Raw genomic sequence first — 54,196 nt, 5'->3', positions numbered from 1 at the left:
AATGGCGTTTTAATCACAGTGACTTAAAATCTCAAATATCCTTTTTAAAACAATTGGTTAAGGGTAGTTTAGGTTAGTTATCTAGGACAGCCCCATTAATTAAGCATAATAAGCCGAGCTAAATTTTAGAACATCTCTTGAATTTGCTAATTTAACCCTTATTATAAATCGTTGAATTAATTAAGATAGAAGAACAAATGGGTAGAAAACGAAGTGCGAGTTCATCACGTTGGCTTGCAGAACATTTTAAAGATCAATTTGTGCAAAAAGCACATAAACAAAAATTGCGTTCACGGGCGTATTTTAAGTTAGATGAAATTCAACAAACCGACCGTTTATTCAAACCGGGAATGACGGTGGTGGATCTCGGTGCCGCACCGGGCGGTTGGTCGCAATATGTGGTGACGCAAATCGGCAGTAAGGGCAGAGTAATCGCTTGTGATATTTTAGATATGAACCCGATTGTAGGCGTGGATTTCTTACAAGGCGACTTCCGTGAAGAATCGGTGCTGAATGCGTTACTTGAGCGAGTAGGCGAAGACAAAGTGAATGTGGTGATGTCGGATATGGCTCCCAATTTCAGCGGTATGCCGTCGGTTGATATTCCTCGTGCAATGTATTTAGTGGAATTGGCATTGGATATGTGTCGCCAAGTATTAGCAACCAAAGGCAGTTTTGTGGTTAAGGTATTCCAAGGCGAAGGATTTGATGAATACCTTCGAGAAATCCGCTCGCTCTTTAGTGTGGTAAAAGTCAGAAAACCGGAGGCGTCTCGAGATCGGTCTCGAGAAGTTTATATTGTAGCGACAGGTTATAAAGGCTAGAAAACAAGCAAGCGGTCATTTTTTATTAACATTTTGCAAAAAAATTGGAAAATTCGACCGCTTTTATAGTAATCTTGAACAGTTTTTTATTCAGCAGATAGGGGATTAACCTTGAACGATATGGTTAAAAATATTTTACTTTGGGTGGTGATTGCCATTGTGATGATGACAGCCTATGAAGGTTTTAATTCTAATTTCAGTGGTAGCTCAAATACAGTGCCATATTCGACTTTTTTAAGCGATATTAAAGAAAATCGTTTAAAAGGGGTCGATTTCAAACAGAATGATGACACCATTTTGGTGACGAAAAATGATGGTGCAACCTACCAAACCGTAATGCCGATGTATGATGAGTACTTAATGGCAGATTTAGCAAAAACCAATGCAGTGATTACCGGTCAGCCTGCTGAGCGTCGTGGCTTGCTCTCGCAAATTTTGATTTCTTGGTTCCCAATGTTGCTGTTAATCGGTTTCTATGTGTTTTATATGCGACAAATGCAAGGTGGCGGAGGACGTGGTGCAATGGGCTTTGGGAAAAATAAAGCCAAAATGTTGACCGCAGACGAAGTTAAGACCAGATTTTCTGATGTAGCCGGCTGTGATGAAGCCAAAGAAGAAGTAGGCGAAGTTGTTGAGTTTTTGCGTGACCCAACTAAATTTCAAAAATTAGGTGGGCGCATTCCAAAAGGGATCTTGATGGTAGGCCCTCCGGGTACGGGTAAAACCTTATTGGCGAAAGCGATTGCAGGTGAAGCACGAGTGCCATTCTTTACAATGGCAGGTTCCGACTTCGTGGAAATGTTTGTAGGTGTGGGTGCTTCACGGGTGCGTGATTTATTCGACCAAGCCAAGAAAAATGCCCCTTGTATTATTTTTATTGATGAAATTGATGCGGTAGGGCGTAAACGTGGTGGTGCAGGTTTCAGCGGTGGACACGATGAGCGTGAACAAACCCTCAACCAAATGTTAGTTGAGATGGACGGCTTTGAAGGCTCTGAAGGTGTGATTATCATCGCTGCAACCAACCGTGCCGATGTGTTAGATGATGCCTTAACTCGTCCGGGGCGTTTCGACCGCCAAGTCACGGTCGATTTGCCGAACGTGAAAGGGCGTGAGCAAATTTTGAAAGTTCACTTGAAAAAAGTACCGCTTGCAGAGGGAGTTGACCCGATGCAAATTGCTCGTGGTACGCCGGGTTACTCTGGTGCTCAATTAGCAAACTTGGTGAACGAAGCTGCCTTATTTGCTGCCCGTAAGAATAAACGTGTGGTAACGATGGAAGATTTCGAAGAAGCCCGTGACAAAATCAATATGGGGCCGGAACGACGTTCAAATACAATGACGGAAAAAGAGATCATCAATACTGCTTACCACGAAGCTGGACACGTTATTGTTGGCTATTTAATGCCGGAACACGATCCGCTGAATAAAGTGACAATTGTGCCTCGTGGTCAGGCGTTAGGTTTTGCTCAATTCTTACCGGAAGGTGACCGTGTAAGCGAAACATTTACCAAATTGGAAAGCCAACTTTCCACCCTATTTGCAGGGCGAATTGCTGAGGGCTTGATTTTTGGTGAAGATAAAATTACCACAGGGGCTTCCTCTGATATTCATCGAGCAACCCAAATTGCACGAGCAATGGTTACTCAATGGGGCTTCTCAAAAGAATTAGGCCCGATTTTCTATCAAAATGAAGATGGAATGGGTGCAATTAAGGGCGTATCGGAAGAGTCGCAAAAATTGATTGATGTGGAAATGCGTAAGATCATTGACCGCAACTATCAACGAGCGAAGCAAACTTTGGAAGAAAATATGGACATCTTACACGCAATGAAAGATGCCTTATTGAAATACGAAACCTTAGACAGCAAGCAAATTGATGATTTAATGGCACGCCGTCCGGTGGGTGAACCATCAGGTTGGACAGATACCCCAACTAAAGACGATAACGCCACTCCACCAAGTGGTGAACAGGCAGCGGATGTAAGTTCAACTTTAGAGGATAATCCAAATAAAGATAATAACATTGGGGATTCGTTAGCCGATACCAAAGCGGAACATTAATCTAATTGTTTGCTAGAAAGTTAGAATAAGAAGAAATCTGTACTCTAAAGGTAAACACCAATATAGAGTGCAGATTTTTTTATTAACCTAAATTTAAATATGCTCTCTATGGGAATAAAGGACAGCATCAAAGTTGTATTGTGAGCTGTCCTTGTTTTTTTAGGGTGATTTATTCATCACTCTTATTTTCTTTCTTGGTTATTTTATCTTCAGGTAAAACTAAATTCAAAATAAGTGCTAATAAGGAGCCGACCGTAATACCTGAGCCAAAAACTTCTTTAAAGAAGTATGGAAGCTTATCCAATAGCTCAGGTCGAGTTGTTACGGCCAGCCCACAACCGATAGAGATAGCAATAATTAAACCGTTTCGTTTGCTACGTTGAATATTATCTAACATTTGGATACCGGCTGCGATAATCATGGCAAACATCATTAAGCCTGCACCGCCAAGCACAGGTAACGGGATAGACACGATTAATGCTCCAAATACAGGAAATAAACCGGCTAGTACAAGTAATGCGCCTGTAAATGCTACAACATAGCGACTGGCTACACCGGTTAATGAAATGACCCCAATATTTTGTGAGAAAGAAGAAAAGGGAGTTGTGGACATAATTGCCGCAAATGCTGAGCCTAAACCATCACATAATACACCTCCACGTAAGTGTTTTCCGGTAATTTCAGTTTTAGTTGCATTGCCTAGTGCTAAGAAATTTCCGCTAGATTCTACAATGGTAACTAAATAAGCAATTGACATTCCGATGATACCGGAGATTGGAAATTCTAAGCCAAAATGTAGAGGTTGTGGTAACGCAAAAAGTTGTGCTTCTTTCACGCCATTAAAACTTACCCAACCCAGAGCTAGCGAAACGATATAACCTATCATCATACCAATCACAATAGCAGCAGCTGAAAAAATACCTTTCCCCCATTGTACTAAAGCAACGACAATAATTAATACAAAACTAGCCATTATAAGATTTTCTGGGGTTGCATAGTGTGGATCAGTACGCTGACCACCAGCAAACCAGTCTACTGCAACAGGAATTAAACTTAGGCCAATCATCATTATGACAGTACCTGTTACCACGGGTGGAAAAAGCTTACGGATATAAGGCATAAAAAAACTGCCGATAATCATCACTAGAGAGCCAACTAAAGAGGCTCCCATAATGCCGGCAATGCCACTTTCACTGAAACCAATCGCTAATGCTGCTGCAACAAACGTAAAGCTAGTTCCCATTACACTCGGTAGTCTAATCCCGATTGGGCCAATACCTCGACATTGAATAATAGTGACGATGCCTGAAATTAAAAGTGCAGCATTAACTAAGATTATAGTATCCGCAGTAGAGAGTTTGAGTACATTCCCTAGCACTAAAGGCACAGCGATAATGCCACCTAAAGCGGCTAATAAATGTTGTGAGGCAAGCAATAAGCTCAGCCCGAAAGGCGGTTTGTCTTCGACAGAATAAAGTAAATGGTTCATAGTGATTCCTCGAGAGTTAAAAAATGTCGGCATTATACTGAAGTTTTTTTAATAAGCAATCGTTTGCGTAATTGTTTTTATATAAGAGAGTGATTTTTTATTTTCCCTAACTGATAAATGACAAGCGGTAAGATTTTTTACGCTTTTTGCAAAGCTAATCCGAATGTTTGTACCAATTTCTTTCCAGTTGTAACAAAAAATTTACTGGTAAAGGCAATCATTCTTTACTACAATCCGAACTTATATTTTATAAGAATAATCAGAGGTTATTATGCAATTTATCAACATCGCAAATGAGGGCGTGAAATCCCTTTCGCCTTACCAAGCAGGAAAGCCGATTGAGGAGCTAGAGCGTGAATTAGGGATTCAAAATATCATTAAATTAGCCTCGAACGAAAACCCGTTTGGTTTTCCTGAAAGTGCAAAAAAGGCGATTCTGAATCAGCTTGACGATTTAACCCGCTATCCGGATTCAAACGGCTTTGAATTAAAAACCACTATTGCCCAAAAATTTGGCGTACAAGCCAATCAAATCACCTTAGGCAATGGCTCAAACGATTTATTAGAGCTGTTTGCCCACACCTTCGCCGGTGAGCAAGATGAAATTATCTATTCTCAGTATGCGTTTATTGTGTATCCGTTGGTGACGAAAGCGATTAATGCCGTTGCCCGTGAAATTCTGGCTAAAAATTGGGGACACAATTTAGATGCCTTTTTGGCTGCAATTACCGAAAAAACTAAATTAATTTTTATTGCCAACCCGAATAATCCGACCGGTAATTTTTTAACCCAAGCGGAAATTGAGGGCTTTTTAGCTAAAGTGCCGGCAAATGTAATCGTGGTGCTGGACGAAGCTTATACCGAGTTTACTGCGCCTCAAGAACGGGTGGATTCGTTTGGCTTATTGGCAAAATACCCGAATTTAATTGTGTCACGTTCACTCTCTAAGGCTTACGGCTTAGCCGGGCTTCGGATTGGTTATGCGGTTTCAAACCCTGAAATTGCGGATTTATTAAATCGTGTTCGCCAGCCGTTTAACTGCAATAGTCTTGCCTTAGCTTCAGCGATTGCGGTAATGAATGATGATGAATTTGTCAAAAAAGTGGCAGAAAATAACCGCTTGGAAATGGCTCGCTATGAGGCTTTCTGCCAAGCAAACGGCTTGGAATATATCCCTTCTAAGGGCAATTTTATTACTATTGATTTCAAACGTCCTGCCGCTCCGATTTATGAGGCATTACTGCGTGAAGGCGTGATTGTTCGCTCGATAGCAGGTTATGGAATGCCGAATCATTTACGCATTAGTATCGGTTTACCGCAAGAAAACGAGAGATTTTTTACTGCCTTATTGAAAGTGTTAGCTTAACAAGCGGTTACCTTTTATGAAAATTTTACAAATTTAAAGAGAAAAATGGAAAAACTAACTTTAACCCCGATTTCCCGAGTAGAAGGCGAGATCAATTTACCTGGTTCTAAAAGCCTGTCTAACCGAGCCTTATTATTAGCCGCCTTAGCCACCGGTACGACTCAAGTGACCAATTTATTAGATAGTGATGATATTCGACATATGCTCAATGCCTTAAAAGCGTTAGGCGTGAAATATGAGCTATCGGACGATAAAACCGTCTGTGTAGTTGAAGGGATTGGTGGAGCTTTTAAGGTTCAAAACGGCTTATCACTGTTTCTCGGCAATGCAGGCACGGCAATGCGACCACTTGCAGCAGCATTGTGTTTAAAAGGGGCGGAAACAGCTCAAATCATTCTTACCGGTGAGCCAAGAATGAAAGAACGCCCGATTAAACATTTAGTCGATGCTTTACGCCAAGTAGGGGCAGAGGTACAGTATTTAGAAAATGAAGGCTATCCGCCGTTAGCAATTAGCAATAGCGGTTTGCAAGGTGGAAAAGTGCAAATTGACGGCTCGATTTCCAGCCAATTTCTAACCGCATTGCTGATGTCTGCCCCATTAGCGGAAAGCGATATGGAAATTGAGATTATCGGTGATCTGGTATCAAAACCTTATATTGATATTACCCTTTCGATGATGAACGATTTTGGTATTACGGTTGAAAATCGAGATTACAAAACCTTTTTAGTTAAAGGTAAACAAGGCTATGTTGCTCCACAAGGTAATTATTTGGTGGAGGGAGATGCCTCTTCTGCCTCTTATTTCTTAGCCTCCGGTGCGATTAAAGGCAAGGTAAAAGTAACGGGCATTGGTAAAAAATCGATCCAAGGCGACCGCTTGTTTGCCGATGTGTTGGAAAAAATGGGGGCAAAAATCACTTGGGGAGAGGATTTTATTCAAGCCGAGCAATCCCCGCTAAAAGGCGTAGATATGGATATGAATCATATTCCTGATGCGGCAATGACGATTGCAACAACCGCTTTATTTGCCGAAGGAGAAACAGTTATCCGCAATATTTATAACTGGCGGGTAAAAGAAACCGACCGCTTGACAGCAATGGCAACCGAATTGCGTAAAGTCGGGGCAGAGGTAGAAGAAGGGGAAGATTTTATTCGGATTCAACCGCTTGCGTTAGAAAACTTCCAGCACGCTGAAATTGAAACCTATAACGATCACCGTATGGCAATGTGTTTTTCATTAATTGCGTTATCGAATACAGAAGTGACGATCTTAGATCCAAATTGTACCGCTAAAACGTTCCCGACTTACTTTAGGGAGTTGGAAAAATTATCGGTCAGATAAAAGTAAAAAAGGATTCAGAAAACTGAATCCTTTTTACGTTTTATTGTGGCAGACTAAGCCCAACCGCTGTTGTTACGTCTGCGGCGAGGGATCAGGAAAGGCACGAGTAACCCAAGTAGTAAACCTGCGCCTAACACAGCACCACCATAGATGAACCACTGAATCACGATTTCACGTTTCTCGGAATCGTGCATTGTTTCTAAATCACGATTTTTGTTTTTCAGGATTTCCAGTTCACGTTTTAGTTGTGCATTTTCCTCAACCAAATCACTGCTTTTCTGCACTGAATCTTGCGTTCTACGTTGCATTTCTGCGGTACGTTGTTGCCATTCGGTATCGATTTTGCTCAGGCGATTGGTTAAATCTTGAACCTGTTGTTTTAATTGAGGAATCAGCTCTTTTGGACTAGCAGTATCGCTTAAGTCTGAATTAAGTACCCAACCTTCACGGTTACGACTATCTCGAATCAGACTGTAGCGCTCTTTACGATCTAATACTGTGACTTTTTCACCTGCTTGAATAGCGCCTGAAATGCGGAATTGATCACCAGCACCTTTGCGCATAAATGTACTCAGATTTTCAGTAATGTAAGTGTCTGCCGTTAAAGCAGGGCTAGATAGGCCGAGTAAAAAACAAGACAGAAGAGCTGATGATAATTTCTTCATATATATTCCTCTAAAGCTAGGAAGAATACAGTTGCCTGTATTCTTTTTGAAAAATTAATAGAAAATAGCGCTTAAAATATAATAGATAATAATTGAAAGCACAGCACCTACAGGCAAGGTAATTACCCATGATATAACAATATTACGAATAACGCCTAAGTTAAGTGCAGCAATACCACGGGCGAATCCCACACCTAATACTGCTCCTACAAGCGTTTGGGTTGTTGATATTGGTAAACCAGTACCTGATGCAATGACAACCGTGACGGCGCAGGCAAATTGAGCAGCAAAGCCACGGCTTGGAGTAAGGTCGGTAATACCAGTACCTACTGTAGCCATTACATTCTTGCCCATAATAGCTAAACCAATCATCATACCTAAGGCGCCTAGTGGGAGAATCCAAGGGGCTAAAGTCGTTTTACCTTCAATCATTCCACCACTTCTTACAATAGATTCAACAGCAGCTAGAGGCCCAATAGCATTAGCAACATCATTAGAGCCATGAGCAAAAGCCATAGCACAGGCCGTAATAAGCATTAAAATACTAAAAATTTTCTCAACGCCAGCGAAGCCTTTCCCTTCTGCACGAGCTTTCATTGCAAAGCTTTTACTGCGGAAATAAAAATATCCAATGATAAAAGCAAGTAAGGCAAGCGCGAATGAAATTCCCAATGTTTCAGCTGTATCTAGATGTAATCCTACGTGCTTTAAGCCTTTTGACACGGTTACAAGAACTAAAATAAAAATAGTAATTCCCATGTACATCGGGCCATACTTTTTCGCTTGTTTGAATGGGTTTGAGCGGTTAAAGATCAGTTTTTGTGAGTTAATAAAGATCAAATATGCTACGATCCCCGCAAGAATAGGGGTCACAAACCAACTCCCAACAATTCCACCTAATGCATCCCATTGAATTGCATCTGAACCAATAGTGATTAATGCAAAACCAATAACGGCACCAATGATTGTGTGAGTTGCTGAAACCGGCCAACCCATTTTAGTTGCAATAATTAGCCACATTCCGGCAGCACAGAGAGATGCCATCATTCCAAGTACCAGGATATCAGGGCTATTGGCGAATTGTGCCGGATCAATAATGCCACTTTTAATTGTATCTGAGACTTCACCGCCTGCCAGATAAGCACCAGCAAATTCAAATACCATAGCAATTAAAATAGCTTGTTTAATCGTAATTGTTCCAGAGCCGACGGATGTTCCCATGGCATTTGAAACATCATTAGCACCAATACCGAAAGCCATCATAAACCCTACAATAGCAGTAATAATCACCAGTATTGAGCCATATTGATTGAGTAATTCCATTTAATTTTCTCCTATGACTTCGCCAGCATAAGTTCAATACGAGAACCAATTCGCTGGGCTTGGTCAGCTAGAACGCTGATTCTTTCAATACATTTGTATAAAAACATCACATCAATAGGGTTCAGGTTTTTTTCTAACTCAAGAAGTGTATGACGTAATGTAATTTGATATTGGTCGGTATCATCTTCAATTTGGTCAAGTTCAAGAATCATTTTATTGACGAAATCAAGCTCTCGCCCTCTAAAACCAGTTTCTAATAACTGATCCATTTCATCCAAAACTTTGCGTACCTGACGGCTAGCATCAATACTACGAGAAAGGAATTTTTTGAAAAGTGGTTGCATTTCGGTAGGAATGATTAATTTACGACCAATAATGCGACCGGAAATATCTCTTGAATAGTTTGCTAACTTATCTAATTGTGTGACTAGTTCTAATAAATCACCGCGTTCAACTGGCATAAATAAACCACGAGGCAGTTTTAAGCGGATTTCACGTTTAAGGGCATCTGCGCGGCGTTCTAAATCAACAATTTTACCGCGCACTTCAGCTGCTTTTTCCCAATCATGTTCAAAAGTCGCTTCAAAAAAAGATTCTAATAACTCGCTACATTCAGTCACTTTATTTGAGTGTTTTTGTAACGGTTTAAGTGGGGACTGGGCGAATAAACCTAAAATGTTATTCAATGCCATAAAATATCTCCATAGTGATAATATTGACAATGACTTCTTACTGTAAAGTCCGGCGTATTTTACTTGATGTATTAGTAAAGATCACGAAATTAAATTATGTTTTTAAGACAAGCGGTTTGTTTTAATAATTTTTTTGCAAAAAATGGAAGAAATTTATGCTTGTTTTTTTATATCGCTTATTCCTTATTTGGGTGATGTTACGAAAGAGTATTATGCTTTTAAAAAGAGTATTTTATGCAAGTTTGCTAAAATAATTTTTCTGTTTTTATTCTACCATTACGCTTTTTTTCAGATAGAATAGAATCAATATTATTACTATACGAGGTGAAAAATGACAGAGATATATAACTTCAGTGCCGGCCCGGCAATGATGCCGAAAAAAGTACTCGAAAAAGCGCAACAAGAATTATTAAATTGGCTAGACCAAGGCACATCAGTGATGGAAGTCAGCCACCGTGGAAAGCTATTTATGGAGCTGGCGGCACAATCTGAAGCAGATTTACGCAAGCTGTATAATGTGCCGGACAATTATCGTATTCTATTTCTTCAAGGTGGTGCAAGGGGGCAATTTGCAGCCATTCCAATGAATTTAATCGGTAAAAAAGGCAAAGCGCTTTACCTTAATTCAGGGCATTGGTCGGCAACAGCAGCAAAAGAAGCACGTAACTTTGCGGAAATTGATGAAATCAATATTTTAGAGACTGAACCGCAACTTAAAGTGAGTCGTTTAGATTTCAGCGATATTGCAGAGCAATATGATTATGTCCATTATTGCACCAATGAAACCATCAGTGGGGTAGAAATTTTCGATATTCCGAATGTCGGAAATACCCCGTTAGTGGCAGATATGTCGTCTAATATCTTAGCCCGAGGGATTGATATCAACAAATTTGGAGTAATTTATGCCGGAGCGCAAAAAAATCTAGGGCCTGCTGGCATTACGATTGTGATTATTCGTGATGATTTAATTGGCAATGCACGCAAAGATACCCCATCTATTTGGAATTATGCAACTCAGCGAGATGCTGATTCGATGATTAATACCCCGCCAACTTTTGCTTGGTATTTATGTTCTTTAGTGTTCCAACATTTACTGGCAGAGGGTGGACTTAAAGCTACTGAAGAACGTAATCTTGCTAAAGCTATGTTGCTTTATGAATATTTGGATAGCTCTAAATTCTATTACAATACGGTAGCACACGAAAATCGTTCCTTGATGAATGTGACTTTTACCACTGGTAATGATGAGCTAAATGCAAAATTTGTGGCAGAAGCGACCGCTTGTGGTTTACAGGCATTGAAAGGCCATAAAGTATTAGGTGGAATGCGTGCCTCAATTTATAACGCAATGCCGATTGATGGGGTGAAAGCACTCATTGAATTTATGAAGGCATTTGAACAATGTAATGCTTAATTCAAGCTTAAACATATAAATTAAAGAGCCACGTTTGTGGCTCTTTGAATTTGGTACTAGACCGCAGTTTTAAACAAATAGAAATTATAGCCTACATAAGCGGCAAAGAGTAATAAGCCCTCTAACCGGTTAATTCTGCCACCTTCTGTCCGACGATAGAGGTTGATTCCGAAAATGAATAGTAAGAAGGTAAGGGCAGACATTATCAAAACATCTCGAGAAAACACTTCCGCTGAAGCTTGCATTGGTTCTATAGCACCGGCAATCCCCACCACGGCTAACGTATTAAATAAGTTAGAACCGATAATGTTACCTAAAGCTAAATCCACTTCTCCTTTACGAGCAGCTGCAATAGAAGAGGCTAATTCAGGTAGTGAGGTGCCTACCGCCACAATAGTAAGCCCGATTACCAAATCACTCACACCAAAAAATTTAGCCACTTCAACTGCTCCCCAGACTAAGAATTGGGAACTAATTACTAGCGATACTAAACCAATAATTAGCCAAAGAATGGATTTTCCTAATCCCATCTTAGCACTATTGGTTAATTCTGCATCAACATCTAAGCTTAATGCATCATTTTTACTTTTCATTGCGGTAATAATTGTCCACGCCATATATACAAAAAACACAGCAAGTAAAATAATCGCATCAAGTTGAGTGACGTTTGCATCATAAACCAAATAAGCAGAAAGCAGGGTGACAGCCAGTAAAATCGGCAACTCTTTTTTTAACACATCGGAATTAACTGATAGTGGTTTAATTATTGCGGTTAAACCTAAAATCAGCGCAATATTGGTAATGTTAGAACCGTAGGCATTACCGAGAGCGATACCCGGCGATCCGCTTAATGCAGAAGATGCGGATACGAGCATCTCCGGTGCAGATGTACCAAAACCAATGACCACAATACCGATTAACAATGGTGTCATACCAAAATGGCGAGCCGTAGAGGCTGCCCCTTCTACAAAACGATCCGCACTCCAAACTAATATAATTAAGCCACCGATAATAGCGGCAACAGCAAGTGTCATAAACTATCCTTTTAGATGAAAAACATAAAGGCATTATAAGCATTTTAGCCAAAATAAATATAGGCAAACGAAAATAAATGACCTATTATTTTGCCAGTTTAGGAAGAGATTATGATGAAAAACAGCAACGAATTAAAAACGCTTTTATCAGCATTTACGGAGCAACAGCGGCAAGCATTTCAATCCGAAAATGTACTCAGCTTACTTGCACAACGTAGCCAATTTTATGACCAACTACTGCAAGCACTTTGGCAAGATTTTGGACTCGCTCAATATGAACATATTACCCTATTAGCGGTAGGGGGGTACGGACGTGAGGAGATGTTTCCGCTTTCGGATCTGGATATCTTAGTGTTAACTGAAAAACCGCTAGAAGAGGCTATTCAGCAGCGTTTAAACGAACTATTTGCCTTGCTTTGGGACAGCAAACTGCAACTTGGCACCAGTGTGCGTACGCTCGAAGAATGTATTCAGATTGGGAAAGCAGAAATTTCGGTTGCCACTAATATGTTGGAAGGGCGATTTTTATTGGGTAATAAATCGCTTTGGCTAAGATTAAAAGAAGCACTTTATCAGCCGGATTTCTGGGATATTAAAGCGTTTTTTAGAGCGAAAATGGCGGAAAAAAATGAGCGTTATGCACGTTATCATAATACTAGCTATAACCTTGAGCCAGATCTCAAACATAGCCCGGGAGGATTGCGAGATCTGCATTTAATCTCTTGGATTATGCTACGGCATTATGGTGTATCTTCTTTTGTCGATCTCCTCAATAAAGGGCTACTTTACCCGGAAGAATATAAGGAGCTGATCGCAGCACAAGCGGTACTTTTTCGGATGCGTTTTGCACTTCATTTGCAACTGAAACGTTACGATAATCGCCTTCGGTTTGACAGACAATTACAACTGAGTGAAATATTAGGCTACCAAGGCGAAGCAAATCAAGCGGTGGAATTAATGATGCGAGATTATTTTCAAGCCACAAAATCTATTTCGCAACTGAGCCAATTATTGTTAAACAGTTTTGAACAAGCCTATGTAAACGAGTTGCAAAAAAATGCACAAAAACAACCGCTTGATCAGTATTTTTATCGGCAAGAACAGCAATTGTTTGTGGTCGAACGCAAAATATTTAAAACCCAACCCACAACAATGTTGGATCTCTTTTTTCATCTTACTAATGACCCTACGTTAATAGCGAATGCCGACACCTTACGTCAGTTGAGACTGTGTTTACAGCAACAACACGAGCCTATGTGCTTTTTGCCTGAAATGCGAGAGAAATTCGTACAGCTTTTTGCTCAACCGAAAGTCATAAGCCGAGCAATAGTTCCAATGCACCAACTGGGTTTTTTAAGTGCTTATCTACCGCAATGGAAGGGGATCGAAGGGCTAATGCAATTCGACCTATTCCATATTTATACAGTCGATGAGCATACGGTCAGAGTCATGTTAAATTTAGAAAATTTTAGCGAAGATCCAAGTCGGGCGTTTTTCCCACTATGTCATCAGCTATTTGCAACGCTTTCTGAGAAACCGTTGCTCTATCTTGCGGCTCTTTTCCACGATATTGGCAAGGGTAGAGAGGGCGAACACGCTCAAGTTGGTGCGCTGGATATGCGAGAATTTGCGGAACTACACGGTTTTTCTCAAGCACAAATCAATGATATGGTTTGGCTGGTGGCAGAGCATTTGACAATGTCGATCACCGCACAAAGACGAGATATCCACGATCCGCAAATCATCAGCGAATTTGCAAAAAAAGTGCAAAATCAGACCGCTTTATCTTCACTACTTTGTTTAACGGTTGCAGATATTTGTGCAACCAGTGAGAGCCTCTGGAATGATTGGAAAGCCTCGCTGTTTACCCAATTATATCAATTTACGCTACAGCAACTGGCTCAAAATTTGAATTATCAAGCAGTGGCACAAGAGCATCGCTTGCAAGCATTAGAACTGATGAAGTTCGTGCTTTCAGCTGATGAGCGAATAGCATTAAACGCATTTTGGCAACCTTGCCCGGAGCGTTATTTTCTTCACCATACACCGACTCAGTTGGTATGGCACGCTCTGCATTATGTAAAAACTCGCCGGTTGCCGATGGTTTTAATCAGTAATGAATATGCCCGTGGTGGTACAGAAATTTTTGTATGTTGCCAAGATCAACCTCAACTGTTTGCTCGAATCGCCCAATTACTCAGCCAAAAACGCATTAGCATTCACGATGCACAAATTATTACTACTGAAAATGGTGTAGTGTTAGACAGCTTTATTGTAAGTGAGCGTGATGGTGATGATGATTTAACCGATGAGAGATGTATGCAAATTCAGCAGGCGATGATGAAAATGTTAAGCTTAACTGAAACAGGCATAAAATTTACCAAAAAACCGGTGAAACATTTGTCATTTAAGCGTAAAACTCGGCTGCGTTTTCTTCCTCCGTCATCAAAGCAACAAACCGAATTTGAACTTTTTACCTTGGATAGAGAAGGGTTGTTGGCACAAATAGGCTATATTTTTAACCGGCTCCGATTAAATTTAATTAATGCGAAAATTACGACTATTGGTGAAAGGGTAGAGGATTTCTTTGTGGTCAGTAATGATCAAGGAAAAGCTTTATCGGAACAAGAACAGTTAGAACTAAAAGCCATTCTAATTACCGAACTAGATAGTGAATGAAAACAACCGCTTGGAGTGAAGACTGCAAGCGGTAAATTTTTCAACGTTTTAGGTAAATTAAATCACGAGTTAAGAGAGGTTGAGAATTCAAGAAATTAGAAACTAAATATAAGTTTCTATCGTTTAGATTAATAAATTAAGACGCAATTTTTATTAATTACCATGATCTTCAAACGTTAAATATGATGAATAACTAAAGGTTTGCCTTGGCATTCTAACACTTCGGCATCAAGATTAAACACTGTTTTTAAATTTTCAGTGGTGATAATCTCTTTTGGGGTGCCGATCATCTTAATTCCACCATCTTTCATTGCAATAATAGTATCTGCGTAAGCAGCAGCAATGTTGATGTCGTGTACCACCATTATAGTAGTTAAGGCGAGTTCATCGGTTAATTTTCGTAATAATTTCATTAATTCCCGAGCATGGAACATATCTAAATTATTCAGTGGTTCATCTAATAAGATATGATCGGTTTGCTGACAGAAGGTCATTGCAATTAATGCCCGCTGGCGTTGCCCTCCGGATAATTCATTTAAGAATCGGTGGGAGAAAGTCGATAAATCAAATCGTACCAGAGCCTCTTCTACAATGGCATTATCGTGCGAAGTGATTCTGCCTTGATGATGAGGGTAACGCCCAAATAACAGCAGATCTTTGACGGTAATACGGCTATGAATCACATTATCTTGGGTCAAGATAGCCAGTTGTCGAGCGATAGTTTGAGAAGCTGTGTTGGCTGTATTCAGCTCATTTAAGTGGATTTCACCCTGTTGGATAGGTTGCAAGCGTGCAATTAAAGAGAGCAGGGTGGATTTGCCCGCACCATTTGCTCCGATTAAAGCGGTAATACCACCATTTGGAATGGTTAAATTGATATTATTCAGAATCGTGGCATTCCCGATTTTGTGGTGAAGATTTTTAACCGTTATCATTTTCTTCCTTAATTTATGGTTATTTTTTCCGTTTTAAAATGAGATAAATAAAGACAATACCGCCAATAAATTCAATAACGACACTCAGAACCCCTTGCATTTTCAGCACTTGCTCGAAGATTGCCTGCCCTAAAATTAAGGTGATGGCAGAGATTAAAAAAGTCATTGGTATTCGCACGCTATGGCAAACAGTCGGGCTAATTGCATTAACAATGGCACAAACAAGTAGCCCTAGAAATAGAATCGGGCCAACAAGTGCGGTTGAAACAGACACCAACAATCCACAACAGATTAGTAATTGACGTGAAAATTGATGATATTCTAACCCAAGCCCAATTGCCTTATCTTTGCCAAGTAACAAAATATCTAATTTATGCCGTTGTAACCAGACCCAAATGGCAGAGAGAATAGCGATACAGCCTCCAATCCAAAGTAATGTAGGGGTAGTCAGGTTAAATGAGGCAAAAGAAGTGCCTTGAGCAACGGCAAACTCTGTTGGGTCGATCATTCGTTGCAACAAATTATTTAGGCTTCTAAATAAGACACCAAAGATGACACCGATTAAAAGCATTCGGGTTAAATCGGATCGATTTCGATTCAGTGAACTAAATAGTAATATTGATGCCCCTAGCATTAACAAGGTTTCAAAGAAAAACTTATAGCTTGGGTCTAACTGAGTAAAGCCTAAACCGCCAAATAAAAATACTAACGAGGTTTGCAATAGCAAGTAGAGCGAATCGAACCCCAAAATACTTGGAGTTAAAATAGGATTATGTGTGAGTGTTTGGAATAGCAGGGTCGAAATACCAATCGTATAAGCAATAGTACAGAGCAAAATAAGCTTTTTGCCACGCAGTTGCAATATAAAGTCCCAATTACCTTTCGCATTATAGGTCATATAAAACAGAATACTTGCTAATAAGATTAAGCTTAAAACGATAAAGCGTGATCTAACCACGAGCCTTCTCCTCAGCCCGTTTCCCTTTGAGCAATAAATAGAGGAAAATCACTGTCCCAATAATCCCAAAAATAGTAGAAATCGGCACTTCATAAGGGGCATTGATGGCTCGCCCTAAAATGTCACAAATCAGGACTAAATTCGCACCTAACACCACGACCGCAGGCAGATTTTTACGCAATCGGTCACCTGCTATGCGAGAGACAATATTAGGGACGACCAAGCCGATAAACGGAATCTGTCCAACCGTCACCACGACAATAGCGGTAATCATCGCCACCACAATTAAGGCAAGCCAAGTCATTTGTTTGTAGTTAATGCCTAAGTTGGTACTAATATTTTCACCAAGGCCTGCAATGGTTAATTGATCTGCCATCACATAAACCACAACAGCCAGAATAGCGGTAATCCAGAGCAGTTCATACCGACCTGCCAAAATACCGGAGAAATCGCCGGAAAACCAAATCGAAAGCACTTGTAGGCTGTCAGTTTCATAAGCAATAAAAGTGCTGATAGCTTCAATAACATTGCCAAAAACGATCCCGATTAATGGGAGCATTAATTGTTGATGAGGCGGTAATTGACGAATGAGCAACATAAAAAGCCCCATTCCCATTAATGCACTTAATGTGGCAATAGACATTTTTAACAGTAATGCTGATGTTGGGAAAAGTAAACTAGCAAGTAAAATACCAATTGCCGCACTTTGGCTAGTGCCAATCATACTAGGCTCAATAAAGCGGTTCTTCAGCACAATTTGTAATACCATACCTGCAACGGCTAAGGTTGCACCGACTAATATCACTGCGAGCGTTCTTGGTAAACGGCTGATAAAAAAGATCTGACTTTGTTCGGAAGAATGAAAAATTTCACTCCAATGAAAATCTGCCACACCCACACTGGCACTGATTGGAATGAGCAATATTAAAAGAAATAGATTTAATCTAAAAAAAGAGAACATAGTGATAAATAGCAAGCGGTCATATTCTCTCTCTTTTTTACAAATGCAGGCACTTGCAAAAATAGGAGGAAATCTGACCGCTTGTAAGGTTAATTATTTTTTCTCAAATGCTGTTTTAATGTTAGTTAGGTCGGTTTTCATCTGCTCATAACCACCCGGCGCTAAATATGAGGCAGCACTTAGATAAACGATATTACCGTTTTTCCAAGCTTTAGTTTGACGAACTAATTCATTATCCAACACTTGTTGGGCTGATTGACCTTCTTGTCCGATAGCCGCAATACGGTCTAACACAAACAACCAATCCGGATTGAGTTTTTGGATAAATTCAAACGAAACAGGCTGACCGTGACCGGTATTTTTAATGCTAGAATCTGCCATTGGAATCCCTAAATTATCGTGAATCCAACTTAAACGATAACCTGAACCAAATGCAGAAATTTTGCCACCATTGACTAAAATAATCAGTCCGTTACCTTTACCTTTTACTGCCACTTTGGTTTGGTCTAATAAAGTATTAATTTCTGCTTTTAGTTTTTCGGTTTCCGCTTCTTTATTAAATAATTTGCCGAAAGAATCAAGACGCTGTAATCCGCTTTCGATTAATTTATCGCCATTATCCGTCATGTCGATGGTTTTCGCAATTTGGCTGACTTCATCAAATGTTTTTGCTGTGCGTGTGCCAACAATGATCAAATCCGGATTTAAAGAATTTAACGCTTCTAAATCCGGCTCAAATACCGTACCGACATTCACCGCTTTGTCTGCACTCGGTTTAAGATAAGAAAGCACCTTAAATTCAGGCATACCATCAATTTTTACACCTAAGGCTTGTAAAGTATCCAAACTTCCGGTGTCAAACACGGCAATTTTAGACGGGGTTTCTTTGAAAGTAACCTCTCTGCAGTTGGAATAGTAACATCTTTGGCAAATGCAGAAGCAGCAAACACAGCAGTTGCGGTCAATGCAAACAAGGCTTTTTTAATCATTGGATAACTCCATTTATATTGAAAATAATTCTCAAAGATTTTAACGAAAATTGATTTTAAGTAAAGCGGAAAATAACAAGCGGGCGAATTTTGCCTAAAATTTGCAAATTTCAATTTAATTAAAATTCCGATACACTATGTACATCAATACGTCATTATAGCAAGAGAAAAATATGGCAGAATATAGCGGAACAACCCAAGAGAAGATGAAAGATAAGCAGGTTGAGCAAATTAATATCTCACCACATTCGATTGAGGCAGAGCAAGCGGTGCTTGGTGGCATTATGCTCAGTAATGATCACTGGGATAATGTTGCTGAGCGTGTACAACCGCACGATTTTTACAACTATGCGCATCGAATTATTTTTGAACAAATGGCGGAGTTGGTGCGCCACAATAAACCGATTGATATTATTACGCTGGATCAAGCCTTAAAAGACAAAGGGGTGCTGCAAGATGTAGGAGGTTTTGCCTATTTAGCCGAGCTTTCTAAAAATACCCCGAGTGCAGCAAATATTTTAGCCTATGCGGATATTGTGCGAGATCGTTCCGATTTAAGAAGTGTAATCAGTGCCGGCAATCAAATTGCGGAAATGGGCTACAAAACGAAAGGGCGTAACTCCAAGGAAGTGTTAGACGAAGCAGAGCGAATTGTGTTTGAAATTGCAGAAAAACGCAATAATGCCAATGAAGGGCCACAACGTATTGACGATATTTTACTTAAAACACTCGCCCGAATGGATTCGCTATCTAAAAATCGCCATAACGGCGGAGTTACTGGTGTTTCTACCGGGTTTGTTGATCTCAATAAAAAAACCGCAGGGTTACAGCCTTCGGATTTAATCATTGTGGCAGCCCGTCCTTCAATGGGGAAAACTACTTTTGCAATGAACTTATGTGAAAATGCTTCATTAGTGGATATTGAAGATAAAGATGATTTAGACGAACAGGGTAATCCGAAGAAAAAACCGGCAAAGCCAGTGCTAATTTTCAGCCTGGAGATGCCGGCAGACCAAATTATGATGCGTATGCTTGCCTCACTTTCTCGGGTCGATCAAACCAAGATCCGAACCGGTCAGATTTCAGATGATGAAGACACTGCTAAAATCTCCAGCACAATGGCAATTTTACAAGAACGTAATAATATCTATATTGATGATAGCTCCGGTTTAACACCGACCGAATTACGTTCTCGAGCGAGACGGATTTATCGTGAAAATGGCGGATTAAGCTTGATTATGGTGGACTATCTCCAATTAATGCGAGCGCCGGGATTTGCAGATAATCGTACTTTAGAAATCGCAGAAATTTCCCGTTCTTTAAAGGCACTAGCGAAAGAATTAGAAGTGCCAGTAGTCGCTCTTTCTCAGCTAAACCGGAGTTTGGAACAACGTGCCGATAAACGTCCGGTAAACTCGGATTTGCGTGAGTCAGGTTCTATTGAGCAAGATGCGGACTTAATTATGTTTATTTATCGTGATGAGGTCTATAACGACAATTCCGATCTGAAAGGCATTGCGGAAATTATTATCGGAAAACAACGTAACGGCCCGATTGGTCGGGTGCGTTTAACGTTCCAAGGGCAGTATTCCCGTTTTGATAATTACACAGGAGGGCATTATGATGATGAATACTAAACCAACTCAGCCAATCACACTTTGTGCGATTTATCGCAGTAAGGCAAAAGAAGGAATGTATTTATATGTGCCTAAGCGTGACCAATTTGAGCAAGTACCGGAAACATTACGCCAGTTATTTGGTAAGCCTGAATTTGTGATGATGTTTAATTTAACCGGTGAAAAGCCATTGGTGCGTGCTAAAAACGAAGAAGTGTTACAATTACTTATAGAGCAAGGCTACTATTTGCAAATGCCACCTCCGCCGGAGAATTTGCATAAAGCCTTTATCGCACAACAGAAAGGGGAAAAATAATGCGCTGCCCATTTTGTTCCACTGAAGAAACTAAAGTGATCGATTCACGGCTTGCAGCAAGCGGTTATCAAATTCGCCGCCGCCGTGAATGTATAAGCTGTAAAGAACGTTTTACTACCTTTGAATCGGCCGAATTAGTTGTGCCTTACGTGATCAAAAATAATGGTAGCCGAGAGCCGTTTGATGCCGAAAAATTAAGAACAGGGTTAAGACGTGCATTAAATAAACGCCCTGTCAGTGCTGATGATGTCGAAAAAGCAATTAGCCAAATCATTATTCAGCTGCAAGCGATGGGCGAACGAGAAGTGCCGAGTCGCCATATCGGTACATTGGCAATGAACGCACTTAAACAATTAGACAAAGTAGCATATATCCGCTTTGCCTCTATTTATTTAAGCTTTAGTGATATTGAAGAGTTCATTAAAGAAATTGAAAAATTAAAAGAGTAGTTGCAAAAAAACATAAAAAAATGACCGCTTGTGAGTTTAAAATCCACAAGCGGTCATTTTTCTTTAAAAATACTCAATTAGCTTTTACTTGTTCCAACACAAACCCTACAAACGCCCGCACAATGCTAGACGGATAACGATGGGCGGCATAAATCATCGTCAAATCAAATTTGGGGTTTTCTATCTCGCCCAAGACTTCCACCAAGCCATTTTCTGCCACGAGTCTATCCACCATGCTGTCGGCAAGCAGCGCCACTGCTTTGCCCTGTTTTGCCATATATTCAATGGCATAGCTGTCATTGCTGGCAAAAAGATAGGGAATTTCCACCGCTTGTCTGCCAGTGCCAAGTGTAATGACGCTTGCTTCATTTTTTGCCCAAGCGGCAATGGGGAAATTTTTCAAATCTTTGATGGTATTGGGCGTACCCAATCGTGCCAATAAATCAGGGTGTGCCACCCATTTACTGCCGATTTGCCCCACTTTTTTGGCGATAAACTGTTCGCCGTGTAACTGCCCAATCCGAAATGCTACATCAATGCCGTCTGCCGACAAATCAAGCAGACGGTCGGTCAGCGTGCAATGCACCTGTACCTGTGGGTAGGCTGCCTGAAAATCAGCTATCCACGCCAAAACAGGCTCGCAGGCAGGGCTTGCCGACAGGCGTAATTTGCCCTTTAAATTGCCTTGCTCTTCAAACAACACTTCTTTGGCAGTGGCAAGCTGTTCAATGGACAAATGCACCTGTTCATACAGGCGTTGCCCTGCCATTGTGGGTTTAACGCCTGATTTTTAGTGGTCAAAGAGTTGAATGTTAAGCTCTTTTTCCAAATCGGCAATTTGACGGCTAATGGTTGCAATCGGTACATTGAGTCGCTCGGAGGCTTTGGAGAGACTGCCGTGCTGGATAACGGCGACAAAGAGGCGGAGGGTGTTGAGGTTCATTGTTTTTCTCCCCAATGTTCAATTTCTTGAATAAAATGTTTGGGGCTGTAGTAGATTAGCCCTAAATCTCACACCATTTTCGCAACGTTTTGAGCTGTTCTTTTGGTGTACCAAAGTTAAACCGAAATTCACATTCCTTCAAGAATAAAGGGAAATTTTTTCGGTTAATTCCGTTATATTTTCGGAGTACTCGCTTCGCTTGATTCCAAAAATTTTCAATGCCATTGATATGGTTTTGTTTCTCCGCAAACAGTTCGGAATGGTTGATTCGCTCGTGATGAAATTCGCTCACATCAAGGGCATCATAGCTACGATAGGTATCCGTATAAACCCAGCTGTCAGGCTTGATTTTCCTTGTAATGACCGGCATTAGCGTTTCTGATTTGTATTTTCTACCACTACGGTAAACACCTTTCCTTGACGCTTCAACAAACCGAATACAGCGACTTTCCCAGCCGCACCTCGCCCTCGTTTTCCTTTGCGATGACCACCAAAATAGCTTTCATCTACCTCAATTTTTCCCTCAAAAATTTCATGAGCTTCAAGGGCTAAATGGTGTTCAATGACCAGCCTAATTTTGTGGTAAAACAGGGCTGCCGTATTGGGTTGAATACCTAATAAATCAGCAGCGGTTCTAGCGGTCACTTCAGCAACAAAAAATTCAAGAAGCTTTTTCTGCAAAGATTTCTTTAATTTACAATGGGTTATCTTCATTTTTGTAGTATAGCAGTGATGCTAATCTACTACGGCCCCAAATGTTTAATACTGCCTTGGACTTGTTGATTTTTACCATATAGATAATAAACGCCTGAAAGTTCTTGTAAAAATTTACTTTCTTTATAAGCGTGTTTTTCACCCAACACAGTCCAAACTAACTTTAACTTATGCTCTTTTAAAAAATCCAAAAATTTGTCTTTTTTAACCAGTAAGCTATTTTGAAATTTTTCATTTATCTCTGGATTAAAGCAAACCAAATTATTTTGTAAATCAACCCAATAACCATCTTTAATCGCATTTTTCATTTTCATTCCGTGATAAAGCATAGGAATTGGCGCATAAAATGAAATGCCGTCATTGCCATAAGTAGATTCCCAAGTGTGAGAATCGACACTAGGTATTACCTTAAATGAAGGCGATTCATTTTCCCTATGTCGATAAATTTCTTGCCACTCATTTAATGTATTTTCGGCAAAAAATTGATGAATATTCATTCCATAGTGTTCATTACCTTCTGGCATCCATCTTTCCATAAAATCTTGTTGTGCCAACCAATTTTTTGCTTTTGAAAATTGAAATTCTTTAACTAAATAACTTCTAATTTGTAACCACATTTGCCTATCATAAGTTTCTTTTTGCCCAAATTTTGCTAATTCACGAAAATCATCGTGTCTTTCTAGAACAAGCCACTGTTCATCATTAATCGTTACTTCCAAAAGATTACTAACATCAGGAAAATCATTTATTTTTACCCAATCATCAATTAATTCATCATTTTGAATGGTAAAATAGTGTTTTGTTTTACATTGTTTTTGATTTATGTATTGAAAAAATACATCTGTTTTAGTTGGCGGTACAATTTTAATTTGGGTTTTGGGTAGATAAAAGTTGTCCAAATTAGTAATATATTCAAGCCCTATTTCATCGGCATAGCGATTAGAAAAAGCAGGAAAATTATCCATCACCCTTGCCAAGATTTCATACAAAGCCAACCATTGATATTTCTTGCCAATTCGCTCAATTTTATTAGTATCATCTCTTCGCCAATATCTTGAACGAGTTTCTTTATCAAACTCAAGGTGCTTCTTGTCATCATAGCCAAATTGCTCAAAAATCATTTGGCAAGCATAATTACTTAATAAATCAACATTGATGAGATTGCCGAATTTATAACTCTCCCAATTTCGGAATTTGGCTTCAAAAGTATATCTGCCAAAATCACCATATCCACACATACCACGACCATATTCAGTTGTCATTGAACGGATAATGATTCTTTGTCCATCAGAATGATATTTTTTATCAATTTCTTCATTGGTTGGTAAGTTTTGGGGAAATGAACTTCTATAAGGTGGCGTAATTCTTTCTCTGATTATCTCAATATCATCTGATGAATATTCATCTTTTTGCAAAGAGTATTCAATAATATGGCGAGCATAATTACGAACCAAAACATTGGGATAAATTTCTTCTGTTTCAGGTTGATTAAATATTTGATTATCTATCTCTAATGCAAGTGCTTTTAAGCCAGATGAATTTTCAGAATAAGCAACAGCTCCGTGAATGGCAGATAAAATACCTTCCATAACATAAGGGTCATTAACCTCTATAAATTCCTTGAATAACGCCAATGCAATTTCCAATCTATTCCATAATAAATGAGCCAGTGCATTAATATAGCCATTTCTACTTCGTTTATCGGTAGAAGTAAATAGCCAACTAACAGCAATTGCACCCAATAATAGTGCTTCAGGTTCAATATTTTCTTGACCACTTGATTTCTGACACCAAGTTAGTAATCGTTCAATTGCTGGGCATTGATCAGACTCCAAAGCAATAAAAGCTGTCCAAATCTCATCTCTATCTGCCAAAGAAAAAGAATAAAGTTTGTTATGTAAATATTTTATATTTAATGGGTGGTTAATTTCGGTAGCCAGTTGATATAAAATATTAATCCAAGTTGCTTGATTAAAATATGGACTATTTTTGAAAAATTGATGTAGTTTTTGCATATTGATTTTTTCAGGCTGCCTCCAAAAGAGATTTTCTACAATAATCTCAAACCAAGACCATTCCTTTGAATAATCAATCACTTCAAATACTTCAAAATCAAATCGTTCTGGCAACAATACACTTAATGCTTCCCATACGCCCTTATCATAGCCAACTCTACTATATAGCTTTTTTCCTTGTTCAGTGCTTAACCATTGAACAAAATCGTCTTGATTATGAATATTTTTTAATATTAAATTGGCCTTTTGATAATCCCCAATTCGTTCATAATTAAAATAAATATACTCTTCATCTCTGTTATAGTAAGCATTTTTACTAATAACATTTTCTTTGATTAAATAATCAAGAAATTTTTTGGCATCTGTTTCTGCAATATCTACTATTAATTCATCACAAATTGCTCTCTTAACCGTCATATAATCCAAACTATATTTATCTTCTTCCAATTGTAATTTGGCAATAACATTAGCTGCTCTTTGAACCAGATGAGAACCAATATCCTGTTCAATTTGTTCACAAATGCGTTTTTCAATACCATCTAAATAAGATTTTACAATGTGATTAAATCCCTTATGACCTTTTGGAACACAGGTTTCCCCTTGATACTTCAAAGATTCACAAAATAATTTTAAATATAATGGGTTGGAAAATTCTGGATTAAGCAAAGGAATGCTTGGTAATTGCAAGCCATAATAAGGAAAAAATATTTGAATGGCTTCAAATTCATTATCTATAAACCCTGTGTGCTTGATATAACACAATTTATCCTGATTTTTAATATTTAATTTATTAAAAATAATATCTTGGTAGCTATCTCGCACACTCAGAACCAGTCCAATATTTGGATATTGACTTACCAACTCAATTAATCCATTAAGTTGGTTATTCCATAATGATTTCCCTTCACCCTCATTTAAGGCGTCTATGGCTAAAATAACCCGTTCTTTTTGCATTTCTCCGATACTATCTAATGCGGATAAAAATACTTCGGGTGTGATATTAAGATTTAATTGTTTGGATAAGATTTGATTCCAAGCATTGGATTTTTCTGTAAAATCCTGCCCCAATAACAACAAAGAATACTTTCCAGAATTTTGTCTTTTTTGGACAAAATCACCCAATAAATGAGATTTTCCACTACCAGCTTGACCAGTTAAAACAAGCACTTTACCATTAAATAATGATAATTCAGATGAATTTAAAATCTGAATAATGTCTTCCAAACCATTAATTAAATTTCTAAAATGATAATAGTCATTATTATTGGATTTTTCGTTGTTTAGATTGTTTTTTGAAAAATCTTGAAAGTATTCTATTAATGTATTAATTTTTTTAGTTATTAGATGAATATCAATTGTTGTTTCTAAATTATTTATATTTAATAAGTTAAGTTTGTTAATCAAAAGTTCATATACAGGTTCAAAATGATTTTCCAACGCTTCGTAACGATAAAGAGATTTGTATTGTGATTTAATTTCTACTAACAATTTATGAAATTCATCACTCAGATGTTTTTTGAAAATTTGGGTTCTTGCCAAGCTTTCTAATTGCATTGCAATAGGTAAATCAACATTAATTTCAGGTGTATAACGCACACCAAGATTATTAATGGCTTGTTGATTGTATTGTTCAAACCATTTGTCAGATAATTCGCTTTCGTTAAACCAAAAGAATTTTTTGCCTGCATTTTCAGGTTTTGATAATAAGTCAGATAATTCAAAACTTCCCCAAAATTCAAATTCTATTTCACGACCTTGTGATTGAGCAAAGTCTTTCCATCTTTGGGTATACTCCTCCCATTTGGTAAGAAATGATTTCTTTCCAGATACATTGGCATTTGCTCTATCGGTTGCCACACAAACATAGTATTTGGTTAGTTTAGGATAGTTTTTTAAAGATTCTTTAAAGGAATCTTCAATTTGTTGCCATTGTGATGAAGAAAATGAGCTTAAAAAATATTTGGCTTGCCAACCACATACGGAACCATCTGGCAATTCACACATTGCTTCAATCCCACCATCAGGTGCAGAAATTCGAGTAAATTTTCCTTGAGATTTAAATTCTTGGCGTGCCAATTGGCATACTAGCTCTTCAAAAGCACTATTTTGAGAACCTTGTAAGGGCTTGATGTTTTCCCATCTAATAGACATTTTCTTTTACCATAATTAAATATTCAATTTTGTTGATATGAGGATTGGCGTGTGTATTTCAAGTATTTTAGCATTGATAATTTTCCAAATCCGAAAACCACCTTCCCATTTTCACGCATTCCCTCTCAAATCCAAAACCATTAAACTACGTCCAATTCTTTTTATTCAAACAGGAAAATCCAATGAACCGCATTACCCAAATCTTAAATATCAAGCACCCTATCGTCCAAGCGCCAATGTCTTGGCTGACGGACGCTTATCTGGTAGCAAGCGTTGCCGAGGCTGGTGGGCTTGGTTTTTTAGCCCCACACGCAGGGCAACCCACCAATCCAACTTCCAACGAAGAAGTACTTGACCGTATGCGTAACGAGATTCGTAAGGTTAAGGCATTGACCGATAAGCCTTTTGGCGTACCATTTATTTTGTCTTATGATTTTTCGCTGATTCCGTTAATGGTGGATTTATTCATTGAAGAGCGTGTGCCTGTGGTGCTGGATAACGGCTGGCTTGACCCAGAGATTTACGCCAAATTCAAAGCTGCTGGCATTAAAATCATCTGCCGTTTGCCTAACCCCAATTTGGCGGACGCTTTAAAAGCCCAAGCATTGGGAGCAGATATTTTGGTGCTGACGGGTTTTGATGAGGGCGGTACTTTGCCGATGAAAGAGGTAGGCAGTTTTAATGTGCTGGCGGAATTTGTGGGCAAGGTGGATTTGCCGATAATGCTGGCTGGTGGTATTGCCGATAAAAAAGCGGTGCAGGCTGCCTTAACGCTTGGGGCTGAAGGCGTGTGGATTGGCACGGCATTTATCGCCACCGAAGAATGCCGTGCAAGCGAAAAAGTGAAAAACTGGATTGTGGAGGCAAATGCCAATGATCTGCTGTTATTCCGTACTGAACCACATTACTACCGTTCACTGCCGACTGAATTAGCGAAAAAATGCTTTGAAATGAGTGAAAATGGGGCAACTCGTTCTGAAATCGCCAAAGTGATGAACGCTAGCACAGGAATGCGTTTGGGTATGCTGGAAGGCGATTTTGAAAACGGCTATGTGTCGGTGGGCAATGGCATTTCAGCGATTGACCGCATTAAAACAGTGAAAGAATTGATTGATGAGTTGATGGCATAATTTTGGTAAAAAATGACCGCTTGTAGTATGGCTAAACCATATAACAAGTGGTCTTTTATGCTTTATTTTTTGCAATATTTTACTAGCAATAATGCAAGTGATGCACCTAGCATATCTGCCAGTCCATCAAGCCAAGATCCTTCTCTGGTTGAGGTGAAGGTTGCCTGAGCCCATTCGCTGGTGAAAGCATAGAGTAAGGCAAAAATTATTAACCCGAAATAAGGTATCCCTTTCTTTGAGCGGATAAAGGCGTTTGCAGATAACCAAATCTGGATAAAGAATAAGGCAAAATGGCTTACTTTATCAAAATGTGGAAAAGGTGGTATATCATTGGTGCTTTCACGAAAAAGTAAAGCATAAATGCCAATAATAAACCAAAATATTGCAAGTAAAGCGTATTTATTCATTTTTCTTTTACCTCTTAGAATAAAACGAGCCTTGCGTTACAAGGCTCTTGAATAGTTGCTATTTTACGACAAGCGGTCGTTTTTCACTAATGTTTTGCAATTAACGCTGAATTAAATAGCGTAATTTAGTGCCGTCTTGTTCCACGCTTAATAGGGTATAGCCGTGATTTTTAGTATCAATCGGAATATTATTAATCGATTGGGCACAATCGCTTAACAGTTCCAATATCTCGCCTTTTTGTAGTTGAGGCATTGTTTCTAACATCGTAATCGCAGGGTAAGGGCAAGGTTCGCCTAAGGTATCTAAGGTGTAATCAGGCGTGATGTCTTTCGGATCTTTATCTAGTTTTTGCACAACGGTGAATGCCATAGTCATTTTCCTCTTGTTGGTTGAAAATAAATTAAAAAGATTACGCAGTTGCCAATTTTGCCTTCGCTTTGGCAAGGAAGCGTTTTTCCCACCAAACCACAGCAATTAAGCAAAGAATTAATAAGCCATAATTCACGAATAATCCGCCAACCGGCCCAAATTCTTTGAGTAGGTTGATTTTTTCATAATCAAGGGTAAGCACCGGAGCTAAGTCGTCCCAGTAGTAAGCCAGCAGGGTTGAACCGACTACATTGCCTACGCCGACCCACATAAAATGAACCTGTCCTTCCATTGAACGGTACATCCAGCCGGTTTCACAGCCGCCGGCAAGCACAATGCCAAATCCGAATAATAAGCCGCCGATAATGGCATTTGGGCCAGCCCACAAAATTTTAGGTGAAACACCTAACTGAATATAAGAGAACACGCCGATTGTGCCGGCAATAATGCCGAAAATAATTGCTTTTGCCATATAAGCCCGTCCGGTAATCCATAAGTCACGGAAAGCGGAGGTAAAGCAAATTTGGGCTCGTTCAATCAATAAGCCAAAGGCTAAGCCGCAAAGCATTGCAAAACCAAGTTTGATTGAGGATTGCATTACATAAAGGGAAGCAGAAAGATAAGTGATAAAAATGAGCATACCAACCCAAAAACGGCGATTAGCTTGTTTCGGATCGTTTTCTTTGATTTTTGCTGCCCCTTTTTTCAGCTCTAATTTCACTCTAAACATCGGTAATAAAGTCACTTTTACCCCAAAGTAAGTGCCGATGGCGGTCGCAAAGGTGAAAAACCAAGCGTGGACGGAGAATTGCGGAATACCGGTAAAAAGAGAGGCGAGGTTACAGCCCATTGCTAAACGGGCTCCGAAACCGGCTAACGCACCGCCAATCAAGGCTTGGATAATCCGTTTTTTATGTGGCTGATTACGCCATTTGACGTTGTTCGCCCATAATGCAGCAGAAAGACAGCCGGCAAACATACCGAGAATCATCACACCGTCAATGCGGGTAAAGATGGTGCCGTCTAAGCCGATGAGTTGAAAATAGCTCCAGTTCGAAACATCAACACCCAAAGCATTTAACAGATGACCGCCCCAACGGGTAAATTCCCCTGTAACCGCCCAATAAGTGCCAGTAATGCCGAAATAATAAGCTGAAATAATACCAGCTGCGATCACTGCTGCAACAGGATTCCAATATTTGATTAGATAATTTTGTTTAAAACTTTGCCAAATCGCTAACATAAAACACCTTAACTAAGGATAGATTAATCGGATTTGCAAGAGGGTATAACGATGAAGAAAGGGACTGATTGATACAGTAATTAGTTCATTTCCTATACACAAAACTTGCGATATATCAATGCACATTTTACAAATGCGTCTTTATAGTAGGTATTTTTTGTACAAATGTAAATAACAAGCGGTCGTTTTTGGCAAAAATAACCGCTTGTGATACTTAAATTATTTAATCTGTATTTAAAAACAGCGCTTTTTCTACCACAGGAATGCCTTGCTTATAACGTTGCATAAAGCGTTCATAACCTTCACTCATTGTTTTATCCGGTTGAACCAGATTGAGTTTGGTGGTGTTGAAAATGCAATTATCTAAATATTCTTCTAAACGGTAACGGTCTGATACGCTGAGAAAGTCTGCCAGTAATGCAATTCCCCAAGCTCCGCCATTTGAAGCAGTACTTGCGGTAGCCAATGGAATATTCAGTGCGGAAGACAGAATTTTTTGTGCAACACCTTCTGTTTTAAATATACCACCGTGACCGAGAATACGGGAAATTTCCACTTTTTCTTGGTTAATGAGAATGTCCATTCCTAATTTCATTGCACCAAAAGCGGTATAGAGATGGGTTCGCATAAAGTTTGCTAAGTTAAAATGGGCATTCGTTGGGTGCAAGAAAACCGGACAGCCTTCGGATAAACCGACATTATGTTCACCGGAGTGGAAGCCGTAGGATAATAGCCCTCCACAATCTGCATCGCCTTGCAAGGCATGGAGAAATAACATTTCATAAAGTTCTTCGGTGCAGATATTTACGCCAAAAACCGATAAGCATTCGCCGAATAAATTCACCCACGCATTAATATCAGAGGTGCAATTATTAGCGTGAGCCATTGCCACTAATTTACCTGCCGGGGTCGTCACAATATCCAGCTCTGAATAGGCTTTGGATAGGGCTTTTTCTAACACAATCATTGCAAATGCGGAGGTGCCGGCAGAAATATTACCGGTTTTTTCTTTGATACAGTTGGTTGCAATCATACCTGTTCCGGCATCACCCTCAGGTGGACAAAGTGGAATGCCAGCTTGTAAATTATCGGTTGGATCTAACAATTTTGCACCTTTTTCGGTTAATTTGCCCGCTTGTTCACCAGCAACACGAACTTGTGGCAAAATCGCTTCCAATTTCCAAGGCATACGGTAGTCGGCAATGGCTCGATCAAATTGAGCCAGCATTGTTGGATTGTAGGATTTCAACTCAGTATCTATCGGGAACATACCGGAAGCATCGCCAATCCCTAACACTTTGTGATCGGTCAGTTGCCAATGCACATAACCTGAGAGGGTTGTCAGGTAATCAATTTCCGGCAAGTGAGGCTCTTGGTTAAGCAATGCTTGGTGTAAATGAGCAATACTCCAACGTTGCGGAATTGGGTATTGAAAGAGTGCGGTCAATTTTTCCGATGAGGTTAGGGTAATGTTGTTTCGCCAAGTTCTAAAGGCAACCAGCTGATTTCCGTGTTTATCGAAAGGTAAGTAGCCGTGCATCATCGCACTAATTCCCAATGCTTTGGCTGTGCGCATGGTTGTGTGATATTTTTCTTTGACTGTCTTGCTTAAATCCATATAAGCAGCTTGTAGTTTTTCCCATATTTCATTTTGATGATAGGTCCAAATACCGTCAATCAGTCGATTTTCCCAATCCGCCCCACCGGTTGCTAAAATCGTCCCATCTGAGCTAATTAACACCGCTTTAATTCGGGTTGAGCCCAATTCAATACCAATAACAGTATTACCTTGTTCAATGAGTTGTTTTTCATTTTGCATAATCTACCACCATTACTGTGTTAGTCGGAAAAGGCGATTTTTTTGGAGGAAGATAAAGAATAACAATAAGCTTCCCCATAAAATCATTGTAATGTAACTGCTAATGCCGAGCATATTTAAGCCACTTTCAATCACTTGTAATAAAACTAAGGCGAGCATAATCCCTAATAGTTTCCCTTTACCTCCATCAGGGTTAATACCGCCCAATACTGCGGCTAAAATGGAGATCAACAAATAGGAATCACCATAAGAGGCTTTTGCAGAATTGAGTTTAGACATCATCAAAATAGCTGCAAATACACAAAGAATTGAGGAGATAACATAAACCCAAATCAGCACTTTTTTGGTATTAATACCCGAATAATAGGTGGCTTTTTCATTATTGCCGATGAAATAAACCGCTTTACCCATTGCAGTTTTTTCTAAGAAAAACCAAATCAGCCCAGCAAGAAAGAGAAAGATTAGAATGGGTAGCGGAATCCATAAAAAGGTTGAAGCATTAATACTCAACATTGTTTCCGGAAAGTTCGCAATGGTTGAACCGTTAGTGACTAGAATATTAATGCCGTTAATTAAAGTCATTGTGCCTAAGGTTGCCAAAATTGGTGAAACACGAATAATGGCAATTAATGTGCCGTTGAGTAATCCAATGGCTAAGGCACAGCAAAGGCTTAATAAAATAGCAATAAATAACCAAGAAATACCGGTATATTGCGTAATAAAGTAGGCAATAATTAATGAGCAAGCATTCATTCCGGCAATAATGGAAAGATTTATTCCACCTGTTAACATCGGTAATGCCATTGCTAGGGTTAAAATACCTAATACTGGAATTTGTGATGCCATAGATTGAAAGTTACTGACAGACCAAAAAATATCCGGAATGAAAATACTAAAGGCGATAACTGCAACTGCGAAGAGTGCTAAGAGATAGAAAATCGTTGGATCCAGTTTACTTTTCATCGTTATGCTCCTTGTTTTTTCCGCTGACTTAAGGCTGTTGCACTAATACTTAAGATAATGATGATACCGGTAATAATGGTTTGCCAGTAAGACGATACATTCATTAAATTTAGCCCGTTTTGAATAATCGCCAGTAACATTACGCCCATTACTGTACCAAGCAGGGTGCCTCTACCACCTGATAAACTAGCACCACCTAATACAACGGCAGCTAGGACGGTTAATTCATAACCCAGTAGTGAATCCGGTGCGACAGATTGTACGGTATAAGATTGCACTATGCCTGCCAAGCCTGCCATAAAGCCCATATAACCGTATGCAAATAGATGGAGAAATAAGAGATTAAACCCAATACGGGAGGTTGCATCCGGATTACCACCAAGAGCGTAAATTTTTCGACCAATAGTGAGTTTATTGGTAATTAAGCCGGTTAATATCACCGCCAAAATAGCCATTAATGCTTGAAACGATAATCCAAATTCCACTCCCTCAGCAGTTATCTGTTTAAAGAACACGATTTCTTGGGTAAACCATTCGGGATACTCATAAAGCCATACACCTTTGGTAAAATAGAGTAGTCCGCCATAAAAAATATTGAGTGTTGAGATCGTAATAATAATGGAAGGGACACTAAGCCGATTAACAAATAGAGCATTAATAAAACCTAATAATATGCCGATGGTGGAAGAAATAACAAAAACGCCGGCAAATCCTACATCATATTTACCGATCAGAGTGACCATAACATATTGGGAAATAATAGTGATAGCAGGGAAAGAAATATCAATGCCGCCAGACAGCAATACCACAAATAAACCACAAGCTAAAATCATTAACATTGCGTAATTATTTACAACATCATAAAGGTTCTCAATAGTTGCAAAATCACGGGTAAATAGGGTTAATAATAGGATTAAAATCAGTAACGTACTGGAAAGAATATGATTATTGCTGATTTTCATAAATAACCTCCGCAATCGATTTTTCACTGGAATATGCCGGCAAGATTTCATCAACAATGCGACCTTTTTTCATTACAATTACCCGATGGCTGTTGTAGTAGGTCTCTTCCACTTCATCAGTCACAAAAATAACTGCAATGCCTTGCTGAGCCAATGATTTAATAATTTGGAAGATCCCTTCTTTATTGGCGATATCGACCCCAATAGTCGGGGCATCTAAAATAATAATTTTGGGGTCGATTGCCAGCCATTTTGCAATCGAAACTCGCTGTGCGTTCCCTCCGGAAAGGGTATTAACAGGCAAATCTGAATCGGATACTTTAATCTTTAATGAATCAATCAAGGCTTGGCTACTTGCATAAGCCTTCGAGGATTGAATAATCTGTAATTTATCGGTGATTTTGTGAAAAATAGTCGAAATAATATTGTGATGAATCGACTCTGCCATAATCAGCCCGGTGTGCATTCTATCTTCCGATACATAAGCAATCCCTTTGGCAATGGCATCACGGTTAGTGTTAAATATCACTTTTTCACCGTTTAATAAAATATCGCCGGATTGTGGTTGAGTAATGCCGAATAAACTTAGGCAAAGCTCAGTACGCCCTGAACCGAGCAATCCTGTAAGGGCAACAATTTCCCCTTCTCGTAGCGAAAAGTTAATCTCTTGATACTGATGAGGCAGCGTTAAATTGCGGACTTCCAATACGGTTTTTCTTTGCAAAAAATCCGGCAAATCTAACCGCTTGTAATCGATTTCCAGCCCAGTCATTAGGAAACCAAGGCGTTTTTCATTCATTTCATGGATAGGATATTGCCCAACCATATTGCCATCTTTCAGCACTAATACGCTATCGGAAACACTCATTACTTCTTGCAATTTATGACTGACAAAGATGATGCTAATGCCTTTGCTTTTAAGTTTGATGACGACATCTAACAGATCTTTGACCTCTTTTGCAGTAAGTGAGGCGGTCGGCTCGTCCATAATCAATAATCTGGCATTTTGTGCTAACGCTCGACAAATAGCGACTAACTGTTGTTGAGCGATCGGTAAATCTTCTAATATTGCATTCAGATCTAGATTTGCATTAATGCTTTGAATAGCAGTGAGGGCAACCTGATGAATGTGATCTTGACTCACCCAGCCAAATTTTCGGTGCAGGTTAATGGCAATATTTTCTGCCACGGTTAAATTGGGGAAGAGGGCTAAATCTTGATAAATCACTTGAATGCCTTTATCAATCGATTCCTGTGGTGTCAGCTTGGTATATTGGGTTGCACCAATTTGAATTTCAGCCCCTTTATCCGGTTGATAAACGCCGGAAAGAATTTTGATCAAGGTTGATTTTCCACAACCATTTTGACCGGCAAGGCAAAGTGCTTCACCATAATCTAATGAGAGATTGACTTGATTTAATGCTTTTATGCCGTGGAATGTTTTACTGATATGCCGCATCGAAATAAATGCCATAAGTGCCTCCTGAGGGGAAAATATGGGCTGGTTATCAGCCCATATGTCAGCGCAAATTAATATAATTTATCGATATTTTCCTTGGTGACTTTCAGTACATTGTGGAATTGAAGTAGTTTTTTCTCACTATCTACTTTGGCTTTACCAACCGTTGGGATCTCTAATCCGTCCTCAATTTTTTCGCCTTTTAATACTTTGGCAGCGACAGCAGCTAAAGCATAACCTGCATTTGCCGGGTCGTAGGTAATGCCCATCGTAATATCACCACTCTTAATTAAATTGGCTGCTTGGGAAGGAATCATCATTCCGAAGACACTTAATTTATTTTTTAAGCGTTTTTCTTTCACTGCCAACCCTGCACCAATAGGACCTTGTGAGCCAAAAGAAACGACCGCTTTAAGATCGGAATGGGCTTTCACTAAATCAATGGTGGTACGGCGTGCATCATTAATATTTTCGGCAACAGGCATTCTGCTGGTCACTTCAAACATATCTGGATAATGCTCTTTCTGGTATTTCACGAATAAATCAGCCCACAGATTATGTTGAGGCACGGTTAAACCACCAACATAAATCACATAGCCGCCTTTTCCGCCCATAGCTTTTGCTACTTCTTCTACATAGTCTGCCGCAAATTGTGCATTATCGATAATTTCAATATCCCAATCGGCACTAGGTTGTCCTACTGACTCATTGGTCAATACCACAATGCCGTTCTGTTTCGCTTTTTTCAGTACCGGTTCTAAGGCATTTGCATCGTTAGGGACGATGGAAATAGCACTAACTTTTTTCGCAATTAAATCTTCAATTAACTTTACTTGTTGTGGAGCATCGGTATTTGATGGACCAACTTGATAAGCATTGATGTTGTTATCTTTACCTGCTTGCACAACACCCTCTGCCATACGATTAAACCACGGCATACCGTCAATTTTGGAGATATTAACAACATCATTGGCAAATGCCGAACCGTAACAGGCTAAAGCTAAAATACTTGAAAATAATGCGTGCTTGAACGTTGGTTTTTTCATTGTTCTTCCCTCATACATAAGAAGTTATTTCACTGAATATCACTCACAGAGCTTGATATCCCTTCTCTAATAGAAACAGCACTATTAAAGCTGTTTGTATCTTATGCTTTTGAGTGAGAGAAAAACAGGTAACTTTTTGTTATCGATATGGAAAATTCTGCTATGCAAAGTAAAGTGAGATCAAGATCACATTTCACTGTCTTTACGCCGTTCTAAGGTTCTAAATTCAGAGGGTGACAGCCCGGTATGCTTTTTGAAAATTTTGGAAAAGTAGAGAGAATCCTCATAGCCTAAGGATTTCGCAATATTAGAGATAGAGATGTTAGAGAAATAAAGCAATTTTTTGGATTCGGAAATGCGTTGTAATTCCCGCCATTGCACTAAGCTGATCCCCAGCGATTGCTTGAAAAGATGTGAGAGGCGAGATGGCGATAAAAATACTTTTTCTGCCATTGCTTCTAAGCTCTCATTTTTAGCCAAATTCGTTAAGATTAAATCACAAACTGTCAAAATGCGTTGATCAATGACAGGAATAACCTCAATTTTCTCGGCGGAAATACATTTCATAAGTAAGTATTCCAACAAACTTGTTGCAATATCTTCTTTAAAAAATTTACTGGATTTAAGTTCTAATTCAATTTTACTGAAAAGTTGGCTGATTTCCTGAAAGTAACGGTCATCGCTAATGGTGATCCGCCCTATTTTTTCTTCCATATTTGACCAATTCAGCCATTTATTCCACTTTGGATTAGGCAGAAAATAGACCCATTTATAGTGCCAATATTGGCTTTCTGGGTGACGATGGTAGTGCTGAACTGCATTGGGTGTAAATAGGAGTAATTGACCTCGATGGGCTGAAAAGACGTGTTTACCATCAGAAACAGAGCCATGCCCAAAAGTAGTTAATTGCAACATATAACCTTGCATCCCTTGTTGCCTATCGACAATAGAATCAAGATAGTTGCCTTTCTCACATTGAGTAAGACCGGCGATGAATTCAAGGTCAAATGGATAAGTCGGTGAAAGCAAAGAAAGGTTTTTATACATGACTATCAGTATTTACCAAAAAATAATAAAAAATAACCGCTTGTTTATCATTACTAATGAACGCCCAGATTAGTAAACCAAATGTAATTTTACCAATATTAATTAGCAAAGATCCTAATAGTGCTTAGGATATTTTACTAACTTTAAGGCGATACTTGAGCCTAAAATCACAATACAAGCAAAGCCCATTTGAACAATGGAAATACGTTCGTCCAGTAAAATATAAGCAATGATGGCTGTTGAAACCGGCATTAATAGTTCCAATACTTGGTAGGTTATCAGTCCTTGGGTTTGGATAATGTGAAAGGTTAATACCATTCCGATCATAATCGCATAAATACCAGCAGCCATCAGAGAGAATAGTAGCCAGTTTGGTGCAGTAAAAAGCTCATTAAATTTACCTGCTTGTTGGCTAAGTAATAGACTTGAGAGTGAAGTAGTCAAAGATGTTACACAACTTAGTGTAAATACGTTCAGCTCTCGAGCGAATTTTACAACTAGGTTTTGTATGTTACGGATAATAATTGACAGAAATAAGAACATAGAACCAAGAATAAATCCTTCGCCAATCGAGAGTGTTTTCCCGTGCCAAATAAATCCAAGTGAACCGATGATCGTTAAAATTGAGCCGAACCAGAAAGCTTTGCTTTTAATGCGTTCTCTTTCATCTTGAAAGAATATGGCGGCAATAATCACGCCAAATGGCATTGCCAATACCCCAAAAATAGAGGCGGTAACAGCATTTGTAATTTTGACCCCTTTTAGCCAAAAATACATATTTGCGGACATCATTAACCCGACAAATAGAGAAATCGCAATCAATTTTGGAGTTTTAATCAGCTGAGACAGCGATGTGCGGAATCTCCAGAAAATAAAAACCAATAAAGTGAGTCCACCAATTAGGAAGCGTACACCGTTATTATTTAATGGATCAAAATGCAAACTGAGAAACCTAAGCAGTACAATATTTAGACCAATACCGAAGATATAAAGTAGGTTAATTAAGACTAATTGATAAGGGGAAAGCATATTCAAAAAAACAAAAATGGCTCAGCTGTAAAAGCTGAGCTTTAAAATCTAATAAAGTATGGTTATAACAATAATTTTATTAACGATGGGTTATAACGTTTTTTCGCTTATAGGCGTGATATTTGAGGCTGAGGCACCTCGCTCTCCTTGAACTAATTCAAACTGTACTTTTTGGCCGACTTTTAAAGAGCGATAACCTTCTGCTTGAATTTCAGAAAAATGAGCAAAAATATCTCCTTCACATACATCCGATGTAATAAAACCAAATCCTTTTACATTGTTAAACCATTTAACAATACCGATATCCATAGAACTCTCCAAATAATGAATGACGATATTTGGATTGTAAATAAAACGCGTAAAAGCTCAACTATCAAAGTGTAAAAATTAGACGAAGATCACAAAATTATTTAAAAAATAGTAGTTTCTAGCTTGATATTACCATTTTCTATCACAATGGCTTTGCCGAACTTTTTCACCATTGCTTCTTTTGCTTTATTCTCATCTAAAGTATAAACAGGCGTGCTGTTTAAAAAACTATTTAATCCATCAGCCAATACCGGCAAAAACATTTGCAGTTCTGCTTGATATTTAGCCGGTGTAGCAGACCAGCTTAACAATCTGACATCTTTAAGAAATAATGCCCCTTTTTGGGGATCGTAATAAGGCGTGGTATCCATATTTAACTGGATAGACGCATCATATTTCTTGCCTTTCGCTTTTAAAAGCCCATCAACAACACCGGAAATAGCCACTTTTTTCTCTTCGGTTCTACCAATTTGGCTTGTCAGCGAATGCAGATGGTAATCCAATTCAAATAAATGCGGAACGCCCACTTTATCCTGTAAAGGGATTTTTTCAGCTAATTTGGTGGCTAAATAGTCGTTGATTTCTTGCTCGCTAATGCTGAGTAAATTACCGTTAGCAGAGAGCATAGCCATTGAGACAACGCATACAGCAGCGAATTTACGTAAAATTTTCATAATTTACCCTTTAAAATTAGGTTTAATCCATTAAACAGGTTAGAATACATTGGGTCTATCATAGACTCTCTTTTTCGTTTAGGACAGCAAAAAATGAAAAAACTCTTATTATGCGTTGGCATTTTAGTGTTAGCTGCTTGCTCATCAACCGGTGTGGGTGGCAGTATTGGAGCCGGTGGTGGCTCTAACGGCGTTGGAATCGGCTTAGGTGTCGGCACCGACTTTCGATTCTAATTGGTAAATTTTTGGCGGTTTTTGACCGCTTTCACGAACTGTTTATTTGTGGATTAAAATGAAGTACGAATTAAAAACAACAAGTGGTAACGCTCGTCGTGGGCGTTTAACTTTTAACCGCCCGAAAGGCGAATTTCACGTTGAAACACCGGCATTTATGCCTGTTGGCACTTATGGCACGGTAAAAGGTATGACTCCTGAAGAAGTGAAAGCGACAGGGGCACAAATTTTATTAGGTAACACCTTCCATTTATGGTTAAGACCGGGGCAAGAAGTGATGAAAATGCACGGTGATTTGCACGATTTTATGCAATGGCACGGTCCGATTTTAACCGATTCCGGCGGTTTCCAGGTTTTTAGCTTAGGCAAACTGCGTAAAATTAAAGAAGAAGGTGTAACTTTCCAAAACCCGATTAGCGGTGAGAAAATTTTCCTTTCGCCGGAAAAATCAATGGAGATCCAATACGATCTTGGTTCAGACATTGTCATGATTTTTGATGAATGTACCCCTTATCCGGCAACCTTTGATTATGCAAAAAAATCAATGGAAATGTCGCTTCGTTGGGCGAAACGTTCTCGTGATCGCTTTGATGAGCTTGAAAACCCGAATGCGTTATTTGGCATTATTCAAGGTGGTATTTATGAAGAACTTCGCAAAGTCTCGGTGGAAAAATTAGTTGAAATCGGCTTTGACGGCTATGCAGTCGGTGGTTTGGCGGTAGGTGAGCCGAAAGAAGATATGCACCGCATTTTAGAATATGTTTGCCCGCAAATTCCGGCAGATAAACCACGCTATTTAATGGGAGTGGGCAAGCCGGAAGATTTAGTCGAAGGGGTTCGCCGTGGTATTGATATGTTTGACTGCGTAATGCCAACCCGCAATGCCCGTAACGGACATTTATTTGTGACCAACGGCATTGTGAAAATTCGTAATGCGAAATACCGTAACGATATTACACCTTTAGATCCTGAATGTGATTGCTACACTTGCAAAAACTATACTAAGGCCTATTTATATCACTTAGACAAATGTGGCGAAATTCTAGGGGCAAGACTAAACACCATTCATAATTTACGTTACTATCAACGCTTAATGGCAGAAATTCGTCAAGCCATCGAAGAAGATCGTTTTGATGATTTTGTCGTGGAATTTTATGCTCGAATTGGCAAAGAAGTGCCACCTTTACAATCTGAAGTAAACGGTCAGAAATAACAAGGAGTATATATGCAACAACTTGAACCACAAACCTTTGCAAGCTGGGCAGAGCCGATCGATATGCTTTATGCTTGCCACAGCAAAGTAAAAAGTTTCTGCAAACAGCTACAAATTTTGCCGGATTACCTTGAGAAAAACGGGGTAAACCAAGCGGTCAAGAATGATGTGCAGCAGATTTTGAATTACTTCAACATTTCTGCCCCTTTACATCACGAAGATGAAGAAGATGATTTCTTCCCTGAGCTTATTAAGGTGCAACCACAAGCTCAAGCAGAGGTAGACGAACTGGAACGCCAGCACGTTCATTTACATAAAAATTGGGACGATTTGTCGGCACAGCTTGAAGATCTGCTCGCAGGTAAACGTGAAAATGTGGATAGAGACTTAATTGAGCGTTTTGTGGCAGGTTATGATGTGCAATTGCCATTGAAGAACCGCTTTTTGAGCTAGGACGAGAGCATTTAGCAGAAGAAAAGCTCTCAGCAATGGGTAAAATTATGGCGGATCGCCGTAAATTATAATTGCGATGAATAAGACGAACCTTGAGTTCGCCTTTTGTGTATTGAAGATGAATTATTCTTTAGATTTAACCGACTATGCCTGCCCGTTACCTTTGCTTATGGCAAAAAAAGCGATGAACGATCTTAAAAAGGGCGATAGCTTGGAAATTTTACTCAATCAGCAGAGTAGCCTTACCGATTTTGAACTGCTTGCCAAAGAGCAAGGTTGGCTTTGTGAGCTACAAGCGGTTGAAAATCGGGTGATTTTTACCATTGCTTAATTTGAGGTGCATTTATTGCTACCCAGTAATGTTTTTAACCCTTCACTAATAAGCCCTTGCCAAGCTAAATAACCGTGAGAGGTTGATTGTTCGACATAAGTAACCGGATAACCTTTAGCGAGTAAAACATCTTTTAAATGGCGAGAAGTTTCTAAAATAGCCGATTTCCCGCTTTCATAAAAACCTGCACTGATGAAAAAACAGAGTGGTAATTTTTCTTTTTGGATAAATTGTTGAGCAATATAGTGGCTTTGTTCACTAGGTGTGCCTTTGGGTTGCCACCAAAATGAACCGGATAGAATCAATGCTTTACTAAATACATTAGGATAGTTGAGTACGGTGTAAGCAGAGGATAGCCCGCCATAGCTAGAGCCGCCAATAATTCGCTCCTTTGTTTTTATATTGAGCTGTTTTTCAACAAAAGGTACAAGTTCTTTTGCCAATACTTGCGTAAATATGGGATTGGCAGGTAGCTCGACACGTCTTGATTCACTCGATGGATTTTCGATAAACACCGCTACAGTAGGCAGAATCACTTTCTGAGCGATCATATTATCTAAAATGGTTTTAGTTGGCACTCGTTCGGTATATTCAACACCGTCAAATAAATAGAGAACCGCATAGTTTTTTTCTGCACTAAAACCGTCAGGCAGATAGACGAATAATCTGCGTTTATTGCCGAGTGTTGCACTCTCAAAAATCAACTGCTGCAGTTTACCTTTTGCAATATTTGGAGCTTCAGTCAAAAAAGATTGAGTAGGTGCGTTTGGCAATTTAAGTAGCGAAGCGTAGTTGAATTTATCGGTATTATGAATATTTTGTCCGATTTTCTCGAAGTATGCTGTTTTATTGAGTGGATCGGCTTGAGCCGTAGCCAGTAACGCTCTGCGTTGGGTATTCTCATCAACGGGCAATGTCGGCACATCTGGAGCTAATTTGTATTCCACTAAAGTGTCATTGGGCACTATATAACTTTTATACCATATATCCGTTTCACCAAAGCGTTGCATAAAATCGTGTTCAGTACTCACACCGCCCCAAATACGGACATTTTTCGTTGCTCCACGCCATAAAAAAGTTACACGGCTTTGCTGTTCGTCCAATGGTTCAATCAATGGTGTGCCGGCTTGTTTTGCTTTATCCCAAAAATCGTTAATTAAAGCGGTCTGTTTTTCTGGATTTTTTGCAATTTTTTGGCTGAGTTCTTCAAGCTGTGTATTTTCAATTACTTTAGGTGGAGCAATTTGTGCCGAGATTGGAATATGCCGCTCAATCGTTAAGGTAAAATCTTGGTCTGAAACGGTTGCACCATTCGCTAGAATAGAAAAAGTAGCTGTGCCGCTTAGTTCTGATTTAAACATAAAATCTTGTTCACCAAAGACATTTTGAGCCAGCAGGCGAGAGCTTTGGCAGGAAAAATAATCGACAAGGAGAGTGGCTGTTGAGCCTTCTGAATCAATTTGCTTTGCACAAAATCATTCTGTTTAAGCTCAATGGTTATATTGTTAGCATAAAGCACAGATGAAACCAAAAAAGTAAGAATACAAGCGGTCGTTTTTTTCATATTTTTTGCAAAAGTTTAAGCCCTCATTTGAGGGCTGTTGAGATTAAAAATGATAGTTTAACGTTGCACTTAAATTGCGATCTTTTCCATAGAAACAGGAAAAATTATTGGCACAGCTTGCGACATATTTTTTATTCGTCAGGTTTTGTGCGTTGAGCTGTAAGTTTAAGTTAGGCATAAAATCATAAGCTAGCATCATATCGTAAAGTGTGTATGCCGGTACGGTAAAAGTATTTTGGTTATCGCCAAAAGTCGTTCCCATATAGCGTACACCTACACCGGCGGTCAGCTTATCAAAGAATTTATATTTTGCCCAAAGAGATGCTTGATGGCGAGGCACTCCCCACTGCGTTTTTCCAATCGTCGTGCCATCTTTATCTGCAGTAATCTCTTTTTTTAAGTAAGCATAAGAAGGCGCTATTGAAAATTTATCGGATAATTGCTGATTTAAACTCACTTCAATTCCTTTGGTTTGCACTTCACCAATTTGCTCATAAGAGCGGGTTTGCCATTGATAATTGGCTAAATCTTTTTGTGTAATTTTAAATCCTGCTAAGGTCAGTAAGGTGTCTTGGGTAGGTTGGTATTTCATTCCCACTTCCCATTGCCCAGCAGTTGTTGGTTTTAAGAAATTTCCTTGAGCATCTTTTTCAGCCGATGGCACAAAAGAAGTGCTGTAGCTGATATACGGAGCGATACCGTTTTCAAAGTTGTAAACTACGCCTGTACGCCAAGTAAATTTTCCTTCTTGGTTATTCTCTGTTTTACTGTTCAAACGATCTTGGTTGCTGTTTTTTGCTCGATCGTAACGACCGCCTAACAGGAAGTCAAAATTACCGATTTCTATTTGATCTTGTAGATAAACCCCAAGTTGTTTTAAATGCTTCACTTCACTTGAAAATAAGCTAGGCTCAGTAACGGTCACGCCATAAACAGGGTTCTGCCAATCAAAATCAGGGGCAATCCCCATATAGTTATCAAGATCTTCACGCACTCGTTTATAATCAATACCGGCTAACAAGGTATGATTTATATTTGCTGTGCTAAATACCCATTCTAATTGGTTATCTAAGTTGATTTCTTGGGTTTTGACATCCCAACGGCGAGCTCTACGTTCTAAAACCGAACCGACATCGCCCCAATAAACTAGATTTTTGAAATTCTCTTCGCCATTATGGTAACTTGCATTTTGGCGGAACGTTAGGTTTGGCGTAAATTTATGTGAGAAATTGTAACCTACTTGCATTTGTTCGGCTTTTAAACCGTGATAGTTCAGATCGCTGAGGAACATATCATAGGGTAGTTTCTTCCCGTTTACGCTATTAATCGTTCCTTCTTTCGGTAAAAAGTTACGATCACCGGCTTTCGGTTTTTTTGCATAGTAAGCGTAAACATTAAGTTCTGTGTTTGTAGTCGGTTTCCATAAAATGCTTGGAGCAAAAGCACCGCCTTTTTCTTTTACAAATTGGGTATTCCAGTTTGTTCGTTCTAATTGACCGATTAAACGAGCGGATAAGGTATTGGAGAGATTTTCTTCAATATCCAGCCCGATTTGGTATCGTTGATGGTTTCCCACCACAAATTGCAAATGGCGATGTGGGTTACTGCCGGCTTTTTTGGTGATAATATCCATTACGCCACCGGGATTAGCTTGCCCGTATAAAATGGAGTTTGGACCTTTAATCACATTGATACTTTCTAAGAAGAACGGATCGATTTCAAATGCAGTTTGGTAGCGAGAACCGTTTAAATAGGTCGGAATTGTACTGCCATCACTTTTATTGCCAATGCCTCGAATGGAGATTTCGATAAGCGAATTGTTACCACGATAGCCACCCATCATACCGGAGGTATAAGCCACTGAATCGGTAACAGAACGAACAGCTTGGTCATGCATTAAATCATCAGAGACAACATTGATACTAAAAGGTGTACGAGCCAAAGAGGTTAATGTTTTCGTTCCTACAGTCGTATAAACAGGAATATAGCCGGTGGTAGCTGCCAATTTCTCTTTGACCTCAATAGCATTTAGTTCTGCTTGAGAGGTTGTTTCTGCTAATACTTGAGGAGCTACAATCGCTAAAGTGATTAGAGAAAGTGAATATTTTTTTATTTTCATTAGTTTATCCTTAAATAAGAATGATTATTGAATATAATAATATCTTGTTTTTATGCAAAAAACCTTTGTAAAATAAAATTTTTACTATGCGAAAAAAAGTTTTTAATGATGAAAACAATCTTGATTGATGAAGCTAACCAAATGAAAGGTTTTTCACATTTATACCGACTACGTTCAGATCTTATGCTGAAATATACAGAGATTTCAGTTACTGAAACCGTAGAGCAAGAACCTGCGGAATTTGAAGCCGGACTAAGATTGGTTATATTGTTGAGTGGTCGATCGGAAATTGATTTTAATTCGGAAGTATTTGAATTAGATGCAAGTTTAAAACCTCAAGCCGCATTTTTACCGCTAAATAGAGCTGAAATGGGGCGTAAAATTTTTAGGAAAGGGCAACTTCAAAAAGAGCTTGTTATCTTTCTCTACCCTAAATGGCTAATAGAAAGCCAGTTGAATTTGGCAAGCTATCATCACTTTAAACAGCATTTAAAAGCCCACCAAATTATTTTGACTCAGAGTATGTTAAAACTTATTCACGATATTGTGTCAGAGCAGGAAATGCAACCATTTGGGTTACTTGAGAAAGAAGGTAATCTATTAGCTTTATTAGCAAGTGCTTTTTCTCAGCTGACACAGGCTCCCCGGTTAAAAAAAGATCGGGTGCAACAGTTAACAGAATTGCTTGAGAGCGGTAAATTTGACGGCTGGAGTTTGAAGCAGATTGCAATATATTTCCATACCAATGTGACCACATTACAAAATGAATTTCAGCATTACCACAAAACCTCTATTTTTGCGTATTTAAGGCGTTCTAAATTAGAACAAGCCTATAAATTACTATTACAAGGGCAGAGTATTACACAAGCAGCTGAATTTGCCGGATATGCCAATTCGGAGAATTTTTCAACGGCATTTAAGCGAACTTTTGGGATAACACCAAGCCAAATCAAACGGGATAAGGCTAAAGGCATTATTTGAGCTTCAAATTATATTTCTCTCCCAAATCGTCTTTTTCGCAAACATAAGTTTATTACCGGTGTGCTTGATGGTATTGAATGATAATACCCAAACATCGCTAGGCTTAAGCCGTGCAAGCGGGTGTTTTTGGTAATAAATTTGCAAAGCGGCTTTTTCGGCTTGTTTATCTTCTAAACATTCGGCGGTAGCGGAGAATTGGACACCTTCAATTTCGTTGATCTTCTCAATTTGCCCACAAATTGTGCCGACAATATGTGGGTTTTCAAGCATCAAGCCAGCGTGTCTGGTTTTCTTGGCGGTTAAGATAATCAAGCGAGCATTTTCTTGGTCAAAGGCATAAAAGCAATTTGCTGCCCAAAAATCCTGTTCGGTATGAGCTGCAATATTGACAACGTGGTTAGTTTGAATGAAATCTAAAATATGGGTCGGGATTGGATTGTGCATAAAAATACCTGATAGTTTTTATCAGGTATTCTAGCATTTCAAAAAGCAAAAGATAAGCCGAATTATTCTCCCCAATGTGGGGTATTTGGAATGTCAATATCCAACAGGGAAAGGGCGTGGCTCACGCTGTGGGTGACCATTTCATCAAGGTTCTTAGGTTGTTGATAAAATGCCGGAATCGGTGGAAAAATAATTCCGCCCATTTCGGTCACTTTTCGCATATTGTCAATGTGAGCAAGGTTGAGCGGAGCTTCTCTCACCATTAATACCAGTTTACGCCGTTCTTTCAACACCACGTCTGCCGCACGGGTTAGTAAATTGTCGCTAAATCCATTAGCAATAGCGGCAAGCGTTCGCATAGAGCAAGGGGCAACAATCATTCCTGCGGTTTTAAATGAACCGCTGGCAATGCTTGCACCAACATTGTTCAGCGAATGTATTTCATCAGCTAACTCGTGTAGAGCTTCTCGGGTATAATCTGTTTCAAGCGTGCGAGTCAGTTCCGCCCCTTTGGTCATTACAAGGTGGGTTTCAATTTCTGAAAACGGTTTCAGCAGTTCCAACACTTTATAGCCATATTGAAAACCGCTTGCCCCACTAATGCCGACAATAATCCGTTTTTTCATCATTAATGTACCAACCATTCCCAGAAATAAGACATTGGCATCGCAAGGAGCAGTGCCGGTAGCATATTCGCCACTGGGAAGTTTTTAATCCCACAAATGCGAAAACCGGTTGCAAATAACAATAAGCCGCCCGTTGCAGAGAAATCTGCCATCATATTGGCAGTGGTTAAAGGCATTATTTCCGTTGCTAGTAGAATTAAGATACCTTGCACAAGAATTAACGGCACTGCGATCGCTGCAATGGCATAACCTAATGAAGCGGCGAAAATCATTGCAGTGAAGAAGTCTAAAATCGATTTAATGTAAAGAATGCTCGGATCACCCGTCATTCCCTCTTTTATTGCACCAAAAATGCCGGTACCGCTCACACAAAACAGCACAAGCAGAGCAATAAATTTCTCTAAAAACTCTTCTTGGGAAAGACTATGCACCGGTGGGAATAGGCGGTCAATTAAGCCACGAGCTAAATCGGCAACTTTACCGATTCTGTTTTCTAAATAAATCAGTTCACCGATGATCGTGCCTAAAATCAATGCTAAGGCAACCGCAGACATATATTTTACTGAGGCAGTCAGCATCATACCTAAGCAGAAACAGCATAAGCCGAATACCAGCGACAACGTAGTGCGAATACGTTCAGGCAGGTGACTCCCTAAACAAGCACCCAGCACGCCCCCTAAAATAATTGCACCGGCATTCACAAAAGGCCCGATCATAGTTTCCCTTATTTAGTGAAAAGTGGCAGTTAGCATCATTAATAAGAATGAGACTACGGCTAACAGATAAAATTTGAGCGAAAACGGTTGTCCTTTTTTGAACGCTTTTGTCGCAAATACAATATAAAGTACTAAGAAGAGTAACTTTGGTAGCAACCAACTGAATTGTGCTAAGGTGAAAAAATCATAAGCTAAGAAAATAGCGACAGCAGCAATACCGGTGATAAGTAAGAAGGTATCAACTGCGTGTGGGGCAATGCGCAAAATTTTATATTGTCGCCAATCCACCATCTTTGACGATAAAAATCCACGGGTTAATAATAAAATTAAACTAATATAAGCTAAGCCGATATGAGCTTTAAGAATGGTTGATAGGTACTCCATAATAATCACTCCACGATTTCAGTTTTTAAATATTGATAAATTTCACGGTAATTTTTTGCCGGTTTATTGGCTTCACGCTCTTTAATTGCCCCACGAATTAAATTACGCAAATGTTGGCGGTCTAATTGAGGATATTCCGTCAATAAATTATCTAATGATGCATCGCCCATTGCAATCAGTTGATTACGCACTAATTCCAATTTATGTAATAGGGCTTGTTGCTGATTATGGCGATTTTTCACTTTATCTAAGGCTTCTTGGATCGGCTCCTGGTCACGGTTGCGTAATAATTTGCCGATAAATTGAATTTGACGGCGGCGAGCCTCCATTTTAAAGCCTTGAGCTTGGCGAATTGCCTCTTTTAAATCATCGTCTAGTGGAATTTTTTCCAAATTTTGTGGGGTCAATTCGATCAATTCAGCCCCAATTTTTTTTAAGTGTTCAGAATCTCGTTTTATCTCATTTTTGCTGACCCAGATGATTTCTTCTTCCTCATCTGTCCAGTCAATTTCGTTTTTGCTCCGTTTTTTAGCCATTCTTTATCCTTTCATTACATAAACTCTAAAAAATGCCGTATTCTAACAGAAATTTGAGTTAGAATATATTCATCAATGCAATCAATCAATGGAACAAAATGTCAATTACAGATAAACAAACCTTGTTACAACAAGAACAGGAGCTACGACAAGCGGTCGAATTTGCCTTAAATTTTGCAAAACAGGCTGGGGCAGAGGCGGAAGTAGGCGTGACTAAAGTTGCCGGGCTTTCGGTTTCAAGCCGTTTAGAGCAAGTTGAAAACATCGAGTTCAATAACGATGGTTCTCTCGGTATTTCGGTTTATTTAGTCAAACGCAAAGGTAATGCTTCCACCTCCGATCTTCAGCCAGAGTCGATTCAAAAAACGGTTGAAGCAGCCCTTGCGATTGCAAAATATACCTCAGAAGATGCTTGTACCGGGCTTGCTGATAAAGAATTGCTTGCCTTTGAGGCAGAAGATTTGGAACTGTACCACCAAGCGGATATTTCAGTTGATCAAGCAGTCGAATTGGCGATTGAAGCGGAGCATTATGCCTTAAATGCAGACGAAAAAATTGTGAATAGTGACGGGGCAACTTTCAATTCTCACAGTGGCGTGCGTGTTTATGGCAATACGCACGGAATGTTGCAGAGTTACCTGTCGAGCCGATATTCACTCTCTTGTAGCGTGATTTCAGCTTATGAAGATCAGCTTGAGCGTGATTATGAATACACCATTTCCCGTGAGTTTGATAAATTACAAGCACCGAAATGGGTAGGGGAGCAAGCTGCAATTAAAGCGGTAGATAGATTGAATCCGCAACGAATTAAGACCGGCGAAATGCCTGTGATTTTCTATAACGATGTGGCAACCGGTTTAGTGGGGCATTTGGCCGGAGCTATTAGTGGTGGAGCGTTATACCGTAAATCCAGCTTTTTGTTAGATAAACTTGGCGAGCAAATTTTGCCAAGCTGGTTTGCGATTTCAGAACGCCCACATTTATTACGCCAACTTGCTTCATCAGCCTTTGATAGCGAGGGGGTAATTACCCAAGACCGAGAAATTATTACCGATGGCATCTTACAAACTTACCTAATGACCAGCTATTCAGGTAGAAAAATGGGACTGAAAAGCACAGGACACGCCGGCGGTATCCATAACTGGCTGGTAAAGCCAAACCGCACCGGTGGGTTAAACAGCTTACTCAAGGAAATGGGAACGGGCTTGTTAGTGACCGAAATGTTAGGTTCGACAATTAATAGCGTGACTGGCGAATATTCTCGTGGAGCGGCAGGTTTCTGGGTTGAAAATGGCGAAATTCAATACCCGGTTGCAGAAATTACCATTGCAGGACAACTGCAAGATATGTATAAAAATTTAGTGGCGGTAGGCGATGATATTGAACACCGCTCAAATATCCAAACAGGTTCAATCTTATTAGAAAAAATGATGGTTTCAGGCGAGTAAAAACGGCCGCTTGTAATCAATTTTATTTGGAGAAATCAATGGAAAAACATCATATCGAAACGCTACATTCAAAAGAAGAAGTATTAAACCGAATCAATGAATTAGCAAAAGAAATCAATCAACACTATCACCAAAAACAGTGCCAAAACCTTGTAGTGGTTGGTTTATTGCGAGGCTCGTTTATGTTTATGGCAGATTTAGTAAGAAAGCTAGAGTTACCTGTAGAAGTGGATTTTCTAACCGCATCAAGCTATGGCAGCAGCACGGAATCCAGCCGTGATGTCAAAATTCTAAAAGATTTAGATGGCGAAATTCAAGGTAAAGATGTATTGATTGTAGAAGATATTATTGATACTGGCTTCACCTTAAGCAAGGTAGGGGAGATTCTCAAGTTACGTGAGCCAAATTCACTTGCTATTTGTACTTTATTAGATAAACCTTGCCGCCGCGAAGTTGATGTGCCCGTAAAATGGGTGGGATTTGAGATCCCCGATGAATTTGTGGTGGGTTATGGGATTGATTATGCCCAAAAATATCGTCATTTAGATTATATTGCTAAAGTAGTGATTGAATAAAAAAACTCAATCACTACTTAGATTTTCACGACTAATTACATTCTCGATTAAGGTTGAAATATAAAATATTCTTATCGAGAAAGAAAAATTAAAAGACTGAGCTCTATGGAATATAGAACTCAGTCTTGGGCTAGTCTAACTTTTAAATCGTAATCAGTTTACGGTATTACCAGTTATAACTTACATTTAGACCGAAATTACTTTCAGTAGTTTGAGAACCATAACGATGTAATTTGAAATCAGCCCCTAATGCCACACCATTTGCAAAGCGTTTTTTCAACCCTGTCGTGACAGAATACACGTTACTTTTATCCTTTATTTTGTATGTGTTTGTCATATCATTAGATTGAGATAAAGTTATATCACCATTGACAAAGCCTATACTTGGACGAATATAAGCATCAATATCATTTAGCTTATAATGGATATTCAATCCTACATCACTTGCATAGACCGTGCGGCTATTAATCGCAAGATCTTCATCTATTAATGAGCGAGAAGAACGTGAAACGTAAGCACCAACTGATGGGCTAATGCTTAATTTATCATCTAATTGAATACGATAAGCATAATTTAGGTAGCCATCAACACTGTTATTACGTGCTAGCATATCTTTATGTTTTACGCCACGATAGCGTAAGAAGCCAGAAAGTTGGTGATTATCCATTTCATATTTAGCTCTTGCACCAATTTGTACGCTATTACGATTTTTATTACTGTATTCAAAGAATAAGCCACCACGTAAATTCTCACTTAATTTTGTATTCAAGCCTAAGGATAGATTATTGTGTTTTACACCTGTGTCGTAATGGGCAAAGAAATTATCAAAGCTACGATATAAAATATCAGTGTTATATTCATTGAACTTTCTCGCTTTTTGGATGTAGCGAGTGAAGTCTAATTTAGTATTTAAAGCCAAATAGCTTTCATATAAATTAGCATAGGTATCCATAATACCATTATAATTTAAATAAGTGGTATCCGCTGTATTGGTGACTTTATTCACATAGGCTAAGGCTCTTTGATAAATATTCTGTTGAGACGGCAGTGCTTTAGTAATATTTTTTGCCAATTTATCCAGCTCATCACTATTGTTTTTCAGATTATACATTTCTTTGTTAATCACAAAAGATTGTGCAATCGCAGTATCATTAGCACGACGCATTTTTTCGACTAGCGTCTCTTTTTGAGCTTTATTGAGATAAGGCAGTGCATTGATTTTATCCAAAGCAGGAGTAAGTTCATCTGGTAATCCCCATTCGATAGCTTTTGCTTCCATTTCAGCAATATGTTCAGTTAAATTTTTTACTGAAATATCACCATCGTTTTCAAAAGCAACAAATAAATTCCCTTCTTTATAGGCTAAAGAGGAATAACCAGCACCAGCGGCATTACCTGAACCTGGACGAATAATATGCACCTTGTGTTTGTGCGATGGATCTTTTGCATCTAGCATCCAAAGTGTAATATCACCCCTTTTCCACCCATCATTCTTTCCATCTGGTTTAGAGATTAGTAGCACTTTTCGACCATTTGGTAGTGTTACATAGATAGAAGAGCCTTGAGTTGGTTGTGAGCTAGTTGGTAATAATCCATTAGTTGGAGTAAATAATTCCCAGGTCTTACCCATATCAGTAGAAGAGTATGCCCAGCGACTGTTTCCTCGTCCAGTCATCACTAGCTTACCCGGTTCGAGTTCAAACACCATATTTTCTAAAGAACTTTGGTTCGGTGCAACTGGGTTGTCAATTTCTGGCATTTCCCAAGTTTTCCCATTATCCTTAGAATACATAATAGTGGTCGCAATACCATTTTGATGTGCGGTTTGAATTGGGAAAACCAACGTACCATCTTGCATTACAATTCCAGATCCGACCCCGCCTAAAAAGCCTAAGGTAGGTTTTCCATTTTTGGTGACTTTAGAAAATACGTCTAAATTGCTGAATTTACTAAACTCAGTATTTTTCTCCCAATTTAAACCACCATCAGTAGATTTATAAATGGTAGCTGCCCAGCTGCCACTATTAAAGTGAGGAACACGCCCACCATACCATTGTTGATCCGACATAGACCAAGTTCCGTGCATTACATATAAACTATTATCAATAGGATTATGTAATAGCGTTGGATCCATTGAACGGCGTGCTGGGTGATTAGTTCTATCAAAAGACCAAGCGGTTTTCTTCGTCCAAGTATGGCCACCATCGGAAGAAATCGCAATACCAGGATCAATACGATCTTGGTCATACGCACGATTCCAGCGTAAATCAAACATAACAACTAATTTGTTATCTTCGGTAACTTGCATAGCTGGAATACGGCTATAATATAATGGCGCAGTACCTGCAGCTTCACCATTTGGACCAATACCAGCCCAAGGCTCGCCAGCTACTGGAGTGGTAAAGTTATCGACTCCGACACGCTTGGTAATATTTGTGAGATTAAAATTAAGGTCGCTTTTCCAAAAATCAGAGTTAGCGGAAGCAGATAAAATACTTAGGAAAAAGTATGGGGATATGATTAACTGATTGATTTTTCTCATCATTTTCTCCATTAGGGGGATAAAGTGCAAAAACTAATTTTTAGCTGAACAGCTATTATATGGTTCAATCTTATGTATAAAATACCAGATAGCAAGTAATTATAACGGCATTTTATGATTAAGATTTAAGCACAAAAAAATAAAAAAATCTGAGAGATTTGTCACAATTATTGAAAAAAGTGATATTTTTTAAATATCACCGAAGCCCAAGCTTTGTATCAAGGTTTCATCTTAATGTTAGTGATAAAAGTGACTTTTTCTGAACTTTGGTGTAAAAAATATAAGAGCTGTAACAAAAAGGCCGCCAGGCAATAACCTAACGGCATTACAAGCGGTCATATTTGGCGGAAAATTTGCTAGGCTACTTAAAATTTGCGATATGAAATGTTTAGTGCCATTGAGCTAAAACAACAAAAAAGCCTGTAAACGTTGATTTTACAGGCTTTCTAAGGTTTTTTCGTTTAGCTCTGTTGAACTAAATTTAGTCAAATGGTGCCTGGTCGAGACTTGAACTTAATGGCTTCAAGTATTGATAGATAAGGTTTCTTTATAATTTGATTTTTCAGGATATAACTAAAATCCAAAGTGCCTTATTAATTAGGTTATTTTATAAACAGATATTTCGAGCTAT

Annotated in this window: 47 protein-coding genes and 4 pseudogenes; 18 read left to right on the top strand and 33 right to left on the bottom strand. The window is 39.1% G+C overall.

Annotation, left to right across the window (positions count from 1 at the left end):
• The 3 genes and pseudogenes from EDC41_RS08275 to ftsH form a co-directional block, all read left to right on the top strand.
• A pseudogene (locus EDC41_RS08275) lies at positions 1-77 on the top strand (IS1595 family transposase); the annotation flags it as partial.
• Between the two features lie 120 nt (positions 78-197).
• Positions 198-824, top strand: a complete 627-nt coding sequence (gene rlmE, locus EDC41_RS08270; RefSeq protein ID WP_006249461.1) for a 23S rRNA (uridine(2552)-2'-O)-methyltransferase RlmE — start codon at positions 198-200, stop codon at positions 822-824.
• Positions 825-944: 120 nt separating this feature from the next.
• Entirely contained in the window at positions 945-2,888 is a 1,944-nt protein-coding gene (ftsH, locus tag EDC41_RS08265; RefSeq protein ID WP_006250711.1) for an ATP-dependent zinc metalloprotease FtsH, read from the top strand.
• 169 nt (positions 2,889-3,057) lie between these two features.
• Here the strand turns inward: ftsH and EDC41_RS08260 are convergent, their stop codons facing one another.
• Positions 3,058-4,377, bottom strand: a complete 1,320-nt coding sequence (locus EDC41_RS08260; protein WP_006250710.1) for a uracil-xanthine permease family protein — start codon at positions 4,375-4,377, stop codon at positions 3,058-3,060.
• Positions 4,378-4,648: 271 nt separating this feature from the next.
• Here EDC41_RS08260 and hisC point away from each other — a divergent pair, with 271 nt between their 5' ends.
• Positions 4,649-5,743: a histidinol-phosphate transaminase gene (gene hisC, locus EDC41_RS08255; RefSeq protein ID WP_006249457.1), complete on the top strand. Its 1,095-nt coding sequence runs from the start codon at positions 4,649-4,651 to the stop codon at positions 5,741-5,743.
• A gap of 45 nt (positions 5,744-5,788) precedes the next feature.
• Entirely contained in the window at positions 5,789-7,087 is a 1,299-nt protein-coding gene (aroA, locus tag EDC41_RS08250) for a 3-phosphoshikimate 1-carboxyvinyltransferase (protein ID WP_006250709.1), read from the top strand.
• 53 nt (positions 7,088-7,140) lie between these two features.
• Here aroA and EDC41_RS08245 read toward each other — a convergent pair whose 3' ends face one another.
• From EDC41_RS08245 to EDC41_RS08235, 3 genes are read right to left on the bottom strand one after another with little or no spacing between them, the layout of a single operon-like run.
• Entirely contained in the window at positions 7,141-7,752 is a 612-nt protein-coding gene (locus tag EDC41_RS08245; protein WP_006249455.1) for a TIGR04211 family SH3 domain-containing protein, read from the bottom strand.
• 54 nt (positions 7,753-7,806) lie between these two features.
• Positions 7,807-9,075: an inorganic phosphate transporter gene (locus tag EDC41_RS08240; RefSeq protein WP_006250708.1), complete on the bottom strand. Its 1,269-nt coding sequence runs from the start codon at positions 9,073-9,075 to the stop codon at positions 7,807-7,809.
• A gap of 11 nt (positions 9,076-9,086) precedes the next feature.
• Positions 9,087-9,767, bottom strand: a complete 681-nt coding sequence (locus EDC41_RS08235; protein ID WP_006249453.1) for a TIGR00153 family protein — start codon at positions 9,765-9,767, stop codon at positions 9,087-9,089.
• Between the two features lie 331 nt (positions 9,768-10,098).
• On the opposite strand from EDC41_RS08235, the gene serC reads away from it, so the two are divergent.
• Complete coding sequence (gene serC, locus EDC41_RS08230) at positions 10,099-11,181, top strand: 3-phosphoserine/phosphohydroxythreonine transaminase (RefSeq protein ID WP_006250707.1); 1,083 nt, start codon at positions 10,099-10,101, stop codon at positions 11,179-11,181.
• Between the two features lie 56 nt (positions 11,182-11,237).
• On the opposite strand, the gene EDC41_RS08225 is transcribed toward serC, so the two are convergent.
• Entirely contained in the window at positions 11,238-12,215 is a 978-nt protein-coding gene (locus EDC41_RS08225; protein WP_006250706.1) for a calcium/sodium antiporter, read from the bottom strand.
• 111 nt (positions 12,216-12,326) lie between these two features.
• Between EDC41_RS08225 and glnD the strand changes: the two genes are divergently transcribed.
• Complete coding sequence (gene glnD / locus EDC41_RS08220; protein WP_006249449.1) at positions 12,327-14,894, top strand: bifunctional uridylyltransferase/uridylyl-removing protein GlnD; 2,568 nt, start codon at positions 12,327-12,329, stop codon at positions 14,892-14,894.
• 176 nt (positions 14,895-15,070) lie between these two features.
• Here glnD and EDC41_RS08215 read toward each other — a convergent pair whose 3' ends face one another.
• The 4 genes and pseudogenes from EDC41_RS08215 to EDC41_RS08200 form a co-directional block, all read right to left on the bottom strand.
• Positions 15,071-15,829 carry an iron ABC transporter ATP-binding protein gene (locus EDC41_RS08215; protein ID WP_006250705.1) on the bottom strand — a complete coding sequence of 253 codons (759 nt, stop codon included), beginning with the start codon at positions 15,827-15,829 and terminating at the stop codon, positions 15,071-15,073.
• A 19-nt stretch (positions 15,830-15,848) separates the two neighbouring features.
• On the bottom strand, positions 15,849-16,727 hold the full coding sequence (locus EDC41_RS08210) for an iron chelate uptake ABC transporter family permease subunit (RefSeq protein ID WP_006252852.1): 879 nt from the start codon (positions 16,725-16,727) through the stop codon (positions 15,849-15,851).
• Positions 16,728-16,779: 52 nt separating this feature from the next.
• Positions 16,780-17,748: an ABC transporter permease gene (locus tag EDC41_RS08205; protein WP_006250703.1), complete on the bottom strand. Its 969-nt coding sequence runs from the start codon at positions 17,746-17,748 to the stop codon at positions 16,780-16,782.
• Between the two features lie 93 nt (positions 17,749-17,841).
• Positions 17,842-18,737, bottom strand: a pseudogene (locus EDC41_RS08200) (siderophore ABC transporter substrate-binding protein).
• Positions 18,738-18,910: 173 nt separating this feature from the next.
• Between EDC41_RS08200 and EDC41_RS08195 the strand changes: the two are divergent.
• From EDC41_RS08195 to nrdR, 3 genes are read left to right on the top strand one after another with little or no spacing between them, the layout of a single operon-like run.
• Positions 18,911-20,374, top strand: coding sequence for a replicative DNA helicase (locus tag EDC41_RS08195; RefSeq protein ID WP_006250701.1), 1,464 nt, complete (start codon positions 18,911-18,913; stop codon positions 20,372-20,374).
• Positions 20,364-20,669, top strand: a complete 306-nt coding sequence (locus tag EDC41_RS08190) for a YcgL domain-containing protein (RefSeq protein WP_006250700.1) — start codon at positions 20,364-20,366, stop codon at positions 20,667-20,669. Before EDC41_RS08195 ends, EDC41_RS08190 begins: the two co-directional genes overlap by 11 nt.
• Entirely contained in the window at positions 20,669-21,118 is a 450-nt protein-coding gene (gene nrdR / locus EDC41_RS08185; protein ID WP_006249443.1) for a transcriptional regulator NrdR, read from the top strand. Before EDC41_RS08190 ends, nrdR begins: the two co-directional genes overlap by 1 nt.
• Positions 21,119-21,191: 73 nt before the next feature.
• Here the strand turns inward: nrdR and EDC41_RS08175 are convergent, their stop codons facing one another.
• The 4 genes and pseudogenes from EDC41_RS08175 to EDC41_RS08165 form a co-directional block, all read right to left on the bottom strand.
• Positions 21,192-21,887 carry a substrate binding domain-containing protein gene (locus tag EDC41_RS08175; protein ID WP_006250699.1) on the bottom strand — a complete coding sequence of 232 codons (696 nt, stop codon included), beginning with the start codon at positions 21,885-21,887 and terminating at the stop codon, positions 21,192-21,194.
• Between the two features lie 21 nt (positions 21,888-21,908).
• Positions 21,909-22,061 carry a LysR family transcriptional regulator gene (locus EDC41_RS13685; RefSeq protein WP_006250698.1) on the bottom strand — a complete coding sequence of 51 codons (153 nt, stop codon included), beginning with the start codon at positions 22,059-22,061 and terminating at the stop codon, positions 21,909-21,911.
• Positions 22,062-22,122: 61 nt separating this feature from the next.
• Positions 22,123-22,775 (bottom strand): annotated as a pseudogene (locus EDC41_RS08170) (IS1595 family transposase).
• Positions 22,776-22,804: 29 nt separating this feature from the next.
• Positions 22,805-26,941: an NACHT domain-containing protein gene (locus EDC41_RS08165; protein ID WP_020824053.1), complete on the bottom strand. Its 4,137-nt coding sequence runs from the start codon at positions 26,939-26,941 to the stop codon at positions 22,805-22,807.
• A 182-nt stretch (positions 26,942-27,123) separates the two neighbouring features.
• Between EDC41_RS08165 and EDC41_RS08160 the strand changes: the two genes are divergently transcribed.
• Complete coding sequence (locus EDC41_RS08160) at positions 27,124-28,071, top strand: NAD(P)H-dependent flavin oxidoreductase (protein WP_115262397.1); 948 nt, start codon at positions 27,124-27,126, stop codon at positions 28,069-28,071.
• Between the two features lie 62 nt (positions 28,072-28,133).
• On the opposite strand, the gene EDC41_RS08155 is transcribed toward EDC41_RS08160, so the two are convergent.
• The 12 genes from EDC41_RS08155 to EDC41_RS08100 all read right to left on the bottom strand — a co-directional run bounded on the left by EDC41_RS08155 (position 28,134) and on the right by EDC41_RS08100 (position 39,399).
• On the bottom strand, positions 28,134-28,478 hold the full coding sequence (locus EDC41_RS08155; protein WP_006252939.1) for a VanZ family protein: 345 nt from the start codon (positions 28,476-28,478) through the stop codon (positions 28,134-28,136).
• Between the two features lie 100 nt (positions 28,479-28,578).
• Positions 28,579-28,848 carry a sulfurtransferase-like selenium metabolism protein YedF gene (gene yedF / locus EDC41_RS08150; RefSeq protein ID WP_006250922.1) on the bottom strand — a complete coding sequence of 90 codons (270 nt, stop codon included), beginning with the start codon at positions 28,846-28,848 and terminating at the stop codon, positions 28,579-28,581.
• 40 nt (positions 28,849-28,888) lie between these two features.
• Complete coding sequence (gene yedE / locus EDC41_RS08145; protein WP_006250923.1) at positions 28,889-30,091, bottom strand: selenium metabolism membrane protein YedE/FdhT; 1,203 nt, start codon at positions 30,089-30,091, stop codon at positions 28,889-28,891.
• 223 nt (positions 30,092-30,314) lie between these two features.
• Positions 30,315-31,910 (bottom strand): xylulokinase, encoded by a 1,596-nt coding sequence (locus tag EDC41_RS08140; protein ID WP_006250924.1) that lies wholly within the window; start codon positions 31,908-31,910, stop codon positions 30,315-30,317.
• Positions 31,911-31,922: 12 nt separating this feature from the next.
• On the bottom strand, positions 31,923-32,873 hold the full coding sequence (locus EDC41_RS08135; RefSeq protein ID WP_006250925.1) for an ABC transporter permease: 951 nt from the start codon (positions 32,871-32,873) through the stop codon (positions 31,923-31,925).
• 2 nt (positions 32,874-32,875) lie between these two features.
• Positions 32,876-33,835: an ABC transporter permease gene (locus EDC41_RS08130; protein WP_006249433.1), complete on the bottom strand. Its 960-nt coding sequence runs from the start codon at positions 33,833-33,835 to the stop codon at positions 32,876-32,878.
• Positions 33,819-35,309, bottom strand: coding sequence for a sugar ABC transporter ATP-binding protein (locus tag EDC41_RS08125; protein ID WP_115262410.1), 1,491 nt, complete (start codon positions 35,307-35,309; stop codon positions 33,819-33,821). The genes EDC41_RS08130 and EDC41_RS08125 overlap by 17 nt, the downstream gene beginning before the upstream one ends.
• A 56-nt stretch (positions 35,310-35,365) precedes the next feature.
• Positions 35,366-36,340 carry a substrate-binding domain-containing protein gene (locus EDC41_RS08120; RefSeq protein WP_006250926.1) on the bottom strand — a complete coding sequence of 325 codons (975 nt, stop codon included), beginning with the start codon at positions 36,338-36,340 and terminating at the stop codon, positions 35,366-35,368.
• 186 nt (positions 36,341-36,526) lie between these two features.
• Positions 36,527-37,387, bottom strand: a complete 861-nt coding sequence (gene araC / locus EDC41_RS08115; protein WP_006250927.1) for an arabinose operon transcriptional regulator AraC — start codon at positions 37,385-37,387, stop codon at positions 36,527-36,529.
• 114 nt (positions 37,388-37,501) lie between these two features.
• Positions 37,502-38,416: a DMT family transporter gene (locus EDC41_RS08110; protein WP_006250929.1), complete on the bottom strand. Its 915-nt coding sequence runs from the start codon at positions 38,414-38,416 to the stop codon at positions 37,502-37,504.
• A 90-nt stretch (positions 38,417-38,506) separates the two neighbouring features.
• Positions 38,507-38,725: a cold shock domain-containing protein CspD gene (cspD, locus tag EDC41_RS08105; protein WP_006250930.1), complete on the bottom strand. Its 219-nt coding sequence runs from the start codon at positions 38,723-38,725 to the stop codon at positions 38,507-38,509.
• Positions 38,726-38,826: 101 nt separating this feature from the next.
• Positions 38,827-39,399, bottom strand: coding sequence for a YceB family lipoprotein (locus tag EDC41_RS08100; protein ID WP_006250931.1), 573 nt, complete (start codon positions 39,397-39,399; stop codon positions 38,827-38,829).
• A gap of 93 nt (positions 39,400-39,492) precedes the next feature.
• Here EDC41_RS08100 and EDC41_RS13525 point away from each other — a divergent pair, with 93 nt between their 5' ends.
• From EDC41_RS13525 to EDC41_RS08085, 4 genes and pseudogenes are all read left to right on the top strand, one after another.
• Positions 39,493-39,633 (top strand): hypothetical protein, encoded by a 141-nt coding sequence (locus tag EDC41_RS13525; protein WP_006250932.1) that lies wholly within the window; start codon positions 39,493-39,495, stop codon positions 39,631-39,633.
• Positions 39,634-39,691: 58 nt separating this feature from the next.
• The gene (gene tgt / locus EDC41_RS08095; protein ID WP_006250933.1) at positions 39,692-40,846 is read left to right on the top strand and encodes a tRNA guanosine(34) transglycosylase Tgt; all 1,155 of its coding nucleotides are present in this window, start codon (positions 39,692-39,694) and stop codon (positions 40,844-40,846) included.
• A 12-nt stretch (positions 40,847-40,858) separates the two neighbouring features.
• Positions 40,859-41,370, top strand: a pseudogene (locus EDC41_RS08090) (hemerythrin domain-containing protein).
• A gap of 47 nt (positions 41,371-41,417) precedes the next feature.
• Entirely contained in the window at positions 41,418-41,630 is a 213-nt protein-coding gene (locus EDC41_RS08085; protein ID WP_006250935.1) for a sulfurtransferase TusA family protein, read from the top strand.
• Here the strand turns inward: EDC41_RS08085 and EDC41_RS08080 are convergent.
• A complete protein-coding gene (locus EDC41_RS08080; RefSeq protein WP_006250936.1) occupies positions 41,627-42,991 on the bottom strand; it encodes an alpha/beta hydrolase-fold protein in 1,365 nt (454 codons plus the stop codon). The two genes, EDC41_RS08085 and EDC41_RS08080, sit on opposite strands and share 4 nt — an antisense overlap.
• 246 nt (positions 42,992-43,237) lie before the next feature.
• A complete protein-coding gene (locus tag EDC41_RS08070; protein WP_006250938.1) occupies positions 43,238-45,313 on the bottom strand; it encodes a TonB-dependent siderophore receptor in 2,076 nt (691 codons plus the stop codon).
• A 105-nt stretch (positions 45,314-45,418) separates the two neighbouring features.
• Here EDC41_RS08070 and EDC41_RS08065 point away from each other — a divergent pair, with 105 nt between their 5' ends.
• Entirely contained in the window at positions 45,419-46,294 is an 876-nt protein-coding gene (locus EDC41_RS08065) for a helix-turn-helix transcriptional regulator (RefSeq protein WP_006250939.1), read from the top strand.
• A 3-nt stretch (positions 46,295-46,297) separates the two neighbouring features.
• On the opposite strand, the gene EDC41_RS08060 is transcribed toward EDC41_RS08065, so the two are convergent.
• The 5 genes from EDC41_RS08060 to yjgA all read right to left on the bottom strand — a co-directional run bounded on the left by EDC41_RS08060 (position 46,298) and on the right by yjgA (position 49,000).
• Complete coding sequence (locus EDC41_RS08060; RefSeq protein WP_006250940.1) at positions 46,298-46,738, bottom strand: PNPOx family protein; 441 nt, start codon at positions 46,736-46,738, stop codon at positions 46,298-46,300.
• Positions 46,739-46,800: 62 nt separating this feature from the next.
• Positions 46,801-47,364 (bottom strand): UbiX family flavin prenyltransferase, encoded by a 564-nt coding sequence (locus EDC41_RS08055; RefSeq protein ID WP_032844727.1) that lies wholly within the window; start codon positions 47,362-47,364, stop codon positions 46,801-46,803.
• A gap of 2 nt (positions 47,365-47,366) precedes the next feature.
• Positions 47,367-48,080 carry a DUF554 domain-containing protein gene (locus tag EDC41_RS08050; RefSeq protein WP_006250942.1) on the bottom strand — a complete coding sequence of 238 codons (714 nt, stop codon included), beginning with the start codon at positions 48,078-48,080 and terminating at the stop codon, positions 47,367-47,369.
• Positions 48,081-48,092: 12 nt separating this feature from the next.
• Positions 48,093-48,464 carry a SirB2 family protein gene (locus EDC41_RS08045; RefSeq protein WP_006249225.1) on the bottom strand — a complete coding sequence of 124 codons (372 nt, stop codon included), beginning with the start codon at positions 48,462-48,464 and terminating at the stop codon, positions 48,093-48,095.
• Positions 48,465-48,469: 5 nt separating this feature from the next.
• Positions 48,470-49,000 carry a ribosome biogenesis factor YjgA gene (gene yjgA, locus EDC41_RS08040; protein WP_006250943.1) on the bottom strand — a complete coding sequence of 177 codons (531 nt, stop codon included), beginning with the start codon at positions 48,998-49,000 and terminating at the stop codon, positions 48,470-48,472.
• A 98-nt stretch (positions 49,001-49,098) separates the two neighbouring features.
• On the opposite strand from yjgA, the gene pmbA reads away from it, so the two are divergent.
• Together pmbA and hpt are read left to right on the top strand one after the other, a co-directional pair.
• Positions 49,099-50,448 carry a metalloprotease PmbA gene (gene pmbA / locus EDC41_RS08035; RefSeq protein ID WP_006250944.1) on the top strand — a complete coding sequence of 450 codons (1,350 nt, stop codon included), beginning with the start codon at positions 49,099-49,101 and terminating at the stop codon, positions 50,446-50,448.
• Positions 50,449-50,486: 38 nt separating this feature from the next.
• The gene (gene hpt, locus EDC41_RS08030; RefSeq protein ID WP_006249222.1) at positions 50,487-51,023 is read left to right on the top strand and encodes a hypoxanthine phosphoribosyltransferase; all 537 of its coding nucleotides are present in this window, start codon (positions 50,487-50,489) and stop codon (positions 51,021-51,023) included.
• Positions 51,024-51,189: 166 nt separating this feature from the next.
• On the opposite strand, the gene EDC41_RS08025 is transcribed toward hpt, so the two are convergent.
• Entirely contained in the window at positions 51,190-53,577 is a 2,388-nt protein-coding gene (locus EDC41_RS08025) for an exo-alpha-sialidase (protein WP_006250946.1), read from the bottom strand.
• Between the last annotated feature and the right edge of the window lie 619 nt (positions 53,578-54,196).

Origin of the sequence: Mannheimia haemolytica, from assembly GCF_004342115.1 — a bacterium.
GTDB lineage: Bacteria > Pseudomonadota > Gammaproteobacteria > Enterobacterales > Pasteurellaceae > Mannheimia > Mannheimia haemolytica.
This window is presented reverse-complemented; position numbering and strand designations above follow the sequence as displayed.

What these genes read in the sequence shown, in the direction of transcription:
- EDC41_RS08140 (WP_006250924.1), bottom strand. Translation starts at nt 31,910, where the DNA reads ATGCAAAATGAAAAACAACTCATTGAACAAGGTAATACTGTTATTGGT.
- EDC41_RS08155 (WP_006252939.1), bottom strand. Translation starts at nt 28,478, where the DNA reads ATGAATAAATACGCTTTACTTGCAATATTTTGGTTTATTATTGGCATT.
- EDC41_RS08100 (WP_006250931.1), bottom strand. Translation starts at nt 39,399, where the DNA reads ATGAAAATTTTACGTAAATTCGCTGCTGTATGCGTTGTCTCAATGGCT.
- EDC41_RS08245 (WP_006249455.1), bottom strand. Translation starts at nt 7,752, where the DNA reads ATGAAGAAATTATCATCAGCTCTTCTGTCTTGTTTTTTACTCGGCCTA.
- hisC (WP_006249457.1), top strand. Translation starts at nt 4,649, where the DNA reads ATGCAATTTATCAACATCGCAAATGAGGGCGTGAAATCCCTTTCGCCT.
- araC (WP_006250927.1), bottom strand. Translation starts at nt 37,387, where the DNA reads ATGTATAAAAACCTTTCTTTGCTTTCACCGACTTATCCATTTGACCTT.
- EDC41_RS08065 (WP_006250939.1), top strand. Translation starts at nt 45,419, where the DNA reads ATGATGAAAACAATCTTGATTGATGAAGCTAACCAAATGAAAGGTTTT.
- EDC41_RS08135 (WP_006250925.1), bottom strand. Translation starts at nt 32,873, where the DNA reads ATGAAAAGTAAACTGGATCCAACGATTTTCTATCTCTTAGCACTCTTC.
- EDC41_RS08050 (WP_006250942.1), bottom strand. Translation starts at nt 48,080, where the DNA reads ATGATCGGGCCTTTTGTGAATGCCGGTGCAATTATTTTAGGGGGCGTG.
- EDC41_RS08085 (WP_006250935.1), top strand. Translation starts at nt 41,418, where the DNA reads ATGAATTATTCTTTAGATTTAACCGACTATGCCTGCCCGTTACCTTTG.
- hpt (WP_006249222.1), top strand. Translation starts at nt 50,487, where the DNA reads ATGGAAAAACATCATATCGAAACGCTACATTCAAAAGAAGAAGTATTA.
- EDC41_RS08045 (WP_006249225.1), bottom strand. Translation starts at nt 48,464, where the DNA reads ATGGAGTACCTATCAACCATTCTTAAAGCTCATATCGGCTTAGCTTAT.
- EDC41_RS08215 (WP_006250705.1), bottom strand. Translation starts at nt 15,829, where the DNA reads ATGATAACGGTTAAAAATCTTCACCACAAAATCGGGAATGCCACGATT.
- yedF (WP_006250922.1), bottom strand. Translation starts at nt 28,848, where the DNA reads ATGGCATTCACCGTTGTGCAAAAACTAGATAAAGATCCGAAAGACATC.
- aroA (WP_006250709.1), top strand. Translation starts at nt 5,789, where the DNA reads ATGGAAAAACTAACTTTAACCCCGATTTCCCGAGTAGAAGGCGAGATC.
- glnD (WP_006249449.1), top strand. Translation starts at nt 12,327, where the DNA reads ATGATGAAAAACAGCAACGAATTAAAAACGCTTTTATCAGCATTTACG.
- EDC41_RS13685 (WP_006250698.1), bottom strand. Translation starts at nt 22,061, where the DNA reads ATGAACCTCAACACCCTCCGCCTCTTTGTCGCCGTTATCCAGCACGGC.
- EDC41_RS08025 (WP_006250946.1), bottom strand. Translation starts at nt 53,577, where the DNA reads ATGGAGAAAATGATGAGAAAAATCAATCAGTTAATCATATCCCCATAC.
- yedE (WP_006250923.1), bottom strand. Translation starts at nt 30,091, where the DNA reads ATGTTAGCGATTTGGCAAAGTTTTAAACAAAATTATCTAATCAAATAT.
- EDC41_RS08210 (WP_006252852.1), bottom strand. Translation starts at nt 16,727, where the DNA reads ATGACCTATAATGCGAAAGGTAATTGGGACTTTATATTGCAACTGCGT.
- EDC41_RS08080 (WP_006250936.1), bottom strand. Translation starts at nt 42,991, where the DNA reads ATGTTTAAATCAGAACTAAGCGGCACAGCTACTTTTTCTATTCTAGCG.
- EDC41_RS08235 (WP_006249453.1), bottom strand. Translation starts at nt 9,767, where the DNA reads ATGGCATTGAATAACATTTTAGGTTTATTCGCCCAGTCCCCACTTAAA.
- EDC41_RS08130 (WP_006249433.1), bottom strand. Translation starts at nt 33,835, where the DNA reads ATGAAAATCAGCAATAATCATATTCTTTCCAGTACGTTACTGATTTTA.
- serC (WP_006250707.1), top strand. Translation starts at nt 10,099, where the DNA reads ATGACAGAGATATATAACTTCAGTGCCGGCCCGGCAATGATGCCGAAA.
- EDC41_RS08225 (WP_006250706.1), bottom strand. Translation starts at nt 12,215, where the DNA reads ATGACACTTGCTGTTGCCGCTATTATCGGTGGCTTAATTATATTAGTT.
- EDC41_RS08110 (WP_006250929.1), bottom strand. Translation starts at nt 38,416, where the DNA reads ATGCTTTCCCCTTATCAATTAGTCTTAATTAACCTACTTTATATCTTC.
- rlmE (WP_006249461.1), top strand. Translation starts at nt 198, where the DNA reads ATGGGTAGAAAACGAAGTGCGAGTTCATCACGTTGGCTTGCAGAACAT.
- EDC41_RS08120 (WP_006250926.1), bottom strand. Translation starts at nt 36,340, where the DNA reads ATGAAAAAACCAACGTTCAAGCACGCATTATTTTCAAGTATTTTAGCT.
- EDC41_RS13525 (WP_006250932.1), top strand. Translation starts at nt 39,493, where the DNA reads ATGAAAAAACTCTTATTATGCGTTGGCATTTTAGTGTTAGCTGCTTGC.
- tgt (WP_006250933.1), top strand. Translation starts at nt 39,692, where the DNA reads ATGAAGTACGAATTAAAAACAACAAGTGGTAACGCTCGTCGTGGGCGT.
- cspD (WP_006250930.1), bottom strand. Translation starts at nt 38,725, where the DNA reads ATGGATATCGGTATTGTTAAATGGTTTAACAATGTAAAAGGATTTGGT.
- EDC41_RS08205 (WP_006250703.1), bottom strand. Translation starts at nt 17,748, where the DNA reads ATGTTCTCTTTTTTTAGATTAAATCTATTTCTTTTAATATTGCTCATT.
- EDC41_RS08055 (WP_032844727.1), bottom strand. Translation starts at nt 47,364, where the DNA reads ATGAAAAAACGGATTATTGTCGGCATTAGTGGGGCAAGCGGTTTTCAA.
- EDC41_RS08190 (WP_006250700.1), top strand. Translation starts at nt 20,364, where the DNA reads ATGAATACTAAACCAACTCAGCCAATCACACTTTGTGCGATTTATCGC.
- EDC41_RS08125 (WP_115262410.1), bottom strand. Translation starts at nt 35,309, where the DNA reads ATGGCATTTATTTCGATGCGGCATATCAGTAAAACATTCCACGGCATA.
- EDC41_RS08060 (WP_006250940.1), bottom strand. Translation starts at nt 46,738, where the DNA reads ATGCACAATCCAATCCCGACCCATATTTTAGATTTCATTCAAACTAAC.
- EDC41_RS08160 (WP_115262397.1), top strand. Translation starts at nt 27,124, where the DNA reads ATGAACCGCATTACCCAAATCTTAAATATCAAGCACCCTATCGTCCAA.
- nrdR (WP_006249443.1), top strand. Translation starts at nt 20,669, where the DNA reads ATGCGCTGCCCATTTTGTTCCACTGAAGAAACTAAAGTGATCGATTCA.
- EDC41_RS08175 (WP_006250699.1), bottom strand. Translation starts at nt 21,887, where the DNA reads ATGGCAGGGCAACGCCTGTATGAACAGGTGCATTTGTCCATTGAACAG.
- ftsH (WP_006250711.1), top strand. Translation starts at nt 945, where the DNA reads ATGGTTAAAAATATTTTACTTTGGGTGGTGATTGCCATTGTGATGATG.
- EDC41_RS08195 (WP_006250701.1), top strand. Translation starts at nt 18,911, where the DNA reads ATGGCAGAATATAGCGGAACAACCCAAGAGAAGATGAAAGATAAGCAG.
- EDC41_RS08165 (WP_020824053.1), bottom strand. Translation starts at nt 26,941, where the DNA reads ATGTCTATTAGATGGGAAAACATCAAGCCCTTACAAGGTTCTCAAAAT.
- pmbA (WP_006250944.1), top strand. Translation starts at nt 49,099, where the DNA reads ATGTCAATTACAGATAAACAAACCTTGTTACAACAAGAACAGGAGCTA.
- EDC41_RS08240 (WP_006250708.1), bottom strand. Translation starts at nt 9,075, where the DNA reads ATGGAATTACTCAATCAATATGGCTCAATACTGGTGATTATTACTGCT.
- EDC41_RS08070 (WP_006250938.1), bottom strand. Translation starts at nt 45,313, where the DNA reads ATGAAAATAAAAAAATATTCACTTTCTCTAATCACTTTAGCGATTGTA.
- yjgA (WP_006250943.1), bottom strand. Translation starts at nt 49,000, where the DNA reads ATGGCTAAAAAACGGAGCAAAAACGAAATTGACTGGACAGATGAGGAA.
- EDC41_RS08260 (WP_006250710.1), bottom strand. Translation starts at nt 4,377, where the DNA reads ATGAACCATTTACTTTATTCTGTCGAAGACAAACCGCCTTTCGGGCTG.